Genomic DNA, 48,578 nt, shown 5'->3' with positions numbered 1-48,578 from the left:
CATCCAACTCCTCAGGTGTCACCCCCGGTCAACGACACAGCCCCCTCAACCGGACACGCCACCGGCGAGTGAACCTGACCAAGCCCTACTAGGACCTGTCGTTCGGATCTTGCCGGGCTCGCGTGGCCTGATCCAAACGACAGGCCCAAGGCCACGTCTTCACAGTCCCGTCTGCCCGGCCCGTTCCGCGCGGACCTGCGTCAGCATCTTCGCGGGAGCCGCAGGGACCGCGGGTCCGAAGTGCGGGAGCGCACACGGCCGTTAGTGTGATGAATGGCGCTCCCATGCGCCCTTGGCCGAAAGTAGCGCCAGCGGTACGTTTTCGGCGTTCAGGCGACAGCGTGCGGAAGCCGGTGAGAATCCGGCACGGTCGCGCCACTGTATGCCGGGGCCATTCCCCTTACGGATAGCGGGCCACCGGTGAGTCAGACCCGGCGTTGTCGCTCATGCTCCATCGAACGGGACGCGTGTTCCCCAAGGAGGTTCGCCGTGGCACAGTCCACTGCTTCCAGCGCTGTTTCCTCACCCACAGTGGCGCCGCCACCACTGAAGGCTGGCCTCCCTGGGTGGCTTTCCGCGGCCTCCTGACGCTGGTTCCGCTCTGCTTTGCCGGCCCGTTCCGGCCCCGGCGGCTGACCGGCGTATCTGGACAGGGCACCCCGCACGGCTGCCCCCAGGGCATGCACGCCCATGCCGTCCCTGATGTGAATCACCATCATTCTTCGGACCGCGGCGATCCGGTGTCCCTCGCTTCACGGAGCAGGGCCGCCCGGGTGAGGTGTGCGCTCGCAGGCGCGCAGCCGGAGTGTGGACCTCAGTTCCCCGATCAGGCGCACAGCCGCTACAGTCTCTCGTCGGCTTCGGTATGCCTTACCTAACTTGGAGGACGTTTCGTGGAGCATCGTCGTGCTCTCGCCCTGGCGGCCGCCATAGTGACCGTCGGCGCCTCAGGAGTGATCGCCGGGGTGACCCTCATGGGCCGGTCCGCACCGGAGGCGGCCGTATCGAACGGGCCCGGCACGGCTTCCGCACCGTCCACGGCGCCGAGCCCGGTGCCGACGGTCGAGGTCACGCGGTACGTGGACGTTCCGGTCGAACGGTCCAAGGGCGAAGCCGCGCCGGTGGAACAGGTCCGGAACGAGGCGCTTGTCGCCGCACGGCCGGCACCCGAGCGGGCGGCGGCAGTGCTGGGGGCCGGGGCTCCCGGGCGGACCGCCCCCGGCTCCGAAGCCGTCGTTCTCCATCCCGTTGCCACGCCCTCTCAGGCCGGTGCGGCGAGCGCGGACGACGACGACACGCCCGGCAGTGGCCTCAAGAAGGACGACGAGCACGACAGCGGCTCCCGCGGTTCCCACGGCGGCGCGTCCGACGATGACAAGGAAGCGGACGATGACTGAGCGCGGCGGCAGGCTTCGGCACCCGGCCGCGGTATCGCGCATAGCGGTGAGTGGAGGCAGTGTGGCCGTCACCCTGCTCCTGGTGGCCGCGTTCGCCTCCGCCGAGCAGGCGAAGGACGCTGCCCGTCATCAGGAGGAGACTGCTCGGCCCACGGCTCAAGAGCGGACGGCACCCCGGACACAACCCGCCGCGCCGGCACAGCCGGTGCGGGTCGTCACGATCGTGCGGCGCCCTGTGGACGCGTCCGAAGCCGCCGGGAAGCCGTTGATTCCCGCGAGGTGACGCGCGGCCTGTCCGACCGACCGCGCTCACCGTGCTGAGGGCCCGCAGGCACGACCCCTCGTTGCGCAGCGCCGAGGACAGGCACAAGCACTGATCTGCTCGCTCACACACTCAGGGCTGCCGACCTGCTGTCCCGCCACAGCGCGGCGGGCAAGGCGGCCCTTCCGAAAGGTTATGCACGATGGACCCCAAGCTGTGGTGGTACGTCACCCGCGCCGGCGGGCTGACCGCGTGGTGGCTGGTGTCACTGGCCGCGCTGTGGGGCCTGCTGCTGTCCACGCGCATACTGGGCGGGCGACCCGCCCCCGCTTGGCTGCTGGACCTGCACCGACTGCTGGGCGGCCTGTCCGTGTCCTTCACCGCGGTGCACCTCGTGGCACTCGTTCTCGACCCGTTGTTCTCGTTCGGCTGGGCCGAACTGCTGGTCCCCTTCGCCCGCAAGGCCAACCCGACGGCACAGGCCTGCGGCGTGGTCGCGATGTACTTCCTGGCCGCCATCCAGATCACCTCTCTGCTCAAATCCCGCCTGCCCGAGCGGCTGTGGCGCCACGTCCACCGCACCGCTTTCGCGGTTTTCGCGCTGGCCACCCTGCACGCCTTCACCGCGGGCAGCGACGCCGACGGCCCGCTGGTGCGCTACAGCGCCGCGGTGATCGGCGCGGCCTTCGTCTTCCTGGTCGTGTACCGGCTGGCGGCGGGCCGCCGTGTCCATCGCGCCGCAGCCCGTCCCGCAGTCCCGCCGGCAGCCGCGGCCGATCCGGTGAAGCCTCGCGGTTTCCACCGGCTCACCGTCGCCGACGTCCGGCGCGAGACGGCCGAATCCGTCTCCGTGGCCTTCGAGGTTCCCGACGACCTCGCTGCCGCCTTCCATTTCCGGCCCGGCCAGCACCTCACCCTGAAGACCGTGATCAACGGCGCCGAGGTACGCCGCCCGTACTCCATCTGCAACGGCATCACCGACGGAGAACTGCGCGTCGCTGTCAAAGCGCAACCGCGAGGCCGCATGTCCGGCTGGGTCACCAACCGCCTGCGAGCAGGCGACCAGGTGGAAGTCGGCGTCCCGGGCGGACGGTTCGCCATCGACCTCAACCCGCTGCGCGCCCGGCATGTGCTCGGAGTCGCCGCCGGCAGCGGCATCACCCCGGTCCTGTCCATCGTCAAGAGCACCCTGGCCATGGAGCCACGCAGCCGGTGCACCCTCATCTACGGCAACCGGGACGAGGCATCGACGATCTTCCGTGAAGAACTCGCCCGTCTGGAGAAGGAATACGCCGGGCGGCTCCGCGTCCTTCATGTCCTCAGCCGCCCCGCACCCGACGACACCCCGGTCCGCCGAGGCCGCCTCGACGCCTCCGGCTTCCGCGAACTCACCGCAGAGCAGGGCTCCGGACTCGACGATGTCGACGAGGCCTACCTGTGCGGCCCGTCCGGCATGACCGCCGACGTACGCGAAGTCCTCACCGAAGGCGGCCTGGACCCCTCCCGCATCCACTCCGAACGCTTCGCCGCGGCCACCCCACCCTCACCGCGCAGTGCGCACCCCGCCGACACCGCGGACCGGGACCGCGCCGGTGAGCCGGCAGGGCCCTACGACGTCACGGTGATCGACCAGGGCGTCCCCACGACCCTGTCCGTCCCCGGCTCCGAGTCCGTCCTGGACGCAGCTCTGCGTACGGGGCTCGACGTCCCGTACTCCTGCCAGGAGGGGATCTGCGGCACCTGCCGTGCCAAGGTCGTCTGCGGTGACGTCCACCGCGACCCCAGCGACCTCGAACCCTCAGAGGTGGCAGCAGGCTTCGCCCTCGCCTGCCGCACCCGCCCCGCCGGCCCCGGCGTCACCGTGGACTTCGACCAGGGTTGAGCACGGAACGTTGATCACGGAACCGCGCCGGTACGCCGGGGCGGTGTCGAGGGCGAGCGGACCCGGCGGTCAGCCCAGTGCGGCCGGGGATTCGGATTCGGGTACCAGCAGCCGAGGTGCGCCGGACCCGTCAGCCAGCACGGACCAGACATCGGGGTCGCCGCTGCTGTCCCGCACCGTGTAGGCGAGCGTGGCGTTGTCGAGCCAGGCTGCCTGGTCGTCGATGCTGCGGGTCTCGGCCAAGGGCGTCACCCGCATGGAGGCCCGTTCGAGCACGGACAGTCGCCAGCCGCGGGTGGGATCGGCGCCGATGGCCTCCTTGAACGCGATTCGGGTGCCGTCGGGTGACAGCGACGGGCACTCCACGTTCTCCTTGAGCGTGCGGACGGTTCTGGCCGCGAAGTCGCCCTCGACCAGGTAGCGGCGGCCGGCCGTGGACATGGTCGCGTAGAACCGGTTGTCGTCGGCGGCGAAGGTGACGCCCCAGAAGTTGAGGTCGGCGGCCTGGTAGGGCCGGCCCTCTCTGGTCACCACGAAGTTCTCCAGTGTGCTGACGAGCACGCCGGTACGGGTGTCGAGGATGCCGGCACGGGTGGAGAAGCCGCCGCTGTTGTAGGAGTCGCCCCCGACGAAGGTCGTCCATGCCACCATGCGGCCACTGGCCGACACCCGGGCCCGGTTGGGCAGACCGGGGAGCGGGAATGCGCGCTTCTCACGGAGTTCCTCGTCGAGGACGACGAGGCGGTAGGACCACGGGGAGTCAGGACGGACACAGACGCCGGTGCCTGCCGCGGCATAGACGCGGACGCACTCCAGCGGGCCGACCGTCCTCGGGCCGCTCGGGTCGTCCCGGGAGACACTGACGAGACGGCGGTCGCTGACCACCAGCAGACGCCGGCCGGGAGCCAGCGTCGCGCGGTCCGCGGTGGTGGTGCTCCGATCGGCGCCGGCGTCGGCACCGGCCATGGTCGTCCGGTCGGCGGCCAGCCGGATGTAGCCGATGGCAACGGCGGCGAGCACCACGGCGGTGGCGATGAGGACGATGATCCGGGTCCGCTGGGTCAGGGCGCTCAACTGGATTCCTCCTGGATGACGGCTCCGGGTCGGCGAGCGAGCAGGACGGCGGTAGCGATGATCGCCACGACGACGCCCGCGGCTGCCACCCTGCTGGCGGTCCCGGGGCCCCATGCCTGCCAGGCCATCCCAAACAGGACCGAGGAGACGAGGTAGGCCAGTGCCTGGCCGGTCTGGACGATGGCGATGCCGGTGGTGCGCAGCCGTTCGGGCAGCAGCGGGCCTGCCAGCGCCATGAGTACGCCGTCGGTGGCCGCGTAGAAGATGCCGTAGAGGCCGAGCGTCAGGACGATCAGCGGCCACCCGCCGAGTGGACCGAACAGCAACAGGTAGACGGCAATCAGCGCGGTGTAGCCGCCCAGCATGACGGGCAGCCTGCCGACCCGGTCGGCGAGGGCCCCGAGGGGGGCGGCGAGGAGCAGATAGCCGAGGTTGGTGCCGACCGCGAGAAGCGGGAACCAGCCTGCGCTCAGCTCTTCGCGTCGCTGCAGGAGCAGGTAGACGAAGCCGTCGCCGACGGTGGCAAGACCGAGCAGACAAGCGGCGAGTACGAGGCGGCGGACCGGCGCAGCCCGCAGCATCGACACGGCGCCGCGCGGTGAGACGGTCCCGGCCTCGGGCTGCGGGTCGCGCCGGTCGCGTACGAACAGCACGAGCAGCACGACGCCGAGGACGGCAACGCAGAAGCTGGTGACGAAGACCGCGTCGAAGGACTGGCCCGCGGCGGCGAGGACCGCCAGTGCCACCAGCGGGCCGAGGAAGGCGCCGAAGCTGTCCATCGCACGGTGTATGCCGAAGGCCCGGCCGAGGGCTTCCGGTGGTGTCGACAGCGTGATCAGCGCGTCCCGGGGCGCCGTGCGCAGCCCTTTTCCGGTCCGGTCGACAGCGATCACCAACCCGACGGCGGCGACCGACCGGCCCGCCGCGAGCAAGCCCAGCTTGGCCACGGCCGAGAGCGCGTAGCCGACGCCCGCCACCGCCTTGCGGCTGCGCACCCGGTCGGCGACGTACCCGCCGACGATCCGCAGCAGCGCCGTGGCGCCGGTGTAGACCCCGTCGATCACTCCGTAGGCCGCCGGGCTCAGCTGCAGGCCGAGCACCAGGTAGAGGGGAAGGACCGCGGTGACCATCTCCGCGGAGATGTCGGTGACCAGGCTTACGGAGCCGAGAGCGAAGACGTTGGCGCTGATCGCGGGCAGTCGGCGCGTGCCGGGCTCGCCTGCGTTGCCGGCCGCCCTGGACCAGCCGATTGTCGACAGATACACGCGATTGCGCACCTCCTGCGGCTTGAGTGGGACGAGCGGGTGGGGGACCGCCTCCGCGACGACGGACGCCCACGGAGCCTTCGCGTTCAGCGGCACTCCATGGCGATGACGACGGCCCATCGTCCGGTGCCGGCGGCGCGTGAACCACGCACGGCAGTCGGCGGGCAGACATGCAGTCGATGAACAGCCGGTGGCCTGCTTACGGGTCGTCAGAACACGTGAGCGGGTGGGAAAAGACCTCACGCACAGCACGCCCGGTGTTCATGCAATCGCGGTGGTGATGGCTCCGCAGGGTCCCTAGGTTCCCTCATTGCCCTCCACAGCCCTCACCTCAGAAGGGAACATCTGATGGGCATCCGCTTCCAGAGAGCCGGGATGGCGGGAGGAGCAGTCGCTCTGACGACCGCCGCCGTCGCAGCTCTGCTCACGACCGCCGACACGGCCGTCGCGGCCACGAACACCTTCACCCCGGTCGCCGACACCTACGTACAGAGCACCACTCCGTCCACCAACTACGGCACCTCGACGCAGTTCGTGGTCGACAACTCGCCCGTGCGCCAGTCGTTGCTGAAGTTCACCGTCAGCGGACTGACCGAGCCGGTGACCAGCGCCAAGCTGCGGATCCGCACGATCAGCGGCAACAACGGCAGCAGCACCGGCGGCACGTTCAAGGCGATGAGCAACACCACGTGGTCGGAGACCGGCACGACCTGGAACAACAAGCCCGCCATCGACGGCGCCACCCTGGGCAGCCTCGGTTCGGTCGCCAAGGACACCTGGTACGAGATCGACGTGACCTCGCTGGTCACCGGCAACGGCACCTTCAGCGTCGGCGCGACCTCCACCAACAGCGACGGCGCCTACTACGACTCGCGGGAGAGCGGCGCCGACGCCCCGCAGCTGGTGGTCACCACCGGCACCGGTCCCTCGCCGACCCCGACCCCCACCACCCCGCCGCCCTCGGGTGACCCCGTGCTCGTCGGCGCCGGTGACATCTCCAACTCCGGCTCGGGCGACACCGCGACCGCCAACCTGCTCGACGGCATCCCCGGCACGGTGTTCACCGCCGGCGACAACGTCTACCCGGACGGCACGGCTTCGCAGTTCACCACCTACTACGAGCCGACCTGGGGAAGGCACAAGGCCCGCACCCGCCCCTCGCCGGGCAATCACGACTACCACACGTCGGGAGCCACGGGGTACTACAACTACTTCGGCGCCAACGCCGGCCCGTCCGGGCGGGGGTACTACTCCTACGACCTGGGCAACTGGCACGTGGTCTCGCTGAACTCCGAGGTGAGCATGTCCGTCGGATCGGCGCAGGAGCAGTGGCTGCGCTCCGACCTGGCCGCCAGTACCAAGCAGTGCACCATCGCCTACTGGCACAAGCCGCGGTTCACCTCGGGCGCCAACCATGCCCCGGACACCTCGACCGGGCCCCTCGTCCAGGCGCTGTACGACTACAACGCCGAGGTGATCGCCACGGGCCACAACCACCAGTACGAGCGGTTCGCTCCCATGAACCCGAGCGGTCAGCTCGACAACACCCGCGGCATCCGGCACTTCGTCGCCGGCATGGGCGGTGCCAGCCACTACAGCTTCGGCACCATCCAGCCCAACAGCCAAGCCCGCAACAGTGACACCTATGGCGTGCTCAAGTTCACCCTCCACGCCAACAGCTACGACTGGCAGTTCGTGCCCGAGGCCGGCAAGACCTACAGCGACAGCGGCACCACCAACTGCCACTGAGTGATCGCCTCTCGCACCCGGCAGGGGCTGTCCGCGGCGAAGCCCCGGACAGCCCCGTCGACTTCGGTGCTGCCGATCGCCTGCGGCTTCGCCGTCCCCGAGTGGCCCGGAACACGCCTGCGTACGGCTGAGGACCAGCTCGAGGACCGGCTTGAGGACCAGCTCACACCGCGGTGCTCAAAGCCAGCCAGGATGCGACGGCTTCGGCGATGGGCTGGCCGGTCTCCAGTTGGACGAAGCCGAACTGCCCGCCCTGATTGCACTCCAGGAACCACCAGGTGCCGTCACCGTCCTCGGCGAAGTCGAAGGCGCCGTAGGCGAGCTGGGCGAGGGACATGTAGGCGCGCACGGCCTCCGCGATACGGGTGGGTACCTCGGCCGGGACCCAGGCGCCGCCGTCGTCGGTGAAACGCCAGTCCACCTGGCCGGGGCCGGACGCCCTCCGCGCGGCGAACAGCTCGTCCCCCACACAGGTCAGCCGGATGTCCGCGCGCTTGGGCACGCGCTGCTGCAGGAGCGTGGGGCCGGCGGTCACTCCGGCGAAGTCGGCGTCCGGCTCTACGGGGGTGGTGGGTAGTGCCAGCGGCGGGTCGCTGGGATGCGCTCCCGAAACCGGCTTCACGACGAGGTCCGGGTACCGGGCGGCGAACTCGCGTGCAGCCTGCGGAAAGCTGGTGATCAGCGTGGGGGGTACCGCGAAGCCGCTGCGGTGGGCGACGCGAAGCTGCCATGGTTTCCAGCGGGCTTGCGTCGCGGCGACCGGGTGGTTCATCCAGCGCACGCCCGTGCAGTTCAGCGTTCCGTACAGGGCCTGCTCGGCCTCGGCCGTGAGCCATGCGGACTGATGGGCGGCGCGCGCCGCGGGACGGCCGGGCCGGCGTACCCATATCGAGCGCAGTCCGCTCATCCCCACCGCACGACCCCCGGCCGACAGGTGTCCGTCGAAGTCGCCCCGCACGTACTCGGCGGACAGGGCAGCCTCGCCCGGGAGGTCGGCGGGGTCCAGGCGTACGACCGGGACGCCCGTATCGTCCAGGACGGACACCACCATGTCCGCGGTCACGTCCTCGGCGCAGGTCAGTACGAGCACGGTCATGGAGCCGTCAGTCGTCGAAGTGCGTCTGGGAACCGGCGGTGGACGTGGTGGTGCCACACGCCAGCAGCAGTTCGCGGTCGCTGATGGCCGTGCGCCCGTCGGGCAGGACGTTCAATTGACGCGTGGGGTCGTAGGCGTAAGGGATCACGACGGGCGGGGCCGAGGCTGGGCGGGCGTAGTTCAACGCGAACGGTTTCATCACATCTCCTCTTGCGTGCCGGACGGGCGGCAGGCTCTGCCTGCTCGTCGGGCAGGGGTGCTGAATGGCTTGTGGCATGCGGTCATGCGGCGACCCGGTCGGGAGACGGAGGTCGGATCATCGACAGCAGGACGCCGTCGGTGGCCGCGCGCCGCGGGCTCGCCGAGTGGGCAGCGAGTACGTTCTCGCCGAGCACGACGCCGGGGGAGGTACTGCCGGCCACCGGCTGCCGCACTCGTACGGATGACTGGAGTTCTCGACTGAGGTCGCACCGCACCGACCCTGCGGCGGACCGTCGACCAGGGTGACGTGTCAGGTCTTCACGCCGTGGTCCCGCAGCCGGTCCAGCGGGTCGCCGGCGGACCGTGTTCCGGGGTGACGCGCACCTCGAAGTGCAAGCCGGCGGTCAGTGTGCCGCCGTCGCAGGAATCGCCGTCACCGGCCAGAGCGTCGGCGGTGGCGGCAGCGCGAGGTCGACCCGACGGCGGAGGCGCGGCTGACGTGCTGCCGCGTGGTGGTCCGGGGGCATGGGGCGCGGTCTCGTCCGACTGCAGATATCACGGTGGCTCCGTACTCCGAACGCCTACGAGGTGAGCTGTCGGGTTCGGGCTGGAGAGTCGCCCGGCCGTGATTCTCACGGCTTCACCCCAAGCCGCCCGGGTACGCGTTGTCCCGTACGGCGCAAGTGGGTCCCCCGCTCCTGCCGGCGGTGTGGTGATGTGCTGCCGCGCGCCGGGGGCAGGATTCGGCGGTCCGGCCACGCGGTGTTCGACTTCTCCGAACGCCGAGCACGTTAGAGGGACCTTGCGTTCGAGCACAAGGCCTCCACAAGCGGGCACGCGTCAACTTGCTTTTCCCACAAAAGAGTTCGTGGTAGGTAGACCCGGTACCCCCGGTAAAGGGGGATGCGTGCACCCGTTTGCGTGCCGGCAATCCAGGCTGCTATGACGGTCCCCGGGCAGGCACGCACGGCCGCATGGCTGCGACCGCGCCCGCCTGCCCGGGGTGGTACCACCCCGACGCACGCATCGCTCACCCGACGGACTCGACCGCCATGATCACCCTCACCCCGGCATCCGAGGTCAGCCCGCCTTCCCTGGCAGGGGGACCGGTCTGGTGAAACGATGTCCGTAGACAGCAGCCGCCGGTGCGGCGCGTCTTCGTGCCCGCCCGGCCAGGAGCAGGGAGGCGCGAGCGATGCAGGGCGACCCCGAGGTCCTGGAGTTCCTCAACGAGCAGCTGACCGCCGAGCTGACCGCGATCAATCAGTACTTCCTGCACGCCAAGATGCAGGAGAACTTCGGCTGGACCAGGCTTGCCGCCCACACCCGGCGGGAGTCGTTCGAAGAGATGAACCACGCGGAGGTCCTGACCGACCGGATCCTCGTGCTGGACGGCCTGCCGAACTACCAGCGACTTTTCCATGTCCGGGTGGGCCAGACGGTCACGGAGATGTTCCAGGCGGACCGCGAGGTCGAGGTCGAGGCGATCGACCGGCTGAGGCGCGGCATCGATGTCATGCGGGCCAAGGGCGACATAACCTCGGCGAACCTCTTCGAGTCGATTCTTGCCGACGAGGAACACCACATCGACTACCTCGACACCCACCTCGAGCTGATCGAGAAGCTCGGTGAAGCGCTCTATCTGGCCCAGCTGATCGAGCAGCCGGAGGGCTGAGCCCCCGGGGTTCACACTCCGGCGACGGTGACCACGGCGTCGGTCGCGAAGCCCAGCAGCAGGCCCAGCAGAATCATCCAGGCGGTCAGCTCCTTCATGGCAGCTCGGCGAACGACGGCCAGCAGCTCGATGATCACGTAGAGGATGGACCCGGCGGCCAGGCCCATGAAGGCGACGCTGAGGGTTTCGTTGACCACCTGCTGGCCGACCAGGGTGCCCACGAAGGTGGGACCGCCGCCGATCAGGCCGAGCAGCGCGAGGGTCCCCCAAGAGGGCCGCTCACCCTCGGCGGCCAGCGGGGCGACGATTCCGAAGCCTTCGGTCGCATTGTGCAGGCCGAAACCGATGACCAGCAGGACTGCCAGCGAGATCTCGCCTGTCGCTGCGGAGTTGCCGATGGCCAGGCCTTCCGCGAAATTGTGCAGGCCGATACCGATGGCGATCATGAAGGCGAGGCCGGCGGCCCGCGAGTGGGCCTTGGCCGCCAGTTCGGTCGTGGCTGCCGCTCCAGGCCCGTCGAACGAAGCCGTGGCGGATGCCTGGCGCCGGGAAATCCACAGGTCGTAGTACACGAGGCCGCACAGGCCGACCGCGAGGCCGGCGATGAGCACCGAGCCGCCTATGGCCGCCGCCCCCCAGTGCCGATCACTCAGTGCGGCGTCGGTCGGCTCCCATGCCTCACTGAGGACGTCCCAGAACAGGAACAGCAGGATGCCGATGGCGACGGCGTTGAGGGCGGCGCTCAGGCGCGGGACGGGCCTGCGCAGGCGGCCGACGGGCAGGCCGAGGTAGATGGTGAACCCGGCAATGGCTCCGAGCAGAGCAATCTGCGATTCAGACATGACGATCCAGGTGGAGCTGCACAGGGACTGATCCCAACGCGAGATAGGTAAGCCTTACCTAATTAGCATTACCCTGTCCGGAGCCCGCCGCATCTCGACCTGTGGGCGGACACCCGCCTTTGACAGCCGGCAGCTGGGTGCGGCGCGAGCCGGGTCGGCGCCAGGACCGCCTTGGCCCGCGTCCCCCGTCGGCGGGCCGGGGCTCTTCTTCCGGCTCAGAAATTGTCGGCTTCGTCGCGACGGACGGGCCGCCCTTCCCCGTAGAACAGGTGGAGTCACCCCCGGGCTCCAAGCGGCCCCGGCCGGCGTCCCCCCGTCGCAGGCCGGGGCCCCTTCATTCCCTCACCGGCCACACGCAGCACCCTGCGGCCACCGGGGCGGCGCACTCTTGAGGCTGCACACTCGTCCGCTCGTGGTGGCGACCGTTGGGCTCCGGGCGTTCAGCCGCGGCATCCGTCCGGTCAGTCCGTTCCGGCGATCACCACATTGGCCAGAGGCTCGCCTGCCGCGTACCGCGCCAGCTGGGCACGGACGAATGCCACGGCGCGGGGTCGGAAGGCTGAGGTGGTTGCGGCCGTGTGCGGGGTGATCAGTGTGTTCGGAGCAGTCCAGAGCGGGTGCCCCGGCGGGAGCGGCTCCGGGTCGGTGACGTCGAGGGCCGCTCTCAGCCGCCCTGTCCGCAGCTCGTCGAGCAGTGCGGCGGTGTCCACCACCGGGCCCCGGGCGACGTTCACCAGCAGAGCGCCGTCCTTCATACGGGCGAGGAAGTCCGTGTCGACCAGCCCACGGGTGGCGTCGGTGAGGGGCACGGTCAGCACCACCACGTCGGCGTCGGGCAGCAGGGACGGCAGATCCGTCAACGCGTGCACCTGCCCGTGCGGCGTGTCCCGCGCCGTGCGCGCCATCCGCAGCACGCGGCACTCGAACGGCGTCATCCGGGCCTCGACGGCGCTGCCGATGGCCCCGTAGCCGAGCAGCAGGACCGTCCGGTCGGCCAGCGCGGTCTGGAAACCCTCGGACCACTGCTGCGCGTCCTGTGCTCGGACGAGGTCGGGAATGTCGCGGAGTGCGGCGAGGACCAGCGCGACCGCGTGCTCGGCCGTGCTCGCGTCGTGCACCCCTTTGGCGTTGCAGAGCATGACCCCGGCGGGCAGATGCGGGAGCAGATCGTCCACGCCGGCGCTGAGGGACTGCACTACGCGCAGGTTCGGCAGCCCCGGCAGCAGGGGCAGCGCCGCTGCGGTGAAGGTGTAGGGGATGACGAAGAACTCGACGGCTTCCAGCCCGCGGCCGGTGGGGCCCAGGCCGGTACCGTCCCAGACGACCGCGTCCCATCCCCCGGGAAGCCCCCCGATCTCGGACGGCGCGAAGGGCAGCAGGACCCGTGCCCCGGCAGAGGCGTCGACAGAGTTCATAGGGCGGGCTCCTGGCCTGCCGGCCGGTCGACCATGTCGCGGAAGCTGCTCGGGGCCTGGCCGCCGGCTCGCGCCTCCGGCGCCTTTGCCCAAATAGCAGGCGATAGCGGACGCTATTCAGTGTCCCACTGCCCTCGTAGGGAGGCCCGTTGGCCAGCACCGCAGACGATGCCCGAGTGGTGATCGTGATGGGCGTGTCGTCGTCCGGCAAGTCCACCGTCGGAGCACGGCTCGCGGAACGCCTCGGCATGCCGTTCCTGGAAGGCGATGATCTCCATCCGGCCTCGAACCGGGCCAAAATGGCGTCTGGACACCCCCTCGACGACGCCGATCGCCGGCCCTGGTTGGCGGCCCTCACGGAATGGATCCGAACGGCCTCGGCCGGTCGCCGGGGCGGCGTCGTGACGTGTTCGGCCCTGAGGCGCACGTACCGGGATCAGTTCCGCCGCACGGGGGCCGACGTGTGGTTTCTCCACCTCGCCCTGAACCGTGAGGTGGCAGCGGACCGGATCGCCCGCCGTAAGGGGCATTTCATGCCCCCGAAGCTGCTCGACTCCCAGTTCGACACTCTGGAACCACTGGAGGCCGACGAACCCGGCGTGACCTTGGACGCATCCGGCAGCACAGCGGAGGTCGTGGAGGCGGCACTGCGCGCGTTCGCCCGGCCGAACGCCTGACGGCGGCATGCAGATCGGCGGCCAGGACCTGGACAGGACCTGGAGCTGTTTCGGCCAGAAACCCGCGCAGAGACCGGCGATGGGCCAGGGCTCGCCCTACACGTAGGGCACCGGCATGGCGTTGACAGCTGACCGCGTTGCCCGAGGGGTACTCCGCGCAGGCCTGGAGGTGAAATGGACGGCATGGCCGTGGCAACGGCCTGGCTGCCCGTGCGTCACTCCCGGGTCGCACACCAGCCGGGCTCGAGGCGGTCGAGGAGAGAGCGGAAAGCCGCTCCGGCTCGGTCCCAGTCGTCATCAGCCAGCGGCGCGAAGAGGAGGCCGAAGACGGCATCCACGAGAAGGGCGGCCTCGTTCCGCGCCCGTGTCTCGGACATACCCAGGCCGGCGAACAGGTCGGCGGTCAGGTCCGTCCACTCGGCGATCAGTTCACGCATCAGCGGCCCGTACCGCTCCGGGTGAAGCAGGCTGGCGCTCATCATCTCGAGGTACAGCGGGAGGACGGCGCGGCGGTCCGGGGTGCTGAACTGCTCCCACACCTCCTCGAGGAAGCGTCGCAGGCCCGCGGCGTCCTCCGGCGCGCCGGCCGTTTCCAGCACTTCCCTGAGCCTCAGCAGCGGACGCCGCTCGTCGAGGGCGAGGGCTTCCGAGACCATGCGCTCCTTGGTGCCGAAGTAGTACAGGAGCATGCGGTCGCTGGTCCCCAGCGCCCGGGCCAGCGGGCGCAAGGACAGCTCGGCCAGGCCGTTGCGGAGCACGTACTCCCGGACCTGATCCAACAGTTCCCGGCGTTTGGCCGGGTCGGCCGGACGCGGCATGGAGCCTCCCAGAAGGCGGGCAACCGAACGCCACCCATATGTCCGTTTCGAGCCCTTCATTGCGGTCTTTACTGTAGCACCCGCTACATGTATTCTATAGATGTAGCAATTGCTACATGAATGGAGGAGCCGGGCACCGCGTCCGGCTCATGGAGCCACTTCGATCCGAGCGACCGGGCCACCCGGCACAGAAGGGACTGATCATCATGGCCCGCCCGTACATTGACCTCACCAAACTTCCCAGCGCAGGACGTTTCCCCTGGCCCCGCGCCCGTCGGCACGGCCGACCGGGGCGGATCACCGGCATGCCACATGGTGAGCAGCAGACGGAATGGGTCTCGAAGGACGCTTCGACGTCGTGGTTCGCACGGCACCTGGGTCTATGGGCGCGCAGTCTGGAGCCCCTGCGTCCCCTCGACGCGCCCGCCGCCCGGGCCACCGCCCGGGAGGCGTCCTGGCCTCTGACCCGGAGCCTCACCTCGGTGGGCCGCGCCCGGCGGCTGGTGACCGAGCGCCTCCGCGAGTGGGATTCCGCAGACCTGGTAGAGACCGCCGAGCTCCTGGTCAGCGAGCTGGTCACCAACGCCCTGCGTCATGCGCACGGCCCCGTGCGGCTCAACCTCAGAGTGGGCGAAGACCGCCTGCGGTGCGAGGTCGAGGACACCAACGACGCCGGCCCCGTACGTCGCACCGCGCGCCCGGACGCAGAAGGAGGCCGCGGCACCGAACTCCTCGATCTGCTCAGCGAGGCGTGGGGCAGCTGCCGCACGGCGACCGGCAAGACCACGTGGTTCGAATTGTCCGCCCCCCTCCCGGAGCCGAGCACCGAAGGCACAGTGCAGCGGTGACGGCAGGGCCGTGACAGGCGAGGCCGCCCGGCGGCGCCGGGCGTCGACCAGGTCGAGCGAGCGATCTTCCGGTGGGCCACCTGGCACCACGAAGAACGTCCTCGCTCCACCCTCGACCACGTGCCGTCCGCCTGGCACAAACGCGACTGGTGGCGACAACAGGAAGCCACCCCCGCAGTCCGCCTTGAACAGGCCGATCGTGGGCTCCGTCTTGATTCCCCGGCGCGCCGGGAAATCAAGACGATCAGGGTTCGGTCGACGTCACCATCGCTGGTGCGGCTGCCTGCGCGATGCGGGCCGGGCGCAGGAAGAGGAAGAGGACGGGGACGAGGTAGAGCGCCCAGCAGAGGGCCTGCAGCACGCTGGGGTTGGGCTGGAAGTTGAAGACGCCCTTCAGCAGGGTGCCGTACCAGCTGTCCGGCGGGATGGTCGCGCTGATGTCGAACAGCCGGTTGTCCAGGCCGGGCAGGATGTCGGCCTCCTGCAGATCGTGGATGCCGTATGCGAGCACGCCCGCTGCGACCACGACGAGCAGGGCGCCGGTCCAGGTGAAGAACTTCGCGAGGTTGATCCGCAGTGCGCCGCGGTAGAACAGCCAGCCGAGCGCGACGGCCGTGAGCAGGCCGAGGACAGCGCCGGCGAGAGGACGGGCTCCGTCGTCCGTGGCCTGCACGGCGGACCAGACGAAGAGGGCGGTCTCCAGGCCTTCGCGGCCGACGGCGAGGAAGGCGGTCGCCACGAGCGCCCCGGTGCCGATGGCGAGGGCCTGGTCCAGCTTTCCGTGCAGTTCGGCCTTCAGGTGCCGGGCCGTGCGACGCATCCAGAAGATCATCCAGGTCACCAGGGCCACGGCGAGGATGGACAGGCCACCGCCGAGCATCTCCTGGGCCTCGAAGGTCAGTTGGGTGGAGCCGAACTGCAGCACCGCGCCCACACCGAGGCTGAGGGCGACCGCGATACCCACGCCGAGCCAGATCGGCGGCAGCTTGCTCCGGTTGTCGGTCTTGACCAGGTACGCGACCAGGATGCAGACGACGAGGCTGGCCTCAAGACCCTCGCGCAGGCCGATGAGGTAGTTGGCGAACACACGGTCTCCTTGCGGGACTGGCTCAGCGCAGGCTCAGGACCTGGCTCAGGACTGGCTGTTGAGGAAGCCGATCAGGCTGGCGCCCCACCAGCCGAGCTGGCTGACGGTGGCGGCGACACCCGACTGGACGAGGAGGCTGCGGGGCACCCGCTCGTCCCGGTAGCGGTCAAGGTGCTGGCCGAGCCGGTGGGCGTAGAGGCCGTTCAGGGTGATGGCCAGGACGAGTCCGAGCTTGACGAGGGTCAGTGTCGAGGTCAGATCGGGCCGGAGGAACATGCCTGTGGCGACCAGCCCGGCCAGCCCGATCCAGATAGGGGCCTGAAGCGTGCAGGCCGTGTTCAGGATGTCGGCCAGGCGGCGACGTCCGAGCAGCCACAGGAGGGCGAACCAGTCGACGGCGAGTACGGCGCCCAGGCCGACGACGAGGGCGGCGACATGCAGGAAACGGGCCACGGTCTGCAGCGTCGCAACGGCGTGGACGTGACCGGACGTGCTTGCTATGTGCTCGTCTGATCACGGCAGCGGGCCTGGCGTGCGCGATGCTTCCCGGTGTGGCGGGCGTCCTGACCGGCGCTGCCCTCATCGGCGTCGGTACCGGCCTGATCACCCCGCTGGGCTTCGCCGCCCTGGCCGCCTCCACCCCGCCCGAACGCCTCGGCCAGACCATGGGGTCCGCTGAACTCGGCCGCGAACTCGGCGACGCAGGGGGCCCGTTGCTCGTAGCGGCCGTGGTCACTCTCGCAACCCTGACCTACGGCTTCGCCGCCCTCGCCCTCCTCCTGGCCGTGGGCCCCCTCCTGACCCTCGCCGCCCGCCGAGCCACGCCTGTGACTCGAGCCACGCCTGTGACTGGGGACGCGAAGGCGCCATGCCGGAGAAGAACGCCGGTTGGCTCGCGACGTCCGCTTGCTCATCGCACGACGGAAGATCGCCCTCGTACGGAGTTTTCTCGGGCGGCTCCGACGGCGCGGCGAGGTGCTGAACGGTGAGCGTCGTCACGGAAGCGCCGTACCGACCGCGCGTAGCGTCCATCACAGCCGGGGAAGTGCTCCGGCGCACGTGGAGGAGCAAGACCATGCTGCGGGCTGTATGGAACGGCACAGTGATCGCGGAAGCCCCGCGCACGGTGATCGTCGAGGGCAATCACTACTTCCCGCCCGATGCGCTGCACCGGCAGTACTTCACGGAGAGCCGGTCGAGGTCGCTGTGCTTCTGGAAGGGACTCGCCCGGTACTACAGCGTCACCGTGGGCGGGCGGACCAACCCGAACGCGGCCTGGTACTACCCGCACCCCAGCCCCCTGGCGCGCCGGATCAAGGACCATGTCGCGTTCTGGCAGGGGATCACGGTCGAGGGTGAGCCGGAGCCCGCCCCGTGACCGGCCGCCGCCTGGCCCGCGCCGGGGCCTGGACCGTCGGGGCCGCGGCCGTCGCTGTCGGCGGTTGGGCCGGGCTGGTGAGCGGGGCGTTGCCCGCCGACCTCGGGGTAGGCCGGCGCGTCCGACCGCTCGGGCCGCGGAGCGTGGACATCGCCGCGCCCCGACTGGTCGCCGAGGAGTCACCCTGACGGCCTCTCCTCTACCGGCGGGTACGTAAGCGCCCTCACATACCTGCACATGCCCTGCGTCCTAGCGTCAGCCTCGAGAAGTGACGGCACCGCAATGAGGAGGACGATCACCATGACCGTCACCGTGCAGGCATCCTCGAGAACCGCCGCGATACCCCTTCATGCGGCGTGGGGCGCCGCTGCCGGACTGGTCGGCGGCATCGGGATGGGCATCTGGATGTCGGTGTCCCGGCCGATGACGGACACCGCGATGATCACCATGGTCGCAGGTCTCCTCGGCTCGACGAATGCCTTCGTGGGCTGGCTGATCCACCTGTCCATCGCGCTCTTCGCCGGCGTCACCTTCGGCGCGCTGCTCGGCCAGTTCGCCAAGCGGCTCGCTCCCGCCGTCGTCCTCGGGCTGCTCTACGGCGCGGTGTGGTGGTTCATCGGCGCACTGTGGATCATGCCCGCCAACATGGGCATGCCCGTCTTCGTATGGAACGACGTCACCGCCTCCAGCCTGGGCGCCCACCTGCTGTTCGGACTGCTCGCCGGACTGACGTTCGCCGCCATCGCCCAGAGTGCCAGCCAGCGCACCGGTCCGGCCGGAGGATGAGCCCCGTACCGCCCGCGTCAACACCCGGCCCCGGCACCCCACAGCCGGGCGCGGTGCCGCGCCGGACAGGCATCGACGGCGGTGCGGTGCCCTACTGTCTGGCCGAGGGCGCCGAGGCGCTCGCCAGCCCGGCATGGGGGGCCGCGCCCCCGCCGTGGGCACCGGGACGACGCGAGGAGACGCACACCATGACCGACGCCGCAGCGGAGAACAACACCTCGGCGCGGACCTGGTGCCTGGCCGAGGTCGACATCTTCTGCGACCTGTCGGAGCAGGAGATGGAAGCCATCGCGCAGGCCGCACCGATGAAGACCTACAGCGCGGGAGAGATCCTCTACTCGCCCGCCCAGCCGTCCGAGGTGCTGTTCATCCTCAAGAAGGGCCGTATCCGCATCTTCCGCGTCTCCGCCGACGGCCGCGCCCTCACCACCGCGATCATCACCCCCGGCACTGTCTTCGGCGAGATGGTGCTGCTCGGGCAGCGCATGTACGACAACTACGCCGAGGCCCTCGACGACACCGTCGTCTGCGTGATGAGCCGCGCGGACGTCCACAAGTTCCTGCTTTCGGACGCCCGGATCGCCGCCCGCATCACCGCGATCCTCGGCCGACGCCTTTCCGACCTCGAACAGCGCCTGTCCGACAGCGTCTTCAAATCCGTTCCGCAGCGCATCGCCACCACCCTGCTGACGCTCGCCGCCGAAACCCGGCCACGCGTGCTCGGCGGCCGCGGCCCGCAGATCGCCCTCACCCACCAGCAGATCGCCGCCTTGGCCGGAACCTCCCGCGAGACGTGCACCAAAGTCCTGCGCGACTATGCCGACCAGGGCCTGATCCGCCTCGCTCGCGGCCGCGTCACCGTCCTCGACGCCGATAGACTGGCGGACCGGGCCGGCTGACGTCACCGAACCGTAAGCACCCTCCCGGCCCACGTGCTGCCCCGACGGATCTAGATTCAGTGCCGAATCCGAACGTCAGGAGCTGACATGCGTGCCCGCTCGTTCCTTCCCGCCCTCCTCACCACCGCGGCGCTCGCCCTGACCGCCTGCGGCTCGGACACCGGCACCCCGGCCGACGGAGCCGCAGCCACGGGCAGCCCGGTGGCGAGCAGCGCCCCCACCGCCCCGGAAGGCGATGCAACCGCCACCTCTGCGGCGTCTGTGCCCGAGGCGCTGCGCTTCACCGGGACGACGATCGACGGGAAGCCGTTCGACGGCGCGACGCTGGCCGGGAAGCCGGCGGTGCTGTGGTTCTGGGCGCCGTGGTGCCCCAAGTGCAAGGCGCAGGGGCCCGAGACGGCGAAGGTCGCCGCCGAATTCCAGGGCAAGGCGAACGTCGTCGGCGTGGCCGGCCTCGACAAGCCTGCGGCCATGAAGGACTTCGTCACCTCGGCGAAGGTCGGCACGTTCCCGAACCTGTCCGACGAGGCCGGGGACATCTGGAAGAAGTTCGAGATCACCGAGCAGAGCACGTACGTGATCCTCGACAAGGACGGCAAGATCGTCTTCACCGGCAACCTGCCCGCCGGCGAAGGACTGGCCGAGAAGGTCAGCCGGCTCGTCGGCTGAACGTCATGCCCGACCTCCCCCTCGCGCTCGCCCTGACGGCAGGAATGCTGGCAGCGGTGAATCCGTGCGGCTTCGCCCTGCTTCCCGCCTATCTCTCCCTGCTCGTCCTAGGCGACGACACGCCCAGCCGTACGGCGGCCGTCGCCCGTGCACTGGCCGCTACGGCTGCCATGACCGCCGGGTTCGCGGGCGTGTTCGCCCTGTTCGGGCTGGCCGTCGCGCCCGTCGCGGGCCAGGTGCAAGAGCATCTGCCCTGGTTCACCATCGCCTTCGGCCTGCTGCTCGCCCTCGTCGGCGGCCGGCTGCTGGCCGGGCGTGCCCTGCCCACGCTGCTCCCCAAGCTCCGCCGCGCACCGACCGTGACCCGCTCCGCGTTCTCCATGGCCTTGTTCGGCGCGGCCTACGCGATCGCCTCCCTCGGCTGCACCATCGCCCCCTTCCTCGCCATCGTCGTCTCCGCATTCCGCAGCGGATCCACCATCGAGGGCGTCGTGCTGTTCGCGGCGTACGCGGCCGGGATGGGCGTCATCGTCGGCGCCGCCGCACTGTCCGTGGCCCTGACCCGCACCACCCGGGTCGGCGGGCTGCGCCGCCTGGGCTCCGTGGCCTCACGCCTCGGAGGCGGACTCCTCCTGCTGGTCGGCGCGTACGTGGCCTACTACGGCTGGTACGAAATCCGCGTCCAGCGCAACCCACGGAGCACAGACCCCGTCATCGACGCGGCAGGCACCGTACAGCGCGCGCTGGCCGACGCCCTCTCGACCATCGGCGTCCCCGCCATCGCAGGCGTCTTCGCCGTGCTCCTCCTCGGTGCCCTGTTCCTGCGCCACCACCGACGCACCACCAGGAAAGAACCCAGCCACGGCAGCACCAGCACGCCGCCGCGCACCACGTAGGGGCAGTTGCCGAGCTGAGGCTGATCACGACGGCCGGTGCCCTGGGCCACGGCCGTGCCCTGGGGTGGCGGGCGCCGTGCCGCAGCGGCCGGGGTCGGCATCGAAGACGGCCGCGCAGTGGGCGGAGCAGAAGTAGTGGGTGCCGGTGGCGGTGTCGCGGTGTTCGGCGGCGGTTGACGGGTCCACGTGCATGCCGCACACCGGGTCGGTCACCTCCTGCCGCTGGGCGTCGTCTTCCCCGGCCGCTCCGGTCTCCACGGTGGGGTGCACTGCCACCGACTCGGCCTGCGGCAGTGGGGCGGGGTGCCAGCGGCGCAGTCGGGAGGCGTTGGTGACGACGGACAGGGAGGACAGGGCCATGGCGGCGGCGGCGATCATCGGGCTGAGGCGGATGCCCCACAGCGGGTAGAGGACCCCGGCTGCGAGCGGGACGCCGACGGCGTTGTAGATCAGGGCGAAGAACAGGTTCTGGCGGATGTTGCGCATGGTGGCGCGCGAGAGGCGGATGGCGGTGACGACTCCGGTGAGTGAGCCGGAGATCAGGGTGATGTCGGCGGCCTCGATGGCCACGTCGGTGCCGGTGCCGATGGCGAGGCCGACATCGGCGGCCGCGAGGGCGGGGGCGTCGTTGATGCCGTCGCCGACCATGCCGACGGTGCGGCCCTCGGACTGGAGCCGGCGGATCTCGTCGGCCTTGTGCTGGGGCAGCACCTCGGCCAGTACGCGGCCCACGCCGACCTGGGCCGCGATGGCCTTGGCCGTACGGGAGTCGTCGCCGGTGATGATGACGGTGTCGATGCCGAGGCGTCGCAGGGCAGCGATGGCTGCCGCGGAGTCCTCCTTGACGGTGTCGGCGACGGCGAGGACCCCGGCGGGCCGTCCGTCGACGGCGGCCAGTACGGGGGTCTTGCCCAGGGCGGAGAACTGCTCGGCGACCGCGGTGAGTCGGGCGGTGTCGGCGCCGGCGTCGCCGAGGAGGCGGGCGGTGCCGACGAGTACGGCCTTGCCGTCCACGGTGGCCCGGACGCCTTTGCCGGTGACCGACTCGAAGCCGGAGGAGGGCGGCACGGTGAGGCCGCGTTCCCGTGCGGCGGCGACGATCGCGCCCGCGAGCGGGTGCTCGCTGTCCGCCTCCGCGCCGGCCACCAGCGCCAGCAGCCGTTCCTCTCCGAAGCCCTCGGCGGTGTGGACGTCGGTGAGTTCGGGCTTTCCGGCGGTGACGGTGCCGGTCTTGTCCAGGACGACGGTGTCCAGCTTGTGCGCGGTCTCCAGGGCCTCGGCGGAACGGATGAGGATGCCCGCCTGGGCACCCTTGCCGGTGCCGACCATGACGGACAGCGGGGTGGCCAGCCCGAGCGCGCACGGACAGGCGATGATCAGCACGGCGACCGCGGAAACCAGCGCGAGCGTGAGGGCGGGGGCCGGTCCGATCGTGTACCAGAGGGCGAACGCGGCGACGGCGATCGCGATCACGGCGGGCACGAAGTAGGCGGAGACGGTGTCGGCGAGCCGCTGGATGGGTGCCTTGGACGCCTGGGCCTGCTGCACCAGGCGGATGATCTGGGCGAGCATCGTGTCGGCGCCCACCTTGCTCGCCCGCACCCGCAGGGAACCGGTGGTATTGACGGTGGCGCCGATGACCGTGTCCCCGGCGCGCTTCGTCGCTGGCATAGGCTCGCCGGTGACCATCGACTCGTCCACCGCCGAGGAGCCGGACAGCACCTCGGCGTCGACCGGGATCTTCTCCCCCGGCCGGATCGCGATCTCGTCACCCAGGACCACGTCCTCGACGGGGATCTCGACCTCGGTCCCGTCCCGTATCACGCGGGCCGTACGGGCCTGGAGGCCCAGCAGCGCCCGGATCGCCTCGCCCGTACCGGCCTTCGCCCGCGCCTCGAGGAGCCGCCCGAGCAGAATCAGGGTGAGGATCACCCCGACCGCCTCGTAATAGACCGCCCGTACCTCCTCGGGCAGCAGTCCCGGCGCCAGCGTCACCAGCAGGCTGTAGCCGTACGCCGCCGAAGTGCCCAGCGTGATCAGGGAATTCATGTCGGCACCCCGGTGGCGCAGGGTCAGCCAGCCGGTCGCGTGCACGGGCCACCCGGTGTAGAACATCACGGGAGTGATCAAGGCCAACTGCAGCCAGTGATTCAGCATCCAGCCCGGCACCCAGCCGGCACCGAACAGCTCATGGGTCATCACCGCGAACAGCACCGGAAGGGTCAGCACCACGCCCACGACGACCCGGCGGGTCAGGTCCTCGATCTCGGCACGGCGCTCGGCGGCATCCGCGGCCTCCGTCTCGGCCGCGCTCGGCTCGACGGGCGGCGGTTGCGCCGCCCCGGCAGCGGAGGCCGGGCGGCCGACGGGGGCTGCCTCTCCGTCCGGTTCGACCTGGAGGGTGCCGCGGATCATGTTCATTCCGCAGGCGAAGCCGAAGGTTCCGGCCTCGGTCGGGTCGAGCCGTACGGTCGTGCGCGCGTACGCCGGTAGCAGTGCGTTGATGCGCAGGTCCGGGAAGAGGACCCGGTTGGTGCACTCCCCGGACTCCTGCCGGTCGAAGACCAGCTCCGCCGGCACCCCCTGCCTCACCCGGATCACATCAGGGCTGTAGCCGCCCCGGACAGTGATCTCGACCCGCTGCACGCCGTTCTCCATACGCGCGGTACGGGCATGGCGGGGGCCGAAGAAGAACCAGCCCAGTGCGGAGATGAGCACGACGGCTGCCGCCACCACGGCGATATCGGCGATACCCATGACAGACCTTCCCTCTGTCCGGCTACCTCCCCAACCCCAGGATACCCCCACCCGGTATGGACTGAATTGCCGAACGGCCTCGCCAGGAGGGAGCTGTCCGGCGCGCTCCGGCCGCGGACCGCAGCCCGAGCACTGACTGGTGCGCTTCGAGGAGGCCCGCCATGAGCTTCGTCCAGCAGCGCAATTACGGGCCGTACGCGGCCGCGATCGTCGCGGTGGGGGCGCTTGCTCTGGGCGTCGCGTGGCCTCGCCTGTCCCGTCGGGCGGGCCGGCCTGGCCGGCCTGCTTCGGGGAGAGGGGGCGCGAAGCGCGATCGGACCAACCGCTAGGCTCTCGGCATGGTCACGGCCTGGACGTCATCCAGCAAGCGCCGGACCCGCCTGTCGGCCGGTCCGCTGCGCGTGCTGTGGCTGGCGGCCTTGCTGTTGGGCTTGGTGTACACGCACGGCGTGAGCGCGGAGACCGCCGCGGCTCACATGACCACCAGTGCCGCCGTTCCCGCGGCGCACACCGGGCCGGGCCACAACGTGGCGCAGGCGCCCGATGAACACACTCCGGCGGATCGCCACGATGACGGCCAGGATTCCCACCCCGCCGGCGAGTGCGTGTCCGGGCAACCGCAGCAGGGGGCCGGTCTGTCGGCTCCCGCTCCGGCTCCCTTCGAAGGGCAGTCGCCCTGCCTGGTGACCGTGGCAGGGAAGTCCAAGGTGTCCGGGGACGGGTCGGCGCATCCTCCGCCTCGAAGTACATCAGCGACAGTCATCCAGCGGATCTAGATCCCGGCGTTCCCGCGACCGCTGCGGACGGCCGCTCCGGCCATCCTCGCGCAGGCGGTCCGACGTTCCACGCGCCGCGTCCCTGCCGCAGCAGGTCCTCCCTGACCGCGTGCCGCTCGCTTCCCTGTGCCATGCCACAGCGCCGCCACGCCCGCCGATCCCCGCCAAGGAGCCATGTCCTTGTCCTCCCAGCAGCTCATCGACCGATCCGCCCCCGCCGCGCCGCCATCCGCTGTGGGCGGGCGGGCCGCCCTGCGCAGGGCCCGCACCCGACGGGCCCAGCAGAAGTCCCTCCCCGCCCGCTACCTCGGATATGTCGGCTACTTCGTCGGCGCCGGCCTGATCAGCGGAGCGGTCGTGCACCATCCGCTCGACCCCGCCCGCTACACGCGGATCGCCCTCTACGGTGTCCTCGTCTTCCTGGCCGCCACGGTCCTCAACGAGTTCATCCTCACCCGCGAGCGGCCCGGCCTACCTCGCGTACTGGTGGTGATCGGCGCTTCGCTGATGCTGTCGTTCGGCATCGGCATGCTCAGTGGCGGCCTCCAGCACTTCGACGACTTCCCGGCGCGTGGCGCCGTCCTGGTTCCGCTGGGCCTGACTGTGTCCTTCGTCGCGTACGTCATCAAGGACGCGGACACGCCCTGGCAGCGCATCTTCGGCTGGGTGGGACTGGCCGTGCTGATCGCCGCGACCCTCGCCTTCTTCGGATTGCGGCAGGTGGCCGCCTCCATGGGTGCGCCCGCGGAGGGCGGCGGACACAGCCACGGCGGTGCGGAGGAGCCGGAGCAGAAGGAACAAGCACCTCACACCACACCCAGCGCGCCGGAAACTCCGCCCGCCGCCGTCTCCCCGCAAGAGGAAGCCGGCACGGAGGAGACAGCGGGACACGGTGACGGCCACAGCCACTGACAACCCGATCGCCACAGGGCAGGTCGCAGAGTCTCGGTTATCGTCGACGGCGGAGGTGAACGTAACGGTGCAGCAGTACGCACGAGCGGTAGGGGTGGCAGCGCGTCTCCTGCTTGTCGTGGTGCTGGCACTCGGCGTGTTCATCATGCACACCGTCGGTCACCCCGGCGATGGCTCCGGTACGGGGACGGCCTCCTCCTCACACATGGCGAGCAAGGGCGGGATGCCCGCGCACGGCCACGGACACCGCGCGGATCCCGTCCCCGACATGGGCCTGTCCCCGGCCCCACCCGCTGTGGACCCGGCCGCCGACCCCGCGCTGACCATCGTCTTCGCACCGGCGGACGAGCCCGGCATGGCGATGGACATGGCCTCGCTGTGCCTGGCCGTACTCGGCTCCTGGGCTCTGGCCGCGCTGCTGCACGCGCTGTTCGTGGGCAGGCGCGACTGGTTCGCGAAGCTCATCACCGGGGTTCTCGCAGCCGTGCGGCCCATTCCTCCGCCCAGAGCTCCTGACCTCGCACAACTGTCGATCCTGCGGATCTAGGCCGACCTCTGCTGCGCGGACAGGCCCGTCAGGGCTGCCCGCCACACGCCTACGCATCCACTCATTCAGAATCGATCACACGAGGTACACAGAACATGACCGCCTTCAAGCGTTCCTTCCGCATGCCCCCGCACCGCCATGTCACGGTCGTGGGAGCCGTCGCCGCCGGGGCCCTGCTGCTCACCGCCTGCGGCGGTGCCGACAGCAGCGACTCCTCCGCCGCTCCGGCGAAGACCGCGACGTCCGCCGCAGGGGCTTTCAACGACGCGGACGTCTCCTTCGCGCAGGGGATGATCCCGCACCACCAGCAGGCCCTGGAAATGGCCGAGCTGGCCGACGGCCGCGCGTCCGACCAGGAGATCAAGACCCTGGCCGGGCAGATCGAGAAGGCTCAGGATCCCGAGATCCAGACCATGCGATCCTGGCTCAGCACCTGGGGCAAGCCCGAATCGTCCGGCATGGACCACGGCGCCGGCCACGGTGCGGGCCACGGTGGCGGAGAGATGCCCGGAATGATGTCCGACGAGGACATGGACGCGCTCATGGCCGCCAAGGGCACCGACTTCGACCGCAAGTTCGCCCAGATGATGATCGACCACCACAACGGCGCCATCGACATGGCGAAGGACGAGCAGAAGAACGGCCGCAACGCCGCCGCCAAGAAGCTCGCCGACGAGGTCATCAAGAACCAGTCCACCGAGGTCAAGCAGATGCAGAGCATCCTCGACCGCCTCTGACCCGCACCGTACGCACCGCTGTTTCCGACCCTCCCGCAAGTGCCCGGAACAGCGGACGTAGGCCCCTACCCTCGGCAGGACAAAAGGAAGATGAAGAACACCATCAAGCGGCCCCTGGCAGCCGCGGCGATCCTCGCGCTCGGACTCACACTGACCGCCTGCTCCAGCGAAAGCGACGCGGGCAACGGCACCCACACCGCGACGACGGATTCGTCCGCGACGGTGCACGGCCACGTTCACGGGCTGGGCATTGACCCTGCCGACAGCCGGCTCTACGTCGCCACCCACGAAGGGATCTTCACGCCGGGCAAGGATGGCGCGGCCCAGCAGGTCGGCACCAGCACGGACGACTTCATGGGCTTCACCGTGGCGAAGTCGGGGACCTTCCTGGCCAGCGGCCACCCCGCCCCCGGAACCGACGGCCCCGCCAACCGCGGCCTGATCGAGAGCACCGATTCCGGCAGAACCTGGAAGACCCGGTCCCTCGCGGGCGAGGTTGACTTCCACGCCCTCGACTACGCCCACGGCACCATCTACGGCTACGACAGCACCAACGCCCTGCTGCGCGTCAGCAAGGGCGGCACGGACTGGGACGACCGCGCCCGTCTCCAAGCACTGGACATCGCCGTCAGCCCCGACGACCCGGACACCGTGCTCGCCACCACCCCGGACGGCATCGCGAAGAGCACCGACGGCGGCAGGACCTTCGCGGCAGGCAAGCAGCCGGCGATGGCCTTCCTCTCGTGGGGGACGACCGGCGCGCTGTACGGACTCGACGACACCGGCGCGCTCAGCAGGAGCAGTGACGGTGGCGTCACCTGGCAGCAGGCGGGCACGGTTCCCGGCGGACAGGCCCAGGCGCTCACAGCGGTCGACGACCAGCACGTCCTGGCTGCCACCCAGAGCGGCGTCCACGAGTCCCGGGACGGCGGCAAGACGTTCGCCAAGCGGTTCACGGTCGAGGCCGGCGACGGCCACTGATCCACACGGCCGGACGGCTCCGCCAGAGCATGATGCCCCGGCACACCGCTCTGGCGGGGTCTTCGTCTCGGCGCGACAGCGCCGAGCCACGCGTTCGAGCAGGCAATACGAGATGAGATGGAGCCGATGACGGTGAACGGCACCCGCAAGAGCAGCCCGGCGGCGGCCCGGCTGCCGGTGGTGTGTGCGCTGCTCCTCGGCCTGTTCCTCATGCACGGCAGCCCGGCCACTGCTGCGCACGGCTGCCACGGCGCCTCGGCAGGCACCGCGTCATCCGCTGCCGCGGAGCCGCACCATCACGGCGAGAGCACGATGGTGGTAACGGCCACCCATGCCGCCAGTACGTCCGCGGGTCCGGCGGCTCACGTGGGCGTACCGCTGGCTGCCGAGGGCGCGATGTGTGTGTCCACGCCTGCCCACGGCCAGGTCCCACTGCCCGCTCTCGCCGTCCTTGCCCTTGTGGCGACGGCTGCGATGTGGCTGCTGACCAGCCGTACGACCAGTCTGTCTGCCGCCCGCCGACGGGCACCGCCAGGTGGCCGTCCCCTGCTGCTTCAGGTGTGTGTCGCCCGGACGTGACCAGGCCGTGCCCGGCCCCTGCCCAGGAGCCCGGGCCACGCTGCCCTGTTCACCTTCGCGCCCCGACGGCGCGACTCCCGGAAAGACCGAAACCCCTATGTCTGCACGCCACATGTCCGCACGCCTTCGCCCGACCAACCGCCGCCGTGCCCTGGCGGCCGCCGGCACAACCGCCGTACTCGCCCTGGCCCTGGCCGCCTGCGGCAGCTCCGGCGACGACTCGATGCCCGGCATGCACCACGGCACCAAGGCCTCCGCCTCCGCTTCCCCGACTGCCTCTTCCGCCGCGGCCGGTACCGGCCGCGGCGGCCACAGCGGCCATGACATGGACGCCATGAAGGACACGGCGTCGAACGACGGCCTTGCGGCCCAGAAGGACGGCTACCGTCTCGGCGCCGCCGCCTCCGCCCTTCCCGTCGGCAAGGCCGCCGCTTACCGGTTCACGATCAGTGGCCCCGATGGCAAGGCCGTGACCGACTTCGCCGTGGACCAGACCAAGCGCCTGCACTTCTACGCCATCCGGTCCGACCTGACCGGATTCCAGCACCTCCACCCCACGATGGCAGCCGACGGCACCTGGACCGCGCCGCTGGCCGCGCTGAAGCCCGGGACCTGGCGCATGTACGCCTCCTTCATTCCGGACAGCGGCCCGGGCAAGGGTGAAGACTTCGTCCTCAGCACCACCGCAACCGTGCCCGGCACCGCATCCGACACGGCCCTGCCCAAGGTGTCCGGCACCACCACCGTCGACGGGTACACCGTCACCGTGACCGGCCGTCCCACGTCGGGTAAGGCGAACCCGCTGACCGTCACCGTCACCAAGGACGGCAAGCCGGTCACCGACCTGCAGCCCTACCTCGACACGTACGCCCACCTGACCGCCTTCCACGACGGCGACCAGGCCCTCGCCCACCTCCACCCCGAGACCGCAGTGTCCAGCGGCCGGGGCGGGCCCAGCCTGACGTTTCACGCCGAACTGCCCAAGCCGGGCGACTGGCGGCTGTTCCTGCAGTTCCAGACCGCAGGTACCCTGCACACCGCAGCCCTCACCATGAACGTCGGCTGACGACGGCCCGGGGCGGGGGCGGCCACCTCCTCCTCCCCGGGCCCACTTCCTCCCCGGGCCCACTTCACGGCCGGTCAGGAGCGGACAGCCGTGGTCACTCGCGACATGGTGCGCTGCTCCTGCTCCTTGAGCTGTCCGTAGCGCGTACGGCCCCGGGGTTTGTACACCGAGAGCACAGTGGCCACGAGGAGCGCCAGCAGGGCAGCGCCGGACTGGATCACGAGCTGGGTGCCCAGACCGTGCAGCTCACCACCGGACCAGGTCGTTCCCGCAGCCGCGTCGGCGATGTAGCTCACCGGCTTCATGTGGACCAGCGGCGCGAGGGTGGCAAGGACCGTGATCACGAGTATCACTGTGACCCAGTAGTAGCGGACCAGGCCCCACATGCTGTCGAGGGCGGAGACCACTCCCGGTCAGCAGGGAGGCGATGCACAGAGGGACGATGACGAACCAGCCCGCAACTTCCATCGCGATGTAGGCCGACCGTCCTGGTCGACGGCTGAGCCGCGGTGCTTGACGGTCAGCACGCCGACTTCGCGTCCGCGCAGCAGTGTCTCGGTTTCAGCCTCATTGGCCTGGCCGGTGACGCGGTCCGCGCCGATCTCCGGTGACGTGCGCGGCGTACGCGAGGGGAGTGACCGGTGGTGTTCGGCGGCCCCCGAACTCCCGGCCGGGATCGGGCGGGGAATTCCGGATGGGTATTCCTTCATTCTCGAATACACGCTCGCCCTGGCGGGAACTCTTCGCACTGACATTCTCGGGTGAAGACATTTGCTAATGTCTGCCGTAGCGGGGAGCAGTTCGCCGTCACCACAAGAGGCCAGCGCATTCGTCCCGTTTCACCGCTCCACCGGCCGACCTGACCGGTGAATTCACTTATTCTGCTCATTGCGCAGCGAAACACGTCCTGCCGGGAAGGCCGGCCGGGGCCGATTTTTCGGATCTCTGTTTCCTGCTTCTCGTTCGCTGCGCCCGCCCGCCGCAGAGTCGGCGCCGATTCCTAGCGGTTGTTCGCCACCCGTCGACGAGGGGGCCTTGTTGGCCACGCATCCACACGACATGTCCGCCCAGGAACGAGAGCAGCTCAGCCTGAGCACCGCCGCCGCCCGAAATCTGGCGACAACCACCAAATCCGCCCCGCAGATGCGTGGGATCTCCTCGCGCTGGCTGCTCCGTCGACTGCCGTGGGTGCAGGTGTCGGGCGGCACCTACCGGGTCAACCGGCGCCTCTCGGTAGCTGTCGGCCGAGGCCGGGTCAGCTTCGTCCAGAACGGGGCGGACGACGTGCGAATAGTGCCCGAGACGCTGCGTGAGATCCCCGCACTGCGCGGATTCGAAGACGACGGCCTGTTGACCGAGTTGGCAGGCCGGTTCACACTCCGGCATTTCCGCAGCGGCGATGTCATCGTCGAGGAGGGGCGCCCCGTGGAAGAGGTGTTCATCGTCGCGCACGGACGTATCCAGCGGACCACGACCGGAAAATTCGGCGGCCTCGAAACCCTCGGCGTCCTGGCCGACGGCGACCACCTCGGCGACGAGGGCCTACTGCAGACCGACCCCCACTGGACGGCCACGGTCACGGCCGCCACTGCCGGCACCCTCATGGTTCTCCCGTGGAGCGCCTTCCTGGGTCTGCTCAACCGCTCCGAAAAACTGCGCGAGCATATCGACGCATTCCTGGCCCAGACCACTCGGAAGGTCAATTCCAAGGGAGAAATAGAGGTGGCGATCGCCGCCGGGCACGAAGGCGAACCGGAGATTCCGAGCAGTTTCGTGGACTATGAGATCGCGCCCCGTGAGTACGAGCTATCGCTGACGCAGACGATCCTCCAGGTCCACTCCCGAGTCGCCGACCTCTACAACGACCCGATGAACCAGATCGAGGAACAGCTCCGGCTGACGATCGAGGAGATCCGGGAACGCCAGGAGTGGGAGCTCCTCAACAACCGTGAGTTCGGTCTGCTGCACAACGCCGCGTACGACCAGCGCATCAACACATGGTCAGGCCCGCCGACCCCGGACGACATGGACGATCTACTGTCGATGCGCCGCGGGACCGACATGTTCCTCGCCCACCCCAAGGCGATCGCGGCCTTCTTCCGTGAGTGCAACAAGCGGGGCATTTACCCCGACCGTACGGATGTCGCGGGTCATCAGGTTCCCGCCTGGCGCGGCGTGCCGATCTTCCCGTGCGGCAAGATCCCCGTTTCCGAGGGGCAGACGTCCTCCATCGTCGCGATGCGCACCGGCGAGGAGGAGCACGGGGTCATCGGACTGCACCAGACCGGCATACCCGAGGAGTACGAGGACAGCCTGAACGTTCGCTTCATGGGCATCGACGACAAAGCGATCATCCGGTACCTGGTGACGGCCTACTACTCCGTGGCGGTCCTCGTCCAGGACGCGATCGGCATTCTGGAGAACGTCGTCACCGCCGCGCCCCGGTCCTGACACCCGGCACCGAGGAAGGACTGATGATGGAGTCAACGGCGGTCCACGCGACGCGGCGCATCCCCCTCGGCCCCACGGGACTCGGCGCTTCGGCGGCCCGTATCGCCGACCTGCTCGGACCCCGTGTCCCCGAGCCCCGCGCCCCCAGGTCCCATACGCCCGAACCGCATCCCCCCAAGTCCCCCACAGCCGCCAGGAACCGCGGCATACCCGAGCTCTACTGCCCGCCTCCGGTGCGCGACGATCCGGCCCTGGGAGAGGAAGTCAACGACCGGCTCGTCCGTTGGGCCGAGCACGTCGGCATTTACGCCGACCGGCTGGAGGAGTTCCGGGAAACCCATTACGGGCGCCTGATCATGCTGACCCACCCCGACACCGAAGACCCGGACCGTCTGCTGTCCGCGGCCCGGTGCATGGCGGCGGAGTTCGCCGTCGACGACTACTTCTGCGACGCCGCCGCCACCGGTGACCGACCCGAGCGGCTCGGGCCGTGGCTGATGCTGGCCCAGTCGGCGATCGACCCGGCGCGGATGCCCCGCGCCCACCAGGAGTCCTATCAACGCGCGATCCGTGAGCACCCTGTGTGGAACGCCCTCCACGACTCGGTGCGGCACCTCGCCGCATATGCCAGCGGGTCGCAGATCAACCGGTTGCGGCAGGAGATCGCGGGGCTGTTCCTGGGGATGGACGCCGAGGCGGGCTGGCGCATCGGCGGCATCACACCGCCGGTGTGGGAGTACCTGGCGAACCGCCAGATGAACAGCTTCCTGCCGTGCATGACCCTCGTCGACCCGATCGGCGGATACGAACTGCCCGCCGACGTCTACGGGCGCCCCGACGTCCGTCGCGCGACCCTGCTGGCCGCGCTCGCGTCCGTCCTGCTCAACGACGTCTACTCCGTGCACAAGGAAGACAGCGCCCAGGGCGTCGAGTACAACCTGCCGACCGTGATCGCCGCGGAGGACGGCTGCTCCCTCGACGAGGCGATCCAGCGTGCCGCCGACATACACGACGACACCATGCGTTCCTTCGAGGCCGCCGCAGCCGGCCTCGTCCTCAGCGGCGACCCGGTCCTCATCCGCTACCTGGGCGCCCTGTGGGCGTGGCTGGGCGGGAACAAGGAGTGGCACGCCGGCAGTCCCCGCTACCAACACCAGTAAGGGAGCACCGAGATGATCGCGCCTGACACCATGAACCAGGTGCTGCCCACCCGGTACCAGCGGTCCGTGGCCGACTACTGGAACCAGGAGGAGAGCCCCGTCAACCTGCGTCTCGGCGACGTGGACAGCACCTATCACCACCACTACGGCATAGGTGACGTCGACTGGTCCGTACTGGAAGGCCCGGAAGACACCCGCGAAGAGCGCATCATCAGGGAACTGCACCGCCTGGAGAGCGCCCAGGCCGAGTTCCTCCTGAACCAGATGGGCACCATCCGCCCGGAAGACCGCATTCTCGACGCGGGCTGCGGCCGCGGCGGCACCAGCTTCATGGCCAACCTCGGGTTCGGCTGCCGCGTGGACGGCGTCTCCATCTCCGAGAAGCAGGTGCAGTTCGCCAACGGCCAGGCCGACCAGCGGGGTGTGGCCGACAAGGTGACGTTCCACTTCCGGAACATGCTCGACAACGGCTTCCCGTCCGAGACGTTCCAGGCCATCTGGAACAACGAGAGCACGATGTACGTCGATCTGCACGAACTCTTCGCCGAGCATGCCCGTGTCCTCAAGCCCGGTGGCCGGTATGTCACCATCACCGGCTGCTACAACGACCTCCACGGCCGCCAGCCGTCCCGGGCGGTCAGCCAGATCGACGCCCACTACATCTGCGACATCCACCCGCGCAGCGACTACTTCGCCGCGATGTCGGCGCACGGCCTGATCCCCATCAGCGTGGTCGACCTGACCGCCGCCACCATCCCCTACTGGGAACTGCGCGCCAAGTCGGACCTGGCGACCGGCATCGAACCGGCATTCCTCACTGCGTACAAGGAGGGCAGCTTCCACTACCTGATGATCGCGGCAGACAAGGTGTGAGAAACCGGTGGCCGGACCCACTGCGACTCGGCGGCCCCGCGCTCCAGGTACCGTCGGGCAATGGTGGCGGCCCGAGCGCGCGTCCCGTCGCCGTCAGGCGGAAGTGGTTCACCCTTCGGCGGGGCCTCTTCCTTGATCACTGCCACGGTTGCTGATCCAGGGTCAGCCCAGTGCGGCCGGTCGCGCTCCGCCTGCGGCCCCTCGAACCCCAATGCCTACCGGACGACCGTCTTGGTGTCCGGCGAGCCGAAGCAACGTCGAACCCTGGGCACCTGCACAAGGAGCCTCCCCCGCCGGGGCCCCGGCCTCGGAGACGATGCGAGTGATCCTCTGGCGTGGTAGCCGAGTACAGGGCGATGACAGGGGCCAAGGACGCCTGTCCGGCATCGACGGATTGGCCTTCGCGCCGCCGATACACACGCGGCCACCGTCTCGTACGCCTTGAGGATCCGCTCCCGGCCCGTCGGCGACCGCCGTTCAACTCGTGCGGAATCTCCGTCACAGGGTGAGAACGAGTTTGCCGCGGACCTGGCCGGTCTTGCTGATGCGGTGTGCTTCGGCCGCCTCGTGCAGGGGCAGGACGTCCTGGACTTCGACATGGACGACGCCGGTGTCGATGAGCGTGCTGATGCGGTGCAGCGCCTCGCCGTCCGGGGTGACGATCACGCGCTGCCCCTTGATCCCCGGCATGCGGTGCTCCTCGTCGATGGGCTCCGGCAGGGTGATGAGGGTCCCGCCCGGTCGCAGCAGAGGCCACGACTCCCGCTGAGTCCGGCCGCCGACGGTGTCGATGACAGCGTGGACCGGTTCGATGGTGTGCAGGCTGTCCGAGGTGCGGTCCACAGGCTCGTCGACACCGAGCCGGCGCAGGAAGTCGAGATTGCGTGGTGAGGCGGTGGCCGCGACGTGTGCCCCGCGGGCTTTGGCGAGCTGTACGGCGAAGTGGCCGACCCCGCCCGCGCCGGCGTGCACCAAAACCCGCTGCCCTGAGGCCACGTGTGCGGCATCGAGAGACTGCCAGGCGGTCAGGGCCGCCAGCGGAACGGCCGCGGCCTGGGCGAACGACAGGCCGGCGGGCTTGGGCGCCACCGCTGATGCAGGCAGGACGGCGAACTCCTGGTAGGCGCCGCCGTGCGGCAGGGGCAGCATGCCGTACACCTCGTCACCGACAGCTGGACCGTCCGCCGCCGCCGATGTAACGACCTCCCCCGCCACATCCCAGCCCAGCGCCAGCGGGAAGTGGCGGTCCGTGCCGACCGTACCTTCACGGAATTTCCAGTCGACGGGGTTGACCCCGGCTGCCCGAACCCTCACCAGGACCTCTCCGGCCGCCGGGGTCGGTACTGGTTGCTCGGTCAGTTCCAGGACGCTTTCATCGCCGTGACGGGAGAAGACCACTGCACGCATGTCAGGTGCTCCTGAGAAGTCGTAGATGAACGGTTCGCCGTGGGTGGCGACGGGCGTGCGCGGGGGCACCGCAAGCGCGGCGCGAGCCCAGGACCAGGACGAGGACCAGGACCAGGATGCGACGTCGTCGACCGATGGTCGGGACGCCGCATCAGGCTGATTCGGTGGGCGCAGAGCGGTATCAACGACCTGCCCGCCACAGCCTTTGCAGTCTCAGTCGTGCCCGGGCACCTGGCGGCGCAGTGCCGCCTCGGTGTCGGCGATGAGCTCGTCGAGGTAGGCGCGGGCGCCGCGCGGCTGGGTGAGCGCTGCCGCTTGGCCGGACCAGAGGTTGACGTAGTCGGACAGGCCGCGTTGCGCTGCCGCTGTGCGGAGCGGGCGTGTGAGTGTGTACTGGATCGGGTAGGGCGCCAGTTCGTTCTCGTACGCCAGTGCCTCACGGGTGAAGCGGTTGGGGATGGCTCGCGCGAGCCGCCCCGAGAAGGCTCGGGTCAGTACGGTCGTACGCGCGTCAGGGCCGTGCAGCGCGGCCCGGTGGATGGCGCTCGCGCCGGACTCCTCGGTGGCCAGGAAGCCGGTGCCGATCTGTACTCCGTCCGCCCCGAGCGTCAGCGCGGCGGCGATTCCCCGGCCGTCGGCGATGCCGCCCGCGGCCACGACGGGGATCGACACGGCCTGCGCGACCTGAGGAACGAGGGAGAAGGTCCCTACGAGGGACTCGTTCACGGGGCGCAGGAATGAGCCGCGGTGCCCGCCCGCGTCGCTGCCCGAGGCGACGACGGCGTCCATGCCCGCCGCCTCGATTGCGAGGGCCTCCTCGACGGTGGTCGCGGTGCCGATGGTCCGGATGCCGCGGCGCCGCGCCTCGTCGAGCACCCCGGCATCGGGGATGCCCATCACGAAGCTGATCACCGGCGGCTCCGCCGCGAGCAGCGCGTCGATCTGCTCCGCGAAGCCCGGGGCGGGCGGCGGCTCCTCCAACCGGTCCGTCGGCAGCCCGAGTTCATCGAACCAAGGGCGCAGCAGCCCGGCGTACCGGGCCATTCGGTCACGGTCGGGCGGTGCCGCGACTTCATCGGGGTGCGGAACCCAGAGGTTGACCGCGAAGGGTCGCGCCGTGGCCTTCCGCAGCTCGCCCACGAGCGCGCCGATTCCGTCCGGGGTGAGGATGTGTCCTCCGTACGAGCCGAGCCCGCCGCCCTCGGAGACAGCGGAGGCGAGTGCCACGGACGACAGTCCGCCGCCGAACGGTCCTTGCACGATGGGGACTTCCAGGTCCAGTAGCTCGGCGAGCCGGCCACGGGCCCAGGAACGCTTTCCGTCGGTCATGACAGTCGTCCTTGGAGTCGAGGAGCTGAGGGAGGTCTGGGGCTGAAGGCGTTCACCGTGCGAGGGCGAGCGCCGTGCGGCCCGCCACCTGCTCGAGGGCGGCCTCGGCCACCCGCCGGCCGAGGTGCTCGGCGGTCCGCAGATCCGCCCCGGAAGGGGAGTCGTCCGGGCCGAGGTCGGACGGCGACTGGGCCATCGCGCCGAGGAAGCCGCCGAGGCGGTTGAGGTCCTCCGGGGTCCCGTTCGTGGAGTACTCACCGCCGGGCGGCAGGCCCAGCGAGACCCAGTTCATGCCGTGCTGCGCGGCGAAGACGGAGAGGGAGACCAGGACGTTCAGCTTGTCGCCGTTGACGCCGGCGGAGTTGGTGAAGCCGGCGGCGAGCTTTCCGGCCCAGCCCTGCTCCATCCAGACCGGGGCGCTGGCCTCGGCGAAAGCCTGGAAGACGGCGGACTGGCTGCCCATATAGGTCGGTGTACCGAAGACGATCGCATCGGCGGCGGCGAGCGTCTCCCACAGCCGGTCGCCCACGACGGCCACGTCGCACAGCTCGGCCTGGGCTCCGGGCAGCGACCCGGCTCCGGCGGCGACCGCACGAGCCTGGCGGGCGGTGTGGCCGTAGCCGCTGTGGAAGGCCACGGCGACGGTGATGTTTTCGGGCACGGTGAAGTCCTCGCAGGTCTGAATAGTCGGCGGGCACGTTTCCCACCACCGGACGAGATAGTAGCCGACCGGTCAACTAAAGACCAGGGAGCAAATAGTCGACCGGCCGTATACTCATCGTCATGGGACGGACGAGCATGGCACGAACGACTGCTGGACGCGGCCTGCGGCCTGATGCTGAGCCGCGGTTACGGCACGATCGGCGTCGCCGAGATCTGTGCCCGCGCGGACGTGAAGAAGGGCAGCTTCTACCACTTCTTCGAGTCGAAGCAGGCGTTGACGATCGAGGCCATAAACGCGCACTGGGCGGCCCAGCGGCCCGGTTGGGTGGCGGCCTTGCACGGCAACGGGCCGGCGGAGGACCGGCTGGAGCGGCTCTTCCTCGACCAAGCCGCAGCCCAGCGCGCGGCGAAGAACGAGGGCGGCGCGGTCAGCGGGTGCCTGTTCGGCAATCTGGCGCTGGAGATGAGCACCCAGGACGCGGTCGTCCAGGCCCGGCTGGCAGAGATCTTCGACGAGCAGACCGACCTGGTTCACGCCACGCTGACGGATGCGGCGAAGCAGGGCACCATCCCGTCCCCTGCCGCGACCCGCACCACCGCCCGCGCGGTGCTCGCCCAGCTGGAGGGCATGGTCATGTTCGCGAAGCTGACGAACGACCCCTCCGTACTGGACGGGCTGTGGTCGCAAGCCTCCCGGCTCCTGAGGAGCTAGGACGTCTCGTTTGGATCAGGCCGGATCAGCGAGCAGGGGTCTGGTGCATGGGATCTCCCCAGGCCCGCAGGGCCTAGGGGACGCATCGCAAGGCGGAGGAACGAGCCAGTGCGGAGCAGCAGGGGCGAGGCGTGCGTGCACCTCTTTCGCAAGCCGAGATGCGGACTCGTCCATGGAGATGGACATGGACGAGGAGGCCGGTCGCAACGGCAGCTGGCCCGCTCGGCGTGCACGGTCATCCGCAGCCCTTCAGAGAGCTCGACACGGACGGCACCGTCGAAGACATCGCGCCACCGCGCGGGCGCGCCTGGCCATCCCTCACCGATCAGCGAACACGCCACCGGGGCGGTGCGCCACCTCTCGCTTTCGCGCTCGGTCGGCCGCCTCCCCGCTGGGACGACAGCGCCGCCTCAACCGGCCCGTGGGTCCCAGTCGTTTACCTGCACAAAGGCTCGACACGTGGACAGCGGGCCGGGTCGTTTTCAGTTCGGTCAGTTTGCGAACCGGCCCGGCGGAACCAGCCGAGGCTGCTGCCCACCCCAATCCGATCCCCGTGTCCCCAATACGTCCCCAACAACCTTCGCTGCTGCCCCGAGGACAGCCGCACTCGTGCCGACGACCAACTTGATCGATCACAGAACCGCACGTCAGAGCGTCGGCCGGCTGCCCCAGCGAAGGAGGCGGACACCGCGCCTCATCGATATAAGCAGCGGATTCCCTCCGTTGAGGCAAAGTTTCAGACCCCGACCGCGGAAGTAACGTTTCCGCAGGTCAGGACCCTGGCTGGTGGGGCGGGTGGGACTCGAACCCACGGCCGACGGATTATGAGTCCTTTTCTGATCTTCCGATCCGTCCCCACTCTTGCCTCGATCTTCCTATAACCGCAGGTCATAGGCACTTCGCCGTTCTGGCTCTGCGCCGGCCTTCCTGATCCTTCCGAGTCCTTCCGTCCACTGCATGTCCACTGGCGGATCCCCCGTGAGCCCTCCCGAGGGGGCGCCTGCGGTACCTGCCTGGATCGACGCAGGCCGCGCGGTGGGCGAAGTCGAGGATTCGAACTCGCGCGCAGCAGAGTGCCTTTCCGTCGTGCCGGGCTACGACCGCTGTTGTCAGTGGCGCCTCATAGACTGCCGTCAACTGCTCAGATGGGGGGCATGCGTTGGCAACGATTCCTGTTCAGAAGCGCCAGGCACAGGATCCGGACTCGAGCGTGCCACGACTGGTAACCGTGGTCGACCGGGTACTGGAGGGCGATGTAGTACTGCCCAAGTTCCAGCGGAACTTCGTTTGGACTCGGCAGCAGATTCTCGATCTGCTTGACTCCGTAGCGCGTAACTACCCCATCGGCAGCATCCTTCTATGGCAGAGCACCGAGCAGCTTGCGAGTGAGCGCACGGTCGCCGGGCTGACCGTCGGCGAGCACCGCCACGGCTATCCGGTGAACTACATCCTCGATGGACAGCAGCGACTGGCGACGATCTGCGGGGCGCTGCACTGGGCCCCGGATGATGACGCCGAGAGTAACTGGAACATCGTCTACGACCTCGAAGAGCAGGCGTTCAGGCATACGGACACCCTGGAGGACCCACCCGCGCACATCATCCCGGTCCGGCTGCTCTCCAACGGCTTCCTCTTCGCCAACCGTGCTTCGAAGCTCGGCTCTGCGGACCTGCAGGAGCGGGCCGAGGAGCTGTACAACCGCTTCTCGAACTATCAGATTGCCGTAGTCACCCTCCGGGGCATGCCGTCGACTGAGGTTGCGAAGGTCTTCGAGCGGATCAACAGCACCGCGACCCCGCTCACCGTCGTCGACCTGATGCGGGCGGCGACCTGGAGCCCGGAGTTCGATCTCAAGGACGAGATTGACGAGTTGCTCGAGGTCCTGAGCCGGAAGCAATACGGCAAGGTCGACACGAAGACCATGCTGCGCACAATCTCCGCCGCTGCCGGGTTCGGATTCTCTCGCGAGGACATGAACCAGCTGCGGAACCTGAACAAGGATGAGCTGGAGGCGGCGGTCAAGGCCGCCGTCGAAGCATCCAAGCTCGCCGTCGACTTCCTGACCACGCATGTCCGTACGCCCCGCGCTGCTGCGCTGCCCTACTACAACCAGTTCGCGGTCCTGGTCGAGATCTTCCGCCAGGTGCCGAAGGCCACGGCGGCCCAGTACGACGCCATCGAACGATGGTTCTGGCTCACCGCCAGCGGCGAGTACTTCAAGGGGTGGAACGCGCGGCAGATGGCGGACGACCGCGAGGCGGTCCACAGCTTTGCCTCGGGTCGGACCGATGAGATCGAGGTCAGTGCGGGCGTGCCGCGCAGCGTCCTGTGGCGCCGCAACCAGTTCAGGGCCACGAACGCCCCGTCGAAGTTGCTGGGTCTGTTGCTCGCCGAGGCCCACCCGCTGGACCTCCGCAACGGTCGCCGGATCGACACGGACAAGGCACTGTCCTGGCAGAACGACAAGGAGTTCCACCACTTCTTCCCGAAGTCGTTCCTGAAGAAGCAGGGACTCAACGTGAGCCAGGCCAATGTCTGCGCCAACTTGATCATGCTGAGCTCTGTATCGAACATCGCTATCAGCGACCAGCCGCCATCGGTCTACTTGAAGGATCTGTGCGAGACCCAGGGCAAGGAGACGATTCGCAAGCGCCTGGCGACCTGTCTCATCGAGGAGGATGCCTTCGAAGCCGCCCTGCGGGATGACTATGAGGGCTTCCTCCGTGCGCGCTCCGAAACCCTCCACAAGCGCCTGATGGAACTCATCGGCTCGCCAGCAACCGGAGCACAGGAGCATGTGGTGGTCCCCGACGACGGCGAAAGCGGGGGCCGCGATACGGACGAGCCGATTGACCGCGACTCCGCGGACTGAGTAGGGCATACGGATGCGTGTCAAAGACATACCCTCAGCCGACCGTCCGCGAGAGAGGCTGTGGGCGCGTGGCGCGGAGGCGCTCGCCGACCGAGAGCTTCTCGCGCTCCTTTTAGGCTCGGGTATTCCGGGGCAGGACGCGGTCCAGCTGGCCGGCGAGCTCCTCGCAGCGCACGGCGGGCTCCGCGGCCTGGCCCAGGCCGACCCGCAGGCTCTTGTGCATCTGCCGGGCATGGGCCAGGCGAAGGCGGCACGGGTCGCGGCGGCCTTCCATCTGGCTCGCCGCCTGCAGAACACGAACCTGCACAGCCCTGACCGGGTCACGACTACGGCCGATCTCGCCGCGGTCACCGCACCACTGCTCCGCGGGCTTCGCCACGAGCGCGTAATCGTTGTGGCCTGCGACGCGTCAGGCAAGGTCCTCCGAGTCGCCCGCCTGACCGACGGCGCCACGGACCGCAGCCTGATCCCGGTGCGCGACACTCTCGCCTTGGTCCTGTCGGCTGGCGCCTCGTCCTTCGGCGTGGCCCACAACCACCCCTCGGGCAACCCCGAACCGAGCATGGCCGACCGCCAGGTGACCGACCGCCTGCGGGATGCGGCGCAGACGGTCGGACTACGGTTCCTTGATCACGTGGTCATGACGGACAGCGCCTGGCGCCGGGTCACAGCTGGCCGGTGAAGGCGGCGTTGAGGATGGAGGGCCGCAAGGCGGCGAGCGAGGGCTCGCCGTATGCGGTGTTCAGCTTCTCCGAGAGCCGGTCGAGGGTACTCGCGACATGGTCCTGCACAGGGCGCGGGGGAAGCGGGATCGTCAACGCCTCGAACCGCTTCCGGCCGAGGGTTCGGTTGCGCTCGGCGCCTGCCGAGCATGCAGACCCGACGAGCGCCAATCCCTGCCGGCTCAGCAGGAAGTGCCGGAGGTAGCTCGTGTTCGCTCGATCATCAACTGGCAGATAGAAGAAGAACCGATTCGATGCGATGTACCCTGCGTCCTCTGCCTGCGTAACGGAAATTCCTCCCTCCCACGCCATGAGATTGCTCAGGGCAAGTGCCCCCTCGGGGAATGTGAAGTAGCTAAGCTTACTCAATCCGTCCGGGGAGACGTCGGGATGGTGAATGATGCCCCGACCGAACGACCGGATGCCGATGGTTCGGTAGATGCCAGCTTCGTCAATTTCTATCGGCGTGCGCGTGAAAGTCAGGGTCTCGCCAATCCGAGCCGATTCATTGGCGCTCGCCACGGCTGAATCGATGAGCGACTCGACTAGGCTCGAGTGAATAGCTTTCAGATGATCACGCAGTTTGACTACGGAATCTACACGGCCTACCACTGCATCCAGCTTGTCGGCAATACGACGTTGCTCCACAAGGCTAGGGAAGGGGACATGTGTCGCCAAGAGAGTATCGGGTGTAGTCCGCTTACGTCGGACCATCGAACCTCGAGGGGTGAGTTGCTCCCAGAGAGTCGGCCAAGAGACAAGGTACTTCAGATACCGCGGATCCGCGACGTCTTTATTGATGTCAAAGACAGGGTACTCCGAGGAGACGAAAGCTCCCGAGAACTCCTCCGAAACGACGGCCAGAGCCCCTTCCCATGCGTTGAGCTTACTCATGACGAGTTGCCCAGTCTCGAGTGGGGTGAGGTTGCGGTACGAAGTTTCGGATCCCGAGATGGGGGAACGTCGAATCAATCCCTTGCCAAAACTATAAATCCCGGCGATTCTGTATTCGGTTTCAGGAACTACTGGAACACTGCCCATGAACTTCGCTAGGGCAAATCCGAGGGGCCTCTGTGGTAGGTCTGTCATCAGAGATGCCTCAATTCATCCTTCAGCTCGCCCAATAGGTCCAGGATCTCCCGCTCCGTCTTGATCAGTTCGTTCAGAATATCTCCCGGGGAGCGGTGCGTTAGGTCACCACCGGCCCGCGGATTGGACAGGTCGAGGTTGTACCCGCCCTTCGCGATCTCGCTCGCGTCGACCTTCCAGGCGCACTCCGTGGCCTCCCGCCCGGTTCGCCCCTCACCGCCCCACCACTTGGCGCACGCGGCGAACTCCTCGTAGCGCATGGGCTTCGTCTTGCTGTAGCCTCTCCGACCCTCCGGCAAAGGGACCTCGTAGAACCAAGTCTCCTTCGTCGAGCCGGCCTTCTCGAAGAAGAGCAGATTCGCGGGGATCTGCGTGTATGGGGCGAAGACGCCCTGGGGGAGGCGCACAATCGTATGCAGATTGCACTCCCGCATCAGCTTCTGTTTGATCTTTGCACCCACGCCGCCGCCGAAGAGCACGCCGTTCGGCAGGACGATCGCGCAGCGGCCGCCGGGCTTGAGTCGCTCGATGACGGAGTAGAGGAAGAGCCAGGCGGTCTCGTGCGTTCCGACGCCAGCCGAGTCGAAGGCAGCCGCTACCGACTTCTCCTCCTCACCGCCGAACGGAGGGTTGGTGAGCACCACGTTCACGCGGTGCTTTGGGCTGCTCTCCTCCCTCATCTTGCGCAGCGCGTTCGTGCGGATCACGTTCGGCGCGTCGATCCCGTGGAGGAGGAGGTTCATCATCCCGAGCAGATACGGGAGCGGCTTCTTCTCCATGCCACGGATATTGTGGTGGAGTTCGGCCAGTTCCGCCTGGGAGCGCGGGAGCTCCTTCAGCTCCTCGTAGGCCTCCACGAGAAAACCGCCCGTACCGCAGGCCGGGTCGAGGATGGACTCGCCCAGCTTAAGGAAGCTCTGTTCCACCATGAACCGGATCACCGGTCGCGGGGTGTAGAACTCGCCCGAGTCACCTGCGGCGTCCCGCATCTCCTTCAGGATTGATTCGTAGACGAAGGCCATCGTGTGGATGTCATCAGCGGAGTCAAAGTTGATGTCATTGACTACGTTGACGAGGTCGCGCAGCAAGGTGCCCGAGAGCATCCGGTTGTTGACGTCCTGGAAGATGGTGGAAATCACATTCCTCGGATCTCCCTCCTCATCGCTTTTTAGGTCACGCAGATACGGGAGAAGTTTCATGTTGACGAAGTCGAGGAACTCCTTCCCCGTGAACTCGGTTCTTGCTCCCCAGCTCTTCCAGTCGTATGGCGGCTGGATCACACGCTCGTAGCCAAGGATCTCCGCATCCCGCTCCTCCTCCACGCACACATCAAAGGCTCGGAGGAACAGAATCCACGTCAGCTGAGGCAGGCGGTCCAGGTCACCGTTGAGGCCGGCGTCCTTGCGCATGATGTCGCGCGCCGACTTGATGGCCGACTGAAGTTCCCCGCGGGTTCGCTTCTTGGGCTGGGCGGGTACGTCAATGGCCAGTTGGTTGGTAGTGTCCTGCGGCGGCATCAGTCTTCCGTTCCGGTGGAGGCGTTCACAACTCGCGCCCAGAATTCGCGCACTGCGGTCAGCGCGCCGGCCAAGGTCGCTGTTGTCTCAGTCAGTCCCTCGGCGAGGGGTGGGTACGTTTCCCGCCACAGCGGTGGTGGGTCGGGAATCAAATGAGGGACGGCATGCGTGTCCCGGATCGTGAAGACATGCCGCACTACGCCGTACAGCTCCACGTCGGCGGCCATGCCCGTCTCGATCAGCAGCACGAGATCAGCTAGGTCCTTGACTCTCGTATTAGGGCGGTCACCGTATTCACGTGTGAGGGCATGGAGCTTTTCAGCGAAGTGCTGCCGCCGGTCCACCGCCTCGATCGTCCGGGCGGGGATTCCGGCAAAGTCCAGTGCACCGAGGAGCGGCAGGCGCTCCGTGCCCGCCACCTCCTCGCCGCGGGCGGCGACGTCGATCCGGACACCGGCGAAGGACTTACCGCCAAGGCCAGCTTCGATGGAGAACCTCCACGCCGGGCGCCCCCCGGTATCAGCGGCCAGCTCCACCGGCGCGGGAACCCGGAAGGTGAACCAGTCTCCGTCCGGGTCTTCTGCAAGCGCATCGAGCAGTGCCTCGCGAAGCGTGCCGCCAGTCAGTCCCGTTTCCCGGATGGCGAGGTCCATGTCCTTGGTCGCTCGGGCCCGATTCCGGAGCCGGAACTCAAGCGCGGCCCCGCCCTTGAGGATCCACTCGGCCTCCGAATCGGCTGAGAGCCGTGCCGCGATGCGGTCGAAGACCACTCGGCGGCGCAGGCGTCCCAGATCTGTGGGATCGGTCTCCGACTGGCGCTTCAGCCTCGCCTCCAGCGCCCTACGGAGTGCGACGGCGTCCTGGTACCGCTTCTCCCTCACTCCGTCACCTCCCTTAGCGCACGCTCTACGCCGAGTTCGGCTCGCGCTCCGAGTTCCTGGGCCGCGTGCAGGAGGCGGCGTCGGGTGGTCAGGCCCCGCGAGAGGGCGTCGTTCACTGCGGAGTCGACTACGTCTTGATCGACCGCGTCAGCCGCGCTCTCCGTGATGGCCCGCAGGGGTGTGGTGACCTTGAAACCCTCGTGTTGTTCGATGTCCGCAGCGCCGAGAGTGGCGCGGTGGAGGACGACAGCCGAGTCCTTAGCACGAAAGCTCGGAGGTACGGTCAGGTGGATCTCCGCCGGGTTGGCGATGCCCAGGTCGTGTACAGCAAGGGCTGTCGTGTGTGACACCACAGCCTGGTCCCGGCTCCAGAGGGACCAGCGGACCAGGTGGTCAGTGTCGGTGCTCGGCAGGTCGAGATACTCGCGGAAGCGGTAGATGCCGCGATCGACACGGATCCAGTTGCGCCGACCGACGTGAAAGTGCTGGGCCTGGTAGGAGTAGCCGGCCTTGAGCGCCTGGGCAGCCGTGAAGTAGCCGCGTTGGCTGGCGGCGGTGCGCCATAGACGGTCGCGAGTCGTGTCATCACCGAGCACCGTGAGAGCGTAGCAGAAACACTCCTCCTAGTTTCCTTGAGCTTCACGAAAACCCCTACGTGAAACTAAAAGTAGGATGTAGTTACGCGACGTCGAAGATCCGCTTAGCCAGGTCGTCGATCGCCTCGTGCATCTGCGGCGCCCCGCCGAACCGCGCAGCCAGCTGCCGGACCGTACCCAGATGCCGGAAGGGTGGTACACGCAGCGCGCCGGCTTCCAGCTCGGTGGAGCCCTTCTCGGTGAAGCGGTCCAACAGCACATCCAGCACCTCACGCGCCTCAGGTGCGAAGCTCTTGAGGAACTGATCGTGCTCACGGCGTACCCGGTGGGCCCGCTCGGACCGGCTGATCAGGGGCAACTCCCAGGCCGCGTTGATCAGCAGATCAACGGGGTCGGCCTCGGGGTGGTCGAGCTTGCGCAGCAGGTCCTCCTCCGTGATGCCGATCTCTTCGCTGTTCAGGCGCTCGCGCAAGATGTTGCGACTCTTGGCGGTGGCCCACTGCGTCCTCAGATCCGTCGGCGACAGCTTCAGCTCCAGCACTCGGTCATGCACGTATTCCCGGTAGTGGACCATGCGCATGGACTGGCCGTCAGGGTGCAGCTGGTAGTGCATGTCGTTCCAGACGAAGACCTCCACGCCGTTGACGTAGATGCGTCGGGTGCCACGACTCTGGATCTCATCGACGCGATCCTCGTCCGTGATCATCGTCCCGTCGTCATCCGCGGGCAGTGTGCCTCCCTCCCCCGACTGGAAGTCCGCGTCGGGTTCTGCGACCTCTTCGGCGGGGCCGTCCGGGCTCTCCAGCTCTTCGCGCTCGATCAGCTCTCCCTGCTGGTCTGTCCGGTCATTGATGACTCTCAGCGGCGGGCCGTCGAACTCGGGATCATTGAACAGAAGAGTCGCATCAACGAAGTCGATGATGTCGAAGGACCCTTTGTCGATGTCCAGGCACAGCCGGGTGCCTCGCCCGATGATCTGCTTGAACTGCGGCATGGAGTTGATCCGGCGCACGATCACGATGTTGCGGGCCGAGGGGATGTCGACGCCGGTCGTCAGCATCTGGCTGGTCACGGCGATCACGGGCTCGTCGGTGTCGTCCCGCCGGAACCGGTCCAGAAGCTCCCTCCCCGGCTTCCCGTCGTCATCGGTGATTCGGCAGACATAGTCCGGGTAGCGCGCGACGAGGTCGAGGTTCGCCTGGTTGAGTGCGGCGACCATGCGGTGTGCGTGATCGTTGTTCTCACAGAAGACGATCGTCTTCGCCATCCGGTCCGTATCGGCCAGGTAGTTCGTGAGGTACCGGGCTACTTCCTCGGTGCGTTCCTCAATGGCCAGGGACTTCTCGTAGTGGCGCTGGGTATAGACCCGGTCCGGGATAGGGTTGCCGGAAGTGTCGAGCTGCCCAGGTTCGGGCTTGAAGCCCGTCATGTCGACATTCAGGTGGACCCGCCGCAGACGGTACGGGGCCAGGAAACCGTCCTCGATTCCGTCCTTCAGGGAGTACTCGTAGACCGGCTCACCGAAGTACCCGTAGGTATGCCGCCCCGAGTCCGCGATCGGCGTCGCGGTCAGGCCGAGTTGTACGGCCTCCGAGAAGTGGTCGAGGATGCCCCGCCATTTGCTCTCTTCGGCCGAGCTGCCGCGGTGGCATTCGTCCACGATGATCAGGTGGAAGTAGTCCGGACGGTACTGGCTGAAGAGCGCAGCTTCGTCCCCTCTGCCGCTGTCCAGCGACTGGTACAGCGCGAAGAATATCTGCCGCGCGCGCTGCACCCCTCCGCTGATCTTGTGGACGACGTCTCCGAAGACTGGCTCGAAGTAGTCGTCTTTCGGCTGGTCAACCAGGATGTTGCGATCAGCCAGGTAGAGCACGCGGGGCTTCTCGCCTCCGTTCCACCCGCTCTCGCGCAACTTTGAGACCAGCTGGAACGCAACCATGGTCTTACCGGTGCCCGTGGCCAGCGTCAGCAGGATCCGCTTCTGGCCGCGGGCTATCGCCAAGAGGGCCTCGTTGACCGCTCGACGCTGGTAGTACCTGGGGCGTTTGGGGGTGAGGTCGTTGTTGCGCAGGCGATGGTCGAACGGGGCGAGGATGAGCTCGCGCTCCAGATCGGTTGTGATCTCCTTCTCGCCGCAGTACCGCTGCCAAAGTTCCTCTGGGGACGGGAAAGACGACACCCGGTGCCGGTTGCCACCGATCTCGATCTCCCAGATCTCGATGCCGTTCGTGGCGTAAGCCACAGGTAGACCCAGTCTGCGGGCATACCGCTTGGCCTGCTCGATACCGGCCGCGACATCGACACTCGTCCGCTTGGCCTCGACCACCGCGAGGGGCACGTCGTCGCGGTACTCCAGAACGTAGTCCGCTATCAGCGCCCGCTCACGCCGATGCCGCCGCGGCGATACCACGAGCTTGCCGTCGTTGATCGAGTACTGCTCACGGATCTGATCTCTGCTCCAGCCCACCGCGGTCAGCGCCGGCAGCACGAAGGCCCGGCACGTCTCCTGCTCGCTCAGTCCCCCTGCGCTCGTCATGCAAGATTCATACATCAGGGACAGAGGTAAGAAGGGTGAAAATTCGTCACCCGAGTAAGGAATCCGGGCTCCAGCGATCCGAAACGCCACCGTCCGGCCTCGTGTCCGCTTGACGTGGCGGCTCGCCTCCGTCAAGCGGCAGCCGACAGCGCCCCACAACCAAGGCAGCACCTTGGACTGGCGTCCAGTCGATGGGCGGGCGCCGAAGCCCCCGACGCCCACGGCGGGCGAGTCGAGCAGCAGTTTGGAAAGACATCTGGCAGACAGGGTTGGAGCGGGACGGCGGCCAGGCCGCGCGCGGCCGACGCCCCGCCTCCGTTTCCTCGCGTCCACTGAGCGTCCACTCGATCTTGCTTTTTGACTCCGCTGGGTAACCTCCAGCAGATGAGCTCGTTCCGCATTACTGCAGGTCAGCGACTCAGCGCACCTTCGGTGCGCGCCGGGGGCGTGGTAAATGCCGTGGCGCGCGCCGAAGGTGCTTCTGTCTGCCCTGACGTGG

46 protein-coding genes, 1 pseudogene and 2 riboswitches are annotated in these 48,578 nt (G+C 68.7%); of the genes and pseudogenes, 27 read left to right on the top strand and 20 right to left on the bottom strand.

Annotated features, from left to right (window positions below):
- The first annotated feature begins 295 nt into the window (after positions 1 to 295).
- Positions 296 to 453, top strand: a riboswitch (cobalamin riboswitch).
- A 440-nt stretch (positions 454 to 893) separates the two neighbouring features.
- The 3 genes from AC0699_RS34560 to AC0699_RS34550 all read left to right on the top strand — a co-directional run bounded on the left by AC0699_RS34560 (position 894) and on the right by AC0699_RS34550 (position 3,541).
- A complete protein-coding gene (locus AC0699_RS34560) occupies positions 894 to 1,397 on the top strand; it encodes a hypothetical protein (RefSeq protein WP_478668407.1) in 504 nt (167 codons plus the stop codon).
- Entirely contained in the window at positions 1,390 to 1,680 is a 291-nt protein-coding gene (locus tag AC0699_RS34555) for a hypothetical protein (protein WP_478668404.1), read from the top strand. The genes AC0699_RS34560 and AC0699_RS34555 overlap by 8 nt, the downstream gene beginning before the upstream one ends.
- A 181-nt stretch (positions 1,681 to 1,861) precedes the next feature.
- Positions 1,862 to 3,541 carry a 2Fe-2S iron-sulfur cluster-binding protein gene (locus AC0699_RS34550; RefSeq protein ID WP_478668400.1) on the top strand — a complete coding sequence of 560 codons (1,680 nt, stop codon included), beginning with the start codon at positions 1,862 to 1,864 and terminating at the stop codon, positions 3,539 to 3,541.
- Positions 3,542 to 3,610: 69 nt separating this feature from the next.
- On the opposite strand, the gene AC0699_RS34545 is transcribed toward AC0699_RS34550, so the two are convergent.
- The gene (locus AC0699_RS34545) at positions 3,611 to 4,615 is read right to left on the bottom strand and encodes a TolB-like translocation protein (protein WP_478668397.1); all 1,005 of its coding nucleotides are present in this window, start codon (positions 4,613 to 4,615) and stop codon (positions 3,611 to 3,613) included.
- Positions 4,612 to 5,976, bottom strand: coding sequence for an MFS transporter (locus AC0699_RS34540; protein WP_478668394.1), 1,365 nt, complete (start codon positions 5,974 to 5,976; stop codon positions 4,612 to 4,614). Before AC0699_RS34540 ends, AC0699_RS34545 begins: the two co-directional genes overlap by 4 nt.
- A gap of 252 nt (positions 5,977 to 6,228) precedes the next feature.
- Here AC0699_RS34540 and AC0699_RS34535 point away from each other — a divergent pair, with 252 nt between their 5' ends.
- Complete coding sequence (locus AC0699_RS34535) at positions 6,229 to 7,629, top strand: CBM96 family carbohydrate-binding protein (RefSeq protein WP_478668390.1); 1,401 nt, start codon at positions 6,229 to 6,231, stop codon at positions 7,627 to 7,629.
- Positions 7,630 to 7,792: 163 nt separating this feature from the next.
- On the opposite strand, the gene tgmB is transcribed toward AC0699_RS34535, so the two are convergent.
- The 3 genes from tgmB to AC0699_RS34520 all read right to left on the bottom strand — a co-directional run bounded on the left by tgmB (position 7,793) and on the right by AC0699_RS34520 (position 9,147).
- Positions 7,793 to 8,725, bottom strand: a complete 933-nt coding sequence (gene tgmB / locus AC0699_RS34530; RefSeq protein ID WP_478668386.1) for an ATP-grasp ribosomal peptide maturase — start codon at positions 8,723 to 8,725, stop codon at positions 7,793 to 7,795.
- 7 nt (positions 8,726 to 8,732) lie between these two features.
- A complete protein-coding gene (gene tgmA, locus AC0699_RS34525; RefSeq protein ID WP_478668382.1) occupies positions 8,733 to 8,924 on the bottom strand; it encodes a putative ATP-grasp-modified RiPP in 192 nt (63 codons plus the stop codon).
- A gap of 82 nt (positions 8,925 to 9,006) precedes the next feature.
- Positions 9,007 to 9,147, bottom strand: coding sequence for a hypothetical protein (locus AC0699_RS34520; protein ID WP_478668379.1), 141 nt, complete (start codon positions 9,145 to 9,147; stop codon positions 9,007 to 9,009).
- A 341-nt stretch (positions 9,148 to 9,488) separates the two neighbouring features.
- Positions 9,489 to 9,643, bottom strand: a riboswitch (cyclic di-AMP (ydaO/yuaA leader).
- 478 nt (positions 9,644 to 10,121) lie between these two features.
- Between AC0699_RS34520 and bfr the strand changes: the two genes are divergently transcribed.
- Positions 10,122 to 10,601, top strand: coding sequence for a bacterioferritin (bfr, locus tag AC0699_RS34515; protein ID WP_478668376.1), 480 nt, complete (start codon positions 10,122 to 10,124; stop codon positions 10,599 to 10,601).
- A gap of 11 nt (positions 10,602 to 10,612) precedes the next feature.
- Here the strand turns inward: bfr and AC0699_RS34510 are convergent, their stop codons facing one another.
- Together AC0699_RS34510 and AC0699_RS34505 are read right to left on the bottom strand one after the other, a co-directional pair.
- Positions 10,613 to 11,443, bottom strand: coding sequence for a ZIP family metal transporter (locus AC0699_RS34510; protein ID WP_478668372.1), 831 nt, complete (start codon positions 11,441 to 11,443; stop codon positions 10,613 to 10,615).
- 461 nt (positions 11,444 to 11,904) lie between these two features.
- A complete protein-coding gene (locus AC0699_RS34505; protein ID WP_478668368.1) occupies positions 11,905 to 12,858 on the bottom strand; it encodes a 2-hydroxyacid dehydrogenase in 954 nt (317 codons plus the stop codon).
- Positions 12,859 to 13,007: 149 nt separating this feature from the next.
- Between AC0699_RS34505 and AC0699_RS34500 the strand changes: the two genes are divergently transcribed.
- Complete coding sequence (locus AC0699_RS34500) at positions 13,008 to 13,535, top strand: gluconokinase (protein WP_478668365.1); 528 nt, start codon at positions 13,008 to 13,010, stop codon at positions 13,533 to 13,535.
- Between the two features lie 215 nt (positions 13,536 to 13,750).
- Here AC0699_RS34500 and AC0699_RS34495 read toward each other — a convergent pair whose 3' ends face one another.
- Positions 13,751 to 14,353 carry a TetR/AcrR family transcriptional regulator gene (locus AC0699_RS34495; RefSeq protein WP_478668361.1) on the bottom strand — a complete coding sequence of 201 codons (603 nt, stop codon included), beginning with the start codon at positions 14,351 to 14,353 and terminating at the stop codon, positions 13,751 to 13,753.
- A 305-nt stretch (positions 14,354 to 14,658) separates the two neighbouring features.
- On the opposite strand from AC0699_RS34495, the gene AC0699_RS34490 reads away from it, so the two are divergent.
- On the top strand, positions 14,659 to 15,201 hold the full coding sequence (locus AC0699_RS34490; protein ID WP_478668357.1) for an ATP-binding protein: 543 nt from the start codon (positions 14,659 to 14,661) through the stop codon (positions 15,199 to 15,201).
- A gap of 244 nt (positions 15,202 to 15,445) precedes the next feature.
- On the opposite strand, the gene efeU is transcribed toward AC0699_RS34490, so the two are convergent.
- Together efeU and AC0699_RS34480 are read right to left on the bottom strand one after the other, a co-directional pair.
- Positions 15,446 to 16,288: an iron uptake transporter permease EfeU gene (efeU, locus tag AC0699_RS34485; protein WP_478668354.1), complete on the bottom strand. Its 843-nt coding sequence runs from the start codon at positions 16,286 to 16,288 to the stop codon at positions 15,446 to 15,448.
- A 45-nt stretch (positions 16,289 to 16,333) separates the two neighbouring features.
- The gene (locus tag AC0699_RS34480) at positions 16,334 to 16,741 is read right to left on the bottom strand and encodes a hypothetical protein (protein ID WP_478668351.1); all 408 of its coding nucleotides are present in this window, start codon (positions 16,739 to 16,741) and stop codon (positions 16,334 to 16,336) included.
- A 17-nt stretch (positions 16,742 to 16,758) separates the two neighbouring features.
- Between AC0699_RS34480 and AC0699_RS34475 the strand changes: the two are divergent.
- The 7 genes and pseudogenes from AC0699_RS34475 to AC0699_RS34445 form a co-directional block, all read left to right on the top strand.
- Positions 16,759 to 17,277: pseudogene (locus tag AC0699_RS34475) on the top strand (MFS transporter); the annotation flags it as partial.
- 86 nt (positions 17,278 to 17,363) lie between these two features.
- Entirely contained in the window at positions 17,364 to 17,666 is a 303-nt protein-coding gene (locus tag AC0699_RS34470; protein WP_478668348.1) for a DUF427 domain-containing protein, read from the top strand.
- On the top strand, positions 17,663 to 17,854 hold the full coding sequence (locus AC0699_RS34465; RefSeq protein WP_478668345.1) for a hypothetical protein: 192 nt from the start codon (positions 17,663 to 17,665) through the stop codon (positions 17,852 to 17,854). The genes AC0699_RS34470 and AC0699_RS34465 overlap by 4 nt, the downstream gene beginning before the upstream one ends.
- 112 nt (positions 17,855 to 17,966) lie before the next feature.
- Positions 17,967 to 18,452: a hypothetical protein gene (locus AC0699_RS34460; protein ID WP_478668342.1), complete on the top strand. Its 486-nt coding sequence runs from the start codon at positions 17,967 to 17,969 to the stop codon at positions 18,450 to 18,452.
- Between the two features lie 188 nt (positions 18,453 to 18,640).
- Complete coding sequence (locus AC0699_RS34455; protein ID WP_478668340.1) at positions 18,641 to 19,351, top strand: Crp/Fnr family transcriptional regulator; 711 nt, start codon at positions 18,641 to 18,643, stop codon at positions 19,349 to 19,351.
- A gap of 87 nt (positions 19,352 to 19,438) precedes the next feature.
- A complete protein-coding gene (locus AC0699_RS34450; RefSeq protein ID WP_478668337.1) occupies positions 19,439 to 20,020 on the top strand; it encodes a redoxin domain-containing protein in 582 nt (193 codons plus the stop codon).
- Between the two features lie 5 nt (positions 20,021 to 20,025).
- Complete coding sequence (locus AC0699_RS34445) at positions 20,026 to 20,916, top strand: cytochrome c biogenesis CcdA family protein (protein WP_478668333.1); 891 nt, start codon at positions 20,026 to 20,028, stop codon at positions 20,914 to 20,916.
- Between the two features lie 24 nt (positions 20,917 to 20,940).
- Here the strand turns inward: AC0699_RS34445 and AC0699_RS34440 are convergent, their stop codons facing one another.
- Positions 20,941 to 23,673, bottom strand: a complete 2,733-nt coding sequence (locus tag AC0699_RS34440; RefSeq protein WP_478668330.1) for a heavy metal translocating P-type ATPase — start codon at positions 23,671 to 23,673, stop codon at positions 20,941 to 20,943.
- Between the two features lie 338 nt (positions 23,674 to 24,011).
- Between AC0699_RS34440 and AC0699_RS34435 the strand changes: the two genes are divergently transcribed.
- From AC0699_RS34435 to AC0699_RS34405, 7 genes are all read left to right on the top strand, one after another.
- The gene (locus tag AC0699_RS34435) at positions 24,012 to 24,449 is read left to right on the top strand and encodes a hypothetical protein (protein WP_478668326.1); all 438 of its coding nucleotides are present in this window, start codon (positions 24,012 to 24,014) and stop codon (positions 24,447 to 24,449) included.
- Positions 24,450 to 24,623: 174 nt separating this feature from the next.
- Positions 24,624 to 25,361: a hypothetical protein gene (locus tag AC0699_RS34430; RefSeq protein ID WP_478668323.1), complete on the top strand. Its 738-nt coding sequence runs from the start codon at positions 24,624 to 24,626 to the stop codon at positions 25,359 to 25,361.
- A 94-nt stretch (positions 25,362 to 25,455) separates the two neighbouring features.
- A complete protein-coding gene (locus AC0699_RS34425; RefSeq protein ID WP_478668320.1) occupies positions 25,456 to 25,908 on the top strand; it encodes a DUF6153 family protein in 453 nt (150 codons plus the stop codon).
- 95 nt (positions 25,909 to 26,003) lie between these two features.
- Positions 26,004 to 26,645, top strand: coding sequence for a DUF305 domain-containing protein (locus AC0699_RS34420; protein WP_478668316.1), 642 nt, complete (start codon positions 26,004 to 26,006; stop codon positions 26,643 to 26,645).
- Between the two features lie 90 nt (positions 26,646 to 26,735).
- Positions 26,736 to 27,626, top strand: a complete 891-nt coding sequence (locus AC0699_RS34415; protein ID WP_478668312.1) for a F510_1955 family glycosylhydrolase — start codon at positions 26,736 to 26,738, stop codon at positions 27,624 to 27,626.
- 126 nt (positions 27,627 to 27,752) lie between these two features.
- On the top strand, positions 27,753 to 28,205 hold the full coding sequence (locus AC0699_RS34410; RefSeq protein ID WP_478668308.1) for a hypothetical protein: 453 nt from the start codon (positions 27,753 to 27,755) through the stop codon (positions 28,203 to 28,205).
- A 112-nt stretch (positions 28,206 to 28,317) separates the two neighbouring features.
- Positions 28,318 to 29,271: a hypothetical protein gene (locus AC0699_RS34405; protein ID WP_478668305.1), complete on the top strand. Its 954-nt coding sequence runs from the start codon at positions 28,318 to 28,320 to the stop codon at positions 29,269 to 29,271.
- A gap of 74 nt (positions 29,272 to 29,345) precedes the next feature.
- Here the strand turns inward: AC0699_RS34405 and AC0699_RS34400 are convergent, their stop codons facing one another.
- Positions 29,346 to 29,615 (bottom strand): hypothetical protein, encoded by a 270-nt coding sequence (locus tag AC0699_RS34400; RefSeq protein ID WP_478668303.1) that lies wholly within the window; start codon positions 29,613 to 29,615, stop codon positions 29,346 to 29,348.
- A 715-nt stretch (positions 29,616 to 30,330) separates the two neighbouring features.
- On the opposite strand from AC0699_RS34400, the gene AC0699_RS34395 reads away from it, so the two are divergent.
- From AC0699_RS34395 to AC0699_RS34385, 3 genes are read left to right on the top strand one after another with little or no spacing between them, the layout of a single operon-like run.
- Complete coding sequence (locus AC0699_RS34395; RefSeq protein WP_478668300.1) at positions 30,331 to 31,722, top strand: family 2B encapsulin nanocompartment shell protein; 1,392 nt, start codon at positions 30,331 to 30,333, stop codon at positions 31,720 to 31,722.
- 23 nt (positions 31,723 to 31,745) lie between these two features.
- On the top strand, positions 31,746 to 32,882 hold the full coding sequence (locus AC0699_RS34390; protein WP_478668296.1) for a family 2 encapsulin nanocompartment cargo protein terpene cyclase: 1,137 nt from the start codon (positions 31,746 to 31,748) through the stop codon (positions 32,880 to 32,882).
- A 12-nt stretch (positions 32,883 to 32,894) separates the two neighbouring features.
- Complete coding sequence (locus AC0699_RS34385) at positions 32,895 to 33,755, top strand: geranyl diphosphate 2-C-methyltransferase (RefSeq protein WP_478668292.1); 861 nt, start codon at positions 32,895 to 32,897, stop codon at positions 33,753 to 33,755.
- A 498-nt stretch (positions 33,756 to 34,253) separates the two neighbouring features.
- Here AC0699_RS34385 and AC0699_RS34380 read toward each other — a convergent pair whose 3' ends face one another.
- From AC0699_RS34380 to AC0699_RS34370, 3 genes are all read right to left on the bottom strand, one after another.
- The gene (locus AC0699_RS34380; protein ID WP_478668290.1) at positions 34,254 to 35,162 is read right to left on the bottom strand and encodes an NADP-dependent oxidoreductase; all 909 of its coding nucleotides are present in this window, start codon (positions 35,160 to 35,162) and stop codon (positions 34,254 to 34,256) included.
- A gap of 213 nt (positions 35,163 to 35,375) precedes the next feature.
- Positions 35,376 to 36,491: an NAD(P)H-dependent flavin oxidoreductase gene (locus tag AC0699_RS34375; protein ID WP_478668286.1), complete on the bottom strand. Its 1,116-nt coding sequence runs from the start codon at positions 36,489 to 36,491 to the stop codon at positions 35,376 to 35,378.
- Positions 36,492 to 36,543: 52 nt separating this feature from the next.
- Positions 36,544 to 37,152 carry a flavodoxin family protein gene (locus tag AC0699_RS34370; RefSeq protein ID WP_478668283.1) on the bottom strand — a complete coding sequence of 203 codons (609 nt, stop codon included), beginning with the start codon at positions 37,150 to 37,152 and terminating at the stop codon, positions 36,544 to 36,546.
- A gap of 174 nt (positions 37,153 to 37,326) precedes the next feature.
- Here AC0699_RS34370 and AC0699_RS34365 point away from each other — a divergent pair, with 174 nt between their 5' ends.
- The 3 genes from AC0699_RS34365 to radC all read left to right on the top strand — a co-directional run bounded on the left by AC0699_RS34365 (position 37,327) and on the right by radC (position 41,420).
- Complete coding sequence (locus AC0699_RS34365; RefSeq protein ID WP_478668280.1) at positions 37,327 to 37,866, top strand: TetR/AcrR family transcriptional regulator; 540 nt, start codon at positions 37,327 to 37,329, stop codon at positions 37,864 to 37,866.
- A gap of 1,159 nt (positions 37,867 to 39,025) precedes the next feature.
- Positions 39,026 to 40,738 (top strand): GmrSD restriction endonuclease domain-containing protein, encoded by a 1,713-nt coding sequence (locus tag AC0699_RS34360; RefSeq protein ID WP_478668278.1) that lies wholly within the window; start codon positions 39,026 to 39,028, stop codon positions 40,736 to 40,738.
- Between the two features lie 13 nt (positions 40,739 to 40,751).
- On the top strand, positions 40,752 to 41,420 hold the full coding sequence (gene radC, locus AC0699_RS34355) for a RadC family protein (protein ID WP_478668276.1): 669 nt from the start codon (positions 40,752 to 40,754) through the stop codon (positions 41,418 to 41,420).
- Here the strand turns inward: radC and AC0699_RS34350 are convergent.
- From AC0699_RS34350 to hsdR, 5 genes are all read right to left on the bottom strand, one after another.
- The gene (locus AC0699_RS34350; protein ID WP_478668274.1) at positions 41,404 to 42,108 is read right to left on the bottom strand and encodes a restriction endonuclease subunit S; all 705 of its coding nucleotides are present in this window, start codon (positions 42,106 to 42,108) and stop codon (positions 41,404 to 41,406) included. The genes radC and AC0699_RS34350 overlap by 17 nt on opposite strands.
- Before the next feature lie 440 nt (positions 42,109 to 42,548).
- Complete coding sequence (locus tag AC0699_RS34345; protein ID WP_478668272.1) at positions 42,549 to 44,066, bottom strand: HsdM family class I SAM-dependent methyltransferase; 1,518 nt, start codon at positions 44,064 to 44,066, stop codon at positions 42,549 to 42,551.
- Positions 44,066 to 44,947, bottom strand: coding sequence for a nucleotidyl transferase AbiEii/AbiGii toxin family protein (locus AC0699_RS34340; RefSeq protein ID WP_478668270.1), 882 nt, complete (start codon positions 44,945 to 44,947; stop codon positions 44,066 to 44,068). Before AC0699_RS34340 ends, AC0699_RS34345 begins: the two co-directional genes overlap by 1 nt.
- On the bottom strand, positions 44,944 to 45,543 hold the full coding sequence (locus AC0699_RS34335) for a type IV toxin-antitoxin system AbiEi family antitoxin domain-containing protein (protein WP_436767929.1): 600 nt from the start codon (positions 45,541 to 45,543) through the stop codon (positions 44,944 to 44,946). Before AC0699_RS34335 ends, AC0699_RS34340 begins: the two co-directional genes overlap by 4 nt.
- An 82-nt stretch (positions 45,544 to 45,625) precedes the next feature.
- On the bottom strand, positions 45,626 to 48,079 hold the full coding sequence (gene hsdR, locus AC0699_RS34330) for an EcoAI/FtnUII family type I restriction enzme subunit R (RefSeq protein ID WP_478668410.1): 2,454 nt from the start codon (positions 48,077 to 48,079) through the stop codon (positions 45,626 to 45,628).
- Between the last annotated feature and the right edge of the window lie 499 nt (positions 48,080 to 48,578).

Source organism: Streptomyces sp. NPDC043870, assembly GCF_056435785.1.
This window is presented reverse-complemented; position numbering and strand designations above follow the sequence as displayed.

Bases quoted from the DNA above. Each gene is read 5' to 3' on its own strand.
- AC0699_RS34450 (WP_478668337.1), top strand. From the start codon at position 19,439: ATGCGTGCCCGCTCGTTCCTTCCCGCCCTCCTCACCACCGCGGCGCTC.
- AC0699_RS34460 (WP_478668342.1), top strand. From the start codon at position 17,967: ATGACCGTCACCGTGCAGGCATCCTCGAGAACCGCCGCGATACCCCTT.
- AC0699_RS34410 (WP_478668308.1), top strand. From the start codon at position 27,753: ATGACGGTGAACGGCACCCGCAAGAGCAGCCCGGCGGCGGCCCGGCTG.
- AC0699_RS34535 (WP_478668390.1), top strand. From the start codon at position 6,229: ATGGGCATCCGCTTCCAGAGAGCCGGGATGGCGGGAGGAGCAGTCGCT.
- hsdR (WP_478668410.1), bottom strand. From the start codon at position 48,079: ATGACGAGCGCAGGGGGACTGAGCGAGCAGGAGACGTGCCGGGCCTTC.
- AC0699_RS34495 (WP_478668361.1), bottom strand. From the start codon at position 14,353: ATGCCGCGTCCGGCCGACCCGGCCAAACGCCGGGAACTGTTGGATCAG.
- AC0699_RS34470 (WP_478668348.1), top strand. From the start codon at position 17,364: ATGCTGCGGGCTGTATGGAACGGCACAGTGATCGCGGAAGCCCCGCGC.
- AC0699_RS34375 (WP_478668286.1), bottom strand. From the start codon at position 36,491: ATGACCGACGGAAAGCGTTCCTGGGCCCGTGGCCGGCTCGCCGAGCTA.
- AC0699_RS34550 (WP_478668400.1), top strand. From the start codon at position 1,862: ATGGACCCCAAGCTGTGGTGGTACGTCACCCGCGCCGGCGGGCTGACC.
- AC0699_RS34405 (WP_478668305.1), top strand. From the start codon at position 28,318: ATGTCCGCACGCCTTCGCCCGACCAACCGCCGCCGTGCCCTGGCGGCC.
- AC0699_RS34385 (WP_478668292.1), top strand. From the start codon at position 32,895: ATGATCGCGCCTGACACCATGAACCAGGTGCTGCCCACCCGGTACCAG.
- AC0699_RS34435 (WP_478668326.1), top strand. From the start codon at position 24,012: ATGGTCACGGCCTGGACGTCATCCAGCAAGCGCCGGACCCGCCTGTCG.
- AC0699_RS34455 (WP_478668340.1), top strand. From the start codon at position 18,641: ATGACCGACGCCGCAGCGGAGAACAACACCTCGGCGCGGACCTGGTGC.
- AC0699_RS34505 (WP_478668368.1), bottom strand. From the start codon at position 12,858: ATGAACTCTGTCGACGCCTCTGCCGGGGCACGGGTCCTGCTGCCCTTC.
- AC0699_RS34395 (WP_478668300.1), top strand. From the start codon at position 30,331: ATGTCCGCCCAGGAACGAGAGCAGCTCAGCCTGAGCACCGCCGCCGCC.
- AC0699_RS34445 (WP_478668333.1), top strand. From the start codon at position 20,026: ATGCCCGACCTCCCCCTCGCGCTCGCCCTGACGGCAGGAATGCTGGCA.
- AC0699_RS34365 (WP_478668280.1), top strand. From the start codon at position 37,327: ATGCTGAGCCGCGGTTACGGCACGATCGGCGTCGCCGAGATCTGTGCC.
- AC0699_RS34555 (WP_478668404.1), top strand. From the start codon at position 1,390: ATGACTGAGCGCGGCGGCAGGCTTCGGCACCCGGCCGCGGTATCGCGC.
- AC0699_RS34510 (WP_478668372.1), bottom strand. From the start codon at position 11,443: ATGTCTGAATCGCAGATTGCTCTGCTCGGAGCCATTGCCGGGTTCACC.
- AC0699_RS34380 (WP_478668290.1), bottom strand. From the start codon at position 35,162: ATGCGTGCAGTGGTCTTCTCCCGTCACGGCGATGAAAGCGTCCTGGAA.
- AC0699_RS34440 (WP_478668330.1), bottom strand. From the start codon at position 23,673: ATGGGTATCGCCGATATCGCCGTGGTGGCGGCAGCCGTCGTGCTCATC.
- AC0699_RS34430 (WP_478668323.1), top strand. From the start codon at position 24,624: ATGTCCTTGTCCTCCCAGCAGCTCATCGACCGATCCGCCCCCGCCGCG.
- AC0699_RS34345 (WP_478668272.1), bottom strand. From the start codon at position 44,066: ATGCCGCCGCAGGACACTACCAACCAACTGGCCATTGACGTACCCGCC.
- AC0699_RS34390 (WP_478668296.1), top strand. From the start codon at position 31,746: ATGATGGAGTCAACGGCGGTCCACGCGACGCGGCGCATCCCCCTCGGC.
- radC (WP_478668276.1), top strand. From the start codon at position 40,752: ATGCGTGTCAAAGACATACCCTCAGCCGACCGTCCGCGAGAGAGGCTG.
- tgmA (WP_478668382.1), bottom strand. From the start codon at position 8,924: ATGAAACCGTTCGCGTTGAACTACGCCCGCCCAGCCTCGGCCCCGCCC.
- AC0699_RS34415 (WP_478668312.1), top strand. From the start codon at position 26,736: ATGAAGAACACCATCAAGCGGCCCCTGGCAGCCGCGGCGATCCTCGCG.
- AC0699_RS34420 (WP_478668316.1), top strand. From the start codon at position 26,004: ATGACCGCCTTCAAGCGTTCCTTCCGCATGCCCCCGCACCGCCATGTC.
- tgmB (WP_478668386.1), bottom strand. From the start codon at position 8,725: ATGACCGTGCTCGTACTGACCTGCGCCGAGGACGTGACCGCGGACATG.
- AC0699_RS34490 (WP_478668357.1), top strand. From the start codon at position 14,659: ATGCCACATGGTGAGCAGCAGACGGAATGGGTCTCGAAGGACGCTTCG.
- bfr (WP_478668376.1), top strand. From the start codon at position 10,122: ATGCAGGGCGACCCCGAGGTCCTGGAGTTCCTCAACGAGCAGCTGACC.